Source organism: Candidatus Terasakiella magnetica (genome assembly GCF_900093605.1).
GTDB lineage: Bacteria > Pseudomonadota > Alphaproteobacteria > Rhodospirillales > Terasakiellaceae > Terasakiella > Terasakiella magnetica.
In genome coordinates this window covers 173014-230020 of the sequence record NZ_FLYE01000044.1, presented here as the reverse complement: position 1 = coordinate 230020, position 57007 = coordinate 173014, and the positions used below count along the sequence as shown (strand labels likewise).

The window sequence follows — 57007 nt, the reverse complement described above, 5'->3', positions numbered from 1 at the left end:
CATATGATCAGCTTCCTCCACCATCACAAAGGACACATTATCTTGCTTGATCATACCCATTTTCTTTGGCAGGTCCGGCACAACCGTATCATCACTTGCGCCAACAACAAGGGTTGGTTTTTTAATTGAGGCAAGTAAGGCTGGCGTATCAAACTTTGCATCCGGCGTATAATAATCCACAAAAGCCCCTGCTGTGACTGTCGCTTTTGGACAATAAATAAAATCAACACCCTTGTTCATGGCCTCTGCTTTCCCTGCTTTCACATGGGCTGTCATCGTGCCAAGAACTGGGGTAAGCTCAGTGTTATAACGCTGTTTATAAGAGGCTGTTTCTTTATCCGCACTCCATGTTTGCGGAGCGACCAAAATAAGTTTCTTCACAAGTTCGTTTGAACGTTCTGCCTCAAACCAAGCTGCCTGATTACCCCCGCGAGAATGCCCCATCAAAGTGACTGAAGTGGCCCCCTTGGCTTTTAACCAGTCTAGCCATGCGCCAATTTCAGTTAAGGCATCACGATGCTTATGGGTGTGAGGGATTGCGCAATCATACATGCCTGTGCGTTTATCAAGCCCCAGTGTCAGGTTAATCGCCAGCACATTGATCTCGCGCTCATTTAAAAGCTCGCGCTGGGCACTCACAATTGCCATATCCTTATGGGCCAAGGTCCCATGGACAAAAAGAACAACACCGTCATCCTTTAAGTTTTTGCCCTCTGCCAGCTCCAGATTACCCATGGCAGTGAGGCCGTTTTTCATCTTAAGACTGACCTCTTCGGCCTGTACTTGCTGACTAAACAAAAAGAGACAAAATGCCCCTAAAAGGTACCCAAGCGTTTTCATTATTTTCCTCACTGTATATATTTACTTTGCAGAGTTCTTTTAATTCTTTCTAATTTATAATAATCTAATATCTTATGCGAGTCTTTCCCTTAGGATAGGAAAATAAAATGGCGATGGATGTTTCTTTTCTGGCAGCTTTCAGTGCAGGTCTACTGACTTTTCTGTCTCCCTGTATTCTGCCTTTAGTGCCCGCATATCTCTGTTTTATCAGTGGGAATTCTCTAGAGCAGCTCACCTCAAAGGAAACCCAACAAGACTTTAATCGCAAAAATGTCCTCTGGGCTGGCTTTGCCTTTGTGCTTGGGCTTTCCAGTATTTTCATCGCCATGGGGGCTGCGGCAACTTCTTTAGGCCAAGTGATTGCCCAACATAAACAGACCCTTGCCATGGTTGGCGGCGGCATCATTGTGGTCTTTGGCCTGCATTATATGGGGCTGTTTAAAATTGCTTTTCTTAATTTTGAAAAACGTTTTCATCCTGATCAAAAACCAGCCGGTCTCATTGGGGCCTTTGTCCTTGGTCTTGCTTTTGGTTTTGGCTGGACACCCTGTGTAGGGCCTGTGCTTTCCACCATCCTCATGGTTGCAGGTGGTATGGGAGAGCTGAGTGACGGGATTATCCTGCTGGCAATCTATGCGGCAGGCCTTGGCATTCCCTTCATGCTCGCTGCGGCCTTAAGTGCGCATTTCATGTCTTTTCTTGCACGGTTTCGCAAGCACCTGCACAAGGTGGAAATCGCCATGGGGGGCTTACTTGTCCTTACCGGAACGCTCATGCTCACAGGCAGCCTGACCGACATTACAGGCTGGTTACTTGAGACTTTCCCCGTCTTGAATGGATTAAATTAGGCCTGAGCTTCTTCGCGATATTGATTATAGATATCTTCAACCTTATTGATATTTCCAAGGAAAATATCAACAAGCTTGGGATCAAACTCAGTCCCTGAATTTTCCTGAATATAATTTACAGCCTCAGCCCACGCCCATGCATCCTTGTAAGGGCGTTTTGAGGTAAGCGCATCAAACACATCCACAAGCCCGACAATGCGCCCTTCAATGGGAATTTGCTCACCTTTTAAACCTGTAGGATAGCCTGTGCCATCCCATTTTTCATGGTGGCTCACCGCAACAGAGCGCCCCATTTGCACCAATAAGGAGGAATGGTTTTCCAACAAGATCGCGCCCAGTTCCACATGCTTTTTCATCATGGCGCGCTCATCCGTATCCAGCAGACCCGGCTTTAATAAAATATCATCTGAAATACCGATCTTGCCGATATCATGCATGGGGGCTGCTTTTTCAATCATATCGCAGACCTCATCGGGAAGGCCATATTCTTCAGCCACAAAACGGGCATATTTGCTGACGCGTTTTACATGTAGGCCGGTTTGGTTATCACGATATTCCCCCGCCATGGCGAGCTTATCAATCAGGTCCTGTGCGGCGGCTTCAAGGTTTTTAGTTCTCAAGGTGACTTTGCGTTCCAGTTCCTCTTTCATCTCTTTTTGCATATTAAAACTGGCACGAACCTGCAAAAGGTTTTTCACCCGCAAGAGAACTTCATACTGATCAAAGGGCTTATTAACGAAATCATTAGCGCCTTCTTTAAGGGCCTTATTGCGCGTTTCAACGCCTTGGGTGCCGGTGAGCATGAGGATGGGAAAGAAGGGATCATCAATCTGGCTGCGCACCATTCTGATAATATCAAAACCATTAAAATGCGGCATCTCAAGGTCCAAAAGCAAAAGGTCATACTCTTTTTCCTGTAAAAGAGGCATGACCTTTCTTGAATCGGAAATTGCTGTCACATCTTCAAAACCAGATGCTTCCAACAAGCCCTTAAGCATGGCAACATTGGTGATTGAATCATCACATATAAGGATATTAGAAGTTTCCAAATTCACATACATCAGAACGCCCAGATTTTATTTAATTTTTCTAATAGTAAAATCCTTACACTACAATAGAGGTAGAATCTACTATCTGAATGTATGTATAGCGTGATATCCCTTAAGGTTTTTTGCCACTTTGGGCGAGCTCTACAATGTAACGCTGGAAGGGCTTATCGCCCTCGTACATTTTCTCATTCACGTAATTGAGCATAGCCTTGAAATGAAACGGGCGAAAGAAACCGGGCAGACGTGCTGCATCGCGTTTGATGCCTTCTTTGCCTGTAAGGTCTTCATGTAAAAACTGGATGGTCGGGGTAAAGGCAATGCCGTTTTTCGCAGCAAATTCTTTTTCCGTCATCTCCGTGCCATCAAAATCCATCACATCGCGGTCTCCCCAGATATTCATCTGCACGACCACAAAGTTATCCTGCATATATTTGCGGATATTTTCCTGAGACAGGGTTTTAGCATGAAGGTCTTTGCAATAAGGGCAGCCTTTTTGCTCCCAGATGATGGCAAAACGTTTGCCTTCTTCTTTTGCCCCTTCAAAGTCTTCTGCCATATCAAGGAAGCTCTCTAAGAACCAATCTTGATGGTAAAGACCAAAGTCATTGACCTGTACCTCTTCTGCCTGTGCGACACCTGTAAAAAATACGAATGCGCACAGCGCCAGCATTACCTTTTTCATTTTGATCAAAGCTCCTTAATTCTTTTTATATCTTTAAGGAATGATGTAGTGCCATCCCTTGATTTTCTTTTCCACAATCTCTGCAATACCAGAGGTCACCACACGCACGCCCGGTAATAAATCTTCTGGCTTTTTGCCAATGGTAGTCAGGGTATTATTACAGGCGATAAATTCCACCTCATAATCCTGTAAACTTTTCACCCGTTGTGCAGCAATCGCTGACTCTTTAAGCAGCGGGCGAATGCCTGGGCCATAAAAAACAATGGCGATTTTAACGTTATCGGTGCCATAAAATTTCTGCATATTAATGGCATTATAATAGACGTTATTGACATGGAAATCGTCTTTGGTTGTGACCTGCAAAACGATCTTTCGCGGGTTATCCCAATCCGGTTCTGGCTCCACTACTTGAGTATCATCAGGTAGCCCTTCATGGCGTTCTTGTGCATGGCCCAGATTACTCAGACCCAAACAGAGAAAACTAAAAAGGAACAGACGGACAAGCGTGTTCATGGTGCACTACCTTATTTAGGAGGTTGTTTTTTGACGGTCTAATTTCTTGATGGCTTCTTGAAGGAAGCCCCAGAAGAACTCTTCATTATATCCAAGAATGCGCCCGCTTTCCTGCATCTGTCTATTCACAATAATAAAGGTTGGTGTGAAGGTTGGATAGATCAGGTGTTTCAGGTCTTTGGGCATCCCTTTATCGAGATTGACCTGCCTAAGGGGCAAACGCTGGCCTTCTGTTGTTTTATGATACATGGGTAAAATATCATCACGCCACATTTCACAATACATACAGCCAGGTGAATGAACGAAAATCAGACTGTCCGCTTTTGCAGGCGTTATCACGGCCCATAAAGCGAATATCAGCGCAAATCGCACAATTATCTTTTTCATCATGCCCCCTACTATACAGAAAAAGGGCGAAAACCGCAAAAATTGGTCTTCGCCCTTTGATCTTTAGAGGTTAACGCAGTGCGTCTTCCCCGGTTGGTGTCACGCCCAAGGTCGCCTTGGACTTGATCTCAACAGACTTGTAGCAATCCTTCATACAATGTGGATTTTTTGTATCCGGACGCGGGTCCATAAAGAAACCACCTTCATTTGGCATTTTAATCGCGATCAATGCTTTTGCATCCATCGGCTGATCCTCATCATGAAGATCATTTTCCACCATCAAGAAGTTGGTAATCGCATAGACTTCATCATCAGTAAGAGACTGTGCATTACCAAACGGCATGGCGCGCTTGATATAGTCAAACACGGTTGAAGCATATGGCCAGTAAGACCCGATTGTCTTTTCAGGCTGACCGGGTGAAGCTTCTTGTGAAAGATGCTCAGGATCACCACCAACAAGTGGCGGATAACGCCCACCGCCACCATCGGCAAATTCACCATGACAAACAGCGCAAAGATCTTGGAAAAGCTCTTCACCTTCTTCATAGCCACCGCTACCTGCTGGCAGGCCTTTGCCGTCTGGGCGGATATCAATATCCCAACCCGCAACCTGTTCTTTTGTTGGTTTGACACCAAAACCATATTTAAGCTCATCACCTGCACAAGCAGCTGTTGTGATCAACACACCACCAAGGGCGATGCCCATCAATGCTTTACTTACCGGAAACTTGAACATTGAGAACCTCCCCGCTTTTTTGAACCAACCAAGTGTGGATGGAGTTATTGTGATAGATTGACCATGTACCTCGCACTTCACGAAGTTGATCAATTGTTGGCTGAACATTGCCTTTTTCGTCATAGCAACGGCTTTGCAGCATGGCTTCTTGACCGTTCCATTCCCAATCAAAGACAAAACGGGTCAAGGATTTATCTAAAACCTGTCCTTCAAGGCGAGCTGGCATCCAGTTTTTGCCCCCATCAACGGAGATATCAACACCTTTGATCTTACCCATGCCAGACCATGCCAAACCACGGATTTGGTGATAGCCTTTACCCAGCATTGGATATTCAGGACAAGGTGACGTGATGACAGACTTCGCATCCATAAACCATGTGAAGCGACGAGAAGAGCCATCTTCCATTGTATCGGTATATTTGGATGTTTCTTCACGATGGTGCCAAGGCTGGTCACCAAACTCAAGGCGGCGGATCCACTTAACGTTCATGTTTCCTTCAAAGCCCGGCACGATAAGGCGCAATGGATACCCCTGTTCAGGACGTAACATTTCTCCATTTTGTGCATAAGCAAGGATACAATCATCGCCCAATTTCTCAATGGGAATAGAGCGCGACATACCAGCCGCATCTGCGCCTTCTGCCAAGACCCATTTCGCACCGGATTTCACGCCGAGCTCTTCCATCAAGGTCTTAACCAGCACACCTGTCCATTCACAACAGCTCACCATACCATGGGTGAATTGCAGTTTGTCCATCTGTGCACCACGCCATTCAGCACCGGAGTTTGCCGGACATTCAACAAAGTGAATGCGCGACACTTGGGGCAGACGCATGATGTCTTGCATGGTGTACATGCGTTCATTTTCCAACATACCATGAACGATCAGACGGAAATCTTCCTTCGGGATATGAGGGAAGCCACCGTGGTGACGTTCAAAATGCAGACCGTTTGGCGTGATAATGCCGTGCAGGTCCTGAATGGGTGTGAAGGAGATCGAGCTTTCACCCGTTGGTGTCAGCCACGGCACCGTGCGACGGTGAACGTTTTTCTCATACTGTGACGGAATACCATAGGGTTCTGCCGTTACGCTATCACCTAGTTCCATAGACCATGGCGGCACGTTTGGCGGCAGGTGTTTCGGGTTGCCTGCAGCCAAAGCTGCCCCACCCGTTGCCCCAACAGTGGCCGCTGCACCAGCAGCAATGGCACTGCCACGCAGGAATGAACGGCGCGACGGCTGCAAAACAGCACTTTCACTTTCCGCCTGAGCCATAACAGCTCTGTTATTTGTCTTCTTTTGTTCCATATTTTTACGCTTTCCCCAGTTAAGCCCCAATGACTTTTACATTTTGATTTTCCGGAATATTCACTGTCTTGTGATTTGAAACATATCCAGCCACCACATCCCAGATAGGTGGACCTTCAGTGCCTTCATTCACAGAAGCCCAACCGGCAACGACATATTCTTTTGACGCCTCGATCGGTTTTCCAGTTTTTAAGTGGACCATGTTTGAAATACGACTGCCCATCGGCTTGTGAATGTCGATGGTGTAGCCCATTCCGCCGATACGGACCATGTCTCCCCCCTGTTGATAGAAGGGGTCCACATTGAACAGGTTATCGGCAACATCTTCTAAGATGTCCTTGATCATCTTACCCGTCATTTTCGAGCGGTACGCGTTCGGGTAAGTGATAGCTGTCTGGTTATAAATATCATCCATAGTGATCGCCCCACCCGGTGGCAGGCTTGAGCCCCAGCGGAAACCCGGCGACATGGAAATTTCTGCATCGCGTCCTTCAAGCAAGGACTGACAGATCAGATCATCAAACGTCCCGTTGAAGTTACCACGGCGATACAGCAGCCCTTCGCTATGACCGACAACTTTGTTGATATGGTCATTATGGGGCCCGCGGATGCTATCGACCAATTCCTGCATTTCAGGATCAGGCTTGATCACGTCAGAGAAAATCGGCATCAATTTAAAGCTGTGATCCACAATTTTCTTGTTTTCGACTTTCACATCAAGACGGGCAAGGAACTTACCATGGGAGCCAGAAGCCACCATCAGTGTATCGCCGATCTTAATCACATTGGGCACCGCATCATGGGTATGGCCTGTGAGCAAAACATCAATGCCAGAGACGGTTGCAGCCAACTTGCGATCTACATCAAAGCCATCATGTGAGGCCACAACAATCAGTTCTGCGCCTTCTTTCTTGGCGGCATCAATACGTTTTTGTAATTTCTGTGGGCGAATACCAAAAGACCATTCCGGCATCATATAGCGCGGATTAGCAACAGGTGTATAAGGGAAGGCCTGACCGATCAGGGCAACTTTTACGCCGCCTTTATCAAAGAAGGCTGTATGTTCAAAAACATCTTCTTCCCATTCCGTATCTTGAACGTTACCGCACAAGAATGGGAAATTACATTTTTCGACCAGTTCCTGAACACGCTCTTGCCCATAGGTGAATTCCCAATGCGCCGTCATGGCATCAACACCCATCTTGTTACAGATGTCGACCATGTCTTCGCCGTCAGTTTTAAGCGAGGTGTAAGAGCCCTGCCATGTATCGCCACAGTCAATCAACAATGTGTTATCCGGGCGTTCTTCACGAATGGCTTTAACCAATGTTGTCATCTGGGCAACACCGCCCACACGACCATACTGTTTGGATAGTTCAGCAAAATCTACTGAAGTGAAGGCATATGCATTGGCCGTTCCTGCCATCAAACCATAATGGTCGAGCAGTTTCTTACCCGTGATGTGCGGCACAAGCCCATGCACCTCACCAACGCCTAAATTCACAGAGGGTTCGCGAAAATAAAGCGGAACGATCTGGGCGTGAATATCTGTGAAGTTCAATAAGGTCACCTGACCTTTTGTATCAAACTTCAAAAGCTCTTCCTGTGTTACTTTCTGGGCACTTGCTGCATGGCCTAAAGAACCAGCCGCAGGCATCATTGCTGCTGTTGCAGCAGCCACCTGTAAGAAATCACGTCTCGAAAGCATCAATCATAGCCTTCCTAAATAAGTTAACAATTCTACTCTGAATTGATATTCAGAATGAAGCCCCTGTCTTGGATGGTGGTTTTAGAAAGAGCTAGACCCAACTAAAACCACCAAGAGAGACCTTAAAAGTCGGCTTTATTTACGAACAGAAGGGGTTTCGACCGGAAGGCCATTACCACGCCATGTTACATAAAGTTCCAAAGCCATATATTCCGGTGAACCCGGTTTTAGTTTTGTTGCACGAATGTTGTTGTTACATCCGCGAAAACGTCTGTGTAGTGAGCCCAGTTTTTGCCACTTCAAACGGTATGTGGGGAAACCATTGGCCTGACCTTGGCTCAACAATTCCGCGCGCATATAGTTTCCGTTTTGATCAACGTGACAATGTTTACAAGCCAAATCCATTTGGCCGACACGCTTGTTATAGTATTCCATACCTTTTTCGAAATACTCTTTGGCCGGACCTTCGATATCGACTTTAACAGGCATCCCGCGTGACTGCATTTTAACCAATGCGGTCATGCCAAGAAGCTCGTCTGACTCCCATTTCCATGGTGTGGCCTGCATTCCTTCAGAGCGACACATGTTAATGCGTTTTTCCAAGTTCAACAGATCATCAACTTCAGGGTCGTACTTTGGATATTGTGTACCCACGCCCTTCATCTCAGACACATCACCATGACAGGTTTGACAGGACTTACCTGCATCACCATCAACTTTGGACCATTCTTCTTCTGACTTTTCAACCCACAAAAAAGCGGGGTTTTCAAAGTCATCGGCTTGTAAGGTGCGGGTTTCTTCACTGGCATATGTCAGGCCACTGCGTGCCTCACCATGGGCATACATTTCCATGCCTTTTTCAACTGGATCAGTCTGAGGCATGATATGAACCACATCATTCATATGACCATCTGCAAACGCATTGGATGCGCCCAGACCTAACAAGATTCCAACCGCAAGGGCGATAGGTGTTTTGGCTTTACTCATCTTCATTCGATGAACCTCCCGAAAATTATTTTTTTAAGGCTTACGCCCTTTGATTTTATTTTCACCAAAGGGCACCCCCATCTCCCCCCGAAGACGAAATTAGCCCAGTTTCATTTTCGACTTTTTGGTATAGACATCGCCATTATCGTCATACCATTTAAACTCAAACTGACCTGCTTCTGTGACCAGCATGTCGAAATCGATATACGGGTTTGCAGAAATTGACGTGAACAGATCGGCGCTCATGATGGTTTTACCGTTAAACAGCGCTTCAAATTTATTGATGATACGCTTTGGAATTTTCTTGCCGTCTTTGCCTTTGCGCTGACCAGATTCCATACGGTGGGAAATTGTTGTTTTAATCGTAACAACGTCGCCTTTTTCTGCCTTTTTCGGCGCTTTCACGCGAGGCTTAGGTGCTTTTGCCATAACTTTTAATCCTTATAATCTTCTAACAGTTAAACCTGATCAGCCGCCGCAGCCGCCGATGGTTACTTTGATTTCTTTTTCGCCTGTAAAGGTGCGACCATCATTCATCATTGCCACAGCGCGAATTTTTTGCGTTGTTGCCAGACGAACACGGAATTTCACACGTGCAGAACCAGACGCGGGCGTCAGATTAAAAGTGATAACTTCCGGTGAAGGGTTACCTTCAGCTGCCACAAAGATTGTTTTCACATATTCTTTGTCAGTCATCGGTGCATCAACAGATACTTCAACCGGAACAGTGTTCCCGTTTTCTGCGATTTCAGGACCGTCAACGGTCACTTTAGATGCTTTTGCACCCGCAGCTTTTACATTTTTGAAATAAGCATCAACATCAGCGGGTGTCGCATGAGCAGAACGGGCAAGTGTCGCAGCACCCATGGCTGCAACCGTGCCAACACCAGCGACTTTAAGTACGTCGCGGCGGCTCAGCTTTGACTTTTCAGTTACTTTGGTCATTAAAGGCCTCTCTTAAAATTTGTGAAGGTTTTCCCCTCACATCCTTGATTTACTTAAGCGTCATCAAATAAGCGATGACATCCTCGAGCTCTTGCTCGTTTAACATTGGTTTACCAACAAAACTCTTTTTGACTTGGTTCAAGCCATGGGTTTTGTAGTACGCCATCATTGGAGTATCGGGGTTGCTCAGTTTGGGGTTAACCACACGCAGGCGAATTTCGCCTTCGCTCATCCGATCAGCCACACCGTCCAAATCCGGTGCAACCTGTCCATGAAATTGTTGTTCTGGAATTGGGGCTGTGTGACATGTCAGGCAGTTGCCTTTTTTGCGATGTACAAACAGCTTTTTCCCATTTGCCGGGTTACCCGGCTTGCCCGTAAAGGACTTAGGAATAGATGTGCCGTCCACAATTGTGTAGGGCATCAAGTTTGGTTCGCTAACACGTTCTAGGCTACCTTCGGCCAGGGCAGAAGAGGTACCAAACGCAACACTACCAATGACACCGCAAGCGATGGCATAAGCAACTGTGCGCTTTAAATTACGAGATCGCATATATCCTCCCAGTTTGGTTTGGTTCATTTTTGAACCTTCTTACTTCTATCCAAAATGCCCCCTGGCTTCCCCCAATCGCACTTTGAATACTCTTACATTCTAATATTATAATAATCTAAAATTCAAGTAAATTCTGACTTCTCTCCAGTGAATTCCAGACCCCATTGATCCATAAGACTTTTTAATTGTACGGGATGGCGCTCCAAAGGCACGAAACGGTATAATGCGCTCATCACACCATCAGCGATTCCCTTTGGACGCTCTGCTAAACCTTCAAAATGAGCCTGCTCATTTCGCGGATCAATTTCACATAATTTCTCACCCTTGATCACCGAAAGACCCGGCGTCAAAAGGCCGCGCAAATGACCGGAGATTGACGCAAGGATTGTTTTACCATCCAGCTTGCCAATCTCTTCACCTGCTTTAACAAACTGCCCAATCTCAAGCTCCGTTTCAAAACGTCCCTCTTGTTGAGCACGCACGAAACGCTCCCTCCCAATACCATTAAGGCGAGGTGGTTGGGCAACAGGCTCAGCGGCAAAACCATGTGTGATGATTTTACCAAGCTCATCACCCCAGCAGCTTTCTATGACCAGATCAACATCTTCACCGGCATGGAAACTTGGCCCCACACCCACAGTCAAATCCGCCAAGCCTTTTAAAGGCTCAACCTTGGAAAATTTCTGGATACGACCATCAACAATCAGGCTTGGTTTTATGGTGGAAACCAAGGCATCAAACGGCCCACAATAAAGCGCGATTTGCGCCTCTTTTCGCGCCACAGGCAAAATATTTTCAAGGCGTTTAACAAGCCGTGCTGTTACCCCATCTAAAACCGCCTCGCCTTTCCACAGCGCATCACAAAAAGCCATGCGACGACGAATGGTTCTGGGTTGACGGTTTTCATGACAGATCACAACAAAACCAGCACGCAATAACTTCCACGCAATGGCCGAGCCCACATCCCCCACACCGCGAATAATCGCGATCGGTGATGCCTGATCAGCCTGCGTCTTTGTCATTGGATATGTGCCCCTTGTGGTCATATTCTTCTAAGACCTTTTGTTAATAGGTAGAGTCTGAATAAAGCCCATCAAGTCTTTAATGGTTTCCTCATCCAATGAGCGCCACGCGGGCATTTCTTCAGCCGGATGACCATTGAGAACTTTATGAAGGGATTTCCATGGGTCTTCATTGGCAACCCGACCCAAGGCCTTCATGGTGCGAATGGCACGACCCTTTTCACCATGGCAATTACCACAGAGTGTTGGGTAGAATTTGGTATGTTTGGTAAATTCGCTTTTAATCTTTTTAGTCTTGCTATCGATGACCTGTTCCATATCGACCTGACCTTCACTGATGAAATTGGCAAGGTCCAAAAGGTCATGCATCGATAAAACAGCACCATAACCATGATTGTCGTCTTTAAGGGTGTCAATAATCCCATTAACATCGGCCCCTTTTTGGGCTGCAATCCCTTTAATCCCGGTAAAATGCTTACCGGATTTATATTGACCGTCTTTACCTTGATAATCCCAACCGTGGCATTCTTTACAGAGCCATGTTTGTTTCGGCTTAATCTCTAATTTCATATTGCGCGGATAGGCGGGATGAACGCCAACGGGCACCGTGCGCCCTGTTTCCATAAACCAGTTATCATACAAACGCCCACCGCGCACGATGGAGACCAATGAGGCTGTTTCTGGCAAAGTCTGCATGTAGGCCAACAACTCAACAAGCATGATATCATCAAAGGCGCGCAGTGACGGCATTACCGCACCTGGATGCCCGTTAAAAATGGAATGCAGCGTCAAATAAGGTTGTTGAATTGCAAAACGACCCAAAGAGACACCCGGCAGGCTTTGCCCTTCTGCACCATGGCACATGGCACAGACCGTTTCAAAAAACGGGCGTTGGGCATGACCATTTGCGCGTGCTTTGCCTGTTTTTTGGTCGATCATCTTATCGGTATCAACCAAACCAATAGAGATAAAACGCGCCAGATCTAGTAAATCTTCTTTTTGCAGATAATACTGAAAATTATGGGTCTCATCTTTGAGAACACTCACGATAGAAGCCGGGTTATCACCCGATTTCCCCATGATCCCTTTGATAGGAGAGACACCTTTATAGTCCCATCCATGACAGGTAACACAACGCCAGCTATCAACAATCTGTTTTTCGCTTTTTGTCTCACCTGAATATTTGGGATTGGCTTTTTTAGGCGCACGCTCATCAAGCTCAATCATCCAATCGTTATAAAGACGACCACCGCGTGAGACCGATGCATCAATATTTGCATCTTGAGCCAAAACAGGAGTAGCAGCTTCACTGAAGGTCAAGGCCGTCAGGAGCGTTAATGCAGTGCCAAAGCGTTTCATAAGTTTCATTGTTTCTACCCTGCCCTGTCTCAATCTTCATAATCGCGCGGCAGTTCATGCACCACGCCTTTATGACACTGAATACAGTGCTTTCCTTCTTCCATCGCTTTTGGATGTTTGCGTCGTGCGCGTCGTCCCATATCTTCAAACGACATGGCATCAAATGAGTGACACGTTTTACATTCTTTGGATTGCGTTGTTTCCATACGCTCCCAGACGCGCTCAGCCATTTGCAGACGATGTTCTTCGAATTTTTCTTTGGTGTCGATTGTGCCTAAAATCTCATGCAACACATCTTTTGCAGCAATGACTTTGGCAATCAATTTATCCGGATAATCTTGCGGTACATGACAATCAGGACATTCAACGCGCACACCATATTCGTTCTTATAATGCAGGCTTTTCTTATATTCCTGATAGACTGTCTGTTCCATGGAATGACAGGACACACAAAATTCCATTGTGTTTGTTTTTTCAATCATGGCACCTGCTGTAACCACAAATACCAATGTTCCCAGCACGCCAACTGCAAGGCCCAACTTGACGCCACTTTTCTTTAACCAACTGAACACAGTCGTTACTCTCCCAGAGTGCGCTAGCCCCTCAGTTTGCGCATTTTCCATTTTTTTATTATTGAAGAAGAGGCAGCTTTTCGTCCCCCCAGAAGAAAAGCTGCCTGATCTTTACATCCAGAGCTTAGCCCCAGATGTCTTTACAGATGTTATCGTACCAGCTGTGAGCGTAAGCCACTTCGCGCTTACGGTCTTCAGCGGACGCATCCATTGGTGACAGACCACCTGCGCCTTTAACGCCTGCGATAATGTCTTTTTCTTTGTCATACTTGTACACAGCTGCAACCGAGAATGCCCAGTCATCAGCAGCGATTGAATAACAAGTATTCACATAAGAAGGCACACCAACTGTTTTACCGTTCAAGGCAGCCGCAATTGCCGCAGCAGTCACTTTACCTTGAGAGTTGGCCGCATAACCGGATTTCGGCATCTTAGTTGCGATGGCCGCATCACCCAGTACGTGAATGCCAGGGACTTGTTTAGATTCAAACGTCACCTTATCCACAGGACACCAACCAGACGCGTCTGTAAGGCCAGCTGCAAAAGCGATTGGACCGGCTTTTTGAGCAGGGATGAAGTTGATCACATCGCCTTTATACTCTTCAAAGTCTGTCTTCACCGCCATACCAGCAACATCAACACCTTCGATTTGGCCCGCATCAGAACCCTTGATCCATTCGATCATAGAGTTGTCTGTGCCATAACCGTAGAACTTCTTCCACGCCTGTGTGAACAGACCCTGTTTAGAGAATTTATCCTTATGGTCGATGATCAAAATCTTCGACTTTGGCTTCTCTTTCTTGAAGTAATTGGCAATCAAGCTGACACGCTCATATGGGCCAGGAGGGCAGCGGAATGGATTTGGTGGAGCAACCATTGTAAAGGTGCCACCGTCTTTCATTTCTTCCAATTGCTTGCGAAGAAGCGCTGTTTGCGGACCAGCTTTCCACGCGTGTGGAATTTTGGTTTCGGCAACATTCGCATCAAGACCATCATATTTGTCAAATTTGAAATCAACACCCGGTGCAACAACGCAACGGTCATATTCAAACGTTTGACCACCTTTGGTCATGACTTTCTTCTTGGCACCATCAATGCCAGTGACCATGTCATGAACAACTTTAACACCTGCTTTTTCCAAGCCCATATAGCCCTGTTTGATACCGTCCATAGAACGTTTACCACCCAGAACTTCGTTGCTCATAAAGCAAGTGAAGTAGTTTTTGTCAGCTTCAATCAATGTTACTTCAATGGACATGTCCATCATGCGCAAATAGTTTGCAACTGTTGCACCAGCGGGACCACCACCAACGATAACAACTTTTTTACCTGCTGCGCGGGCAATGCTTGGTGCGCTCATCACTGCAGCACCTGTAACGGCCGCTGCACCTGTCAACTGGAGGAAACTCCGGCGATTAAATTTCGTCATATTAAAAGTCTCCCTAACCTTACATCTTTGAACCGGCATAATGGATCACAGCTTCATAACCTTCTTGGCCATGATCATCCATTAGCGCCTTCATTTTTTTCTTTTGCTTTTTGCTCCACTCGCGGTCACCCGTGAAGAAATCCGCAACCATGAAACGCAAGTAATCCATTGTCTGACCAGCCATCACACCGATACCATCCGCAAGATAACCGTCTTCTTCGTGACATTTTTCACAGTAGTTCTGGAAAAGGGCACGACCTTTTTTAGCGAGTTCTGCGTCAACATCCTGTTTGTAACGCACGATTTTTTGTGCTGCGAAGTAATCAGCCATAACTTTCATTTCTTCTTCGCTATAGCCCTTAGCGATTCGGTCCATCACAGTGGATTTGCGCTCGCCACTGACATAGTCCTTCATAGAAGACATAAAGTATTCTTGTGTAATACCCGCAATTGTCGGCGTTGCCGGACCATGGCTGGACCCGTTTGTACCGTGACAACCTGCACAAGGTGCAGCAAGTGTTTCTGCGCTTGCCATGCCGGCAGATGCATCAGTTGAATAAGACGCCATTGCCAGCAGTCCTGCTGCTAATAATGTCGGCTTGAAGAAAGTGTGGCTCATACGTGCCCCCCTTTATTTTTTTGAATTTTTACTAGTTCAGTTATTATCCATAACATAGTTTTTTTCTAATTAAGTATACTTTTTTATGATGTTTTTATAATATAATTACCACACTATTTATGCAGTACAATTGGATTAATACAAAATAATAGTGTTATTGCGGTGCGCAAAAAACCGTTATTTTTCTGATAGAAGCGTGCCTTCTTAGATATTTTTTAAGCCCCTATTTAAAAATCAAGTTGTAGTTTTAGTGAAAGCACTTAAACTAAAACATTAAATACCTAGGCGACCTTGACGGGGAAGACATTCATGCCCGAAACAAAAAGAACTTGGACACTTAGAACCAAGCTGCTCGCAACCTACCTCCTTATTGTAGGTGTGAGTATGGTTGTGCTTTTCACGGCATTTGAATATCGCAATTATCACAACGCCAATAAGCGCCTACACGAACAAATCAAACAAATTGCAGAATTCCAAAGTTCCACCCTTTCCGTCCCCGTTTGGAACTTTGATGAACAATCCATTCGCTTGGCGATGAGTACACTCGCCAACAACCCCTACTTTGTCAGCGGCACTTTACTTGATGATTATGGCCATGTGCTTGAACATGTTGGCGAAGAAGGTGTAGAGCCCCATGTCCCGGAATTAAAAGTCACACGCGACATTATTTTCAGTGGTTCTGAGCGCGATGAAGTTGTGGGTAAACTTATTCTTGTTTTTGATGATGCCCAAGTTCAGGCCCAAGCAACAGAGCGCCTGATCTTTGATAGTTTCATCCTGATTTTGCTTGCTGCTTCTTTAGTTGGCGGTACGTTTGTCGCCTCCCAACGCCTCATCGGTAAGCCCCTAGACCTACTTCTTAAAGGGATTCGCCATGCCAAGGTCTCTGATGATTATGACCCTGTAAAATGGCAATCCTCAGATGAAATTGGTCAGGTTATCACTGCTTTCAACGACATGATGACCCATCAGATCGAAACTGATGCTGCACTGCGTTCTGCCCGTAACGCCGCGGTGGAGGCAGAAGCACGCGTTAAAGATGCCATTGAAAATATTTCAGAAGCCTTCGTTCTGTTTGATAATCAACAGAATCTGGTTTTATGTAATACCCGATTTAAAGATTTCTACGAATATAGTGACGAAGATATCCAAGCAGGCATTGATTACAACCGCCTGATTGAGCTGGATATCGAACGCGGCGTTGTGCCTGCGGTTGATCATTTCGGTCGATCTTATCATGACCTGCGCAGTGCCTATAACTGGGATACAAGCGGCTCCATTGAGGTTGCCCTCACCGATGGTCGCCATCTTCTTATTCGTGAAAGACCAACCCAAGCAGGCGGGCGCGTAGGTATCCAGACCGACATTACCGAGATCAAACGTGCAGAGCGTGAATTGCGCCGTGCCCGTGATGAGCTGGAACACCGCGTTGAAGAACGCACACACGAGCTTCAAGCCGCCACAACGGATGCCAAGAAAGCCAACCGGGCAAAATCTGAGTTCCTGTCACGCATGAGCCATGAGCTGCGCACACCGCTTAATGGTATTCTTGGCTTTGCCCAGTTGTTGTTGATGGATCAGCGCCACCCGCTTTCTGATAAACAATCTGAATATATCGAGCATGTTCTAAAAGCTGGTAACCTGCTTTTGGAACTGATCAATGAAGTGCTTGATCTGGCAAAGATCGAATCGGGCCGTATCAGTCTTTCTATTGAGAATATCGACCCAAGTTCTGTTGTAAGTGAATGTGTGGATATGATTGATGCTTATTCAGCAGAACAAAATATCACCATTACTCGTACGGGCAGTGACTTTGCTGAACATTATGTCACGGGGGATTTCACCCGTTTAAAACAGGTTGTTTCCAACCTTCTTTCCAACGCCATTAAATATAACATTGCCAATGGTAAAGTTATTCTCGATAGCTCTCCCGGTCCCCAAGGGTTCTGGCGCTTTACCGTTACAGATACGGGCTATGGCATTGAAGAAAAAGACCAAGAACAGCTTTTCCAACCCTTTAACCGTCTCAATGCTGAAAATACGGACATTGAGGGTACGGGCATTGGCCTAACCATCACCAAGCACTTGGTTGAAATTATGGGTGGTGAAATCGGTGTGGATAGTAAACTGGGTGAAGGTTCCACATTCTGGGTGGATATTCCCGTTTCAGATGAAGAGATCGTGCGTGATATCCCTGAACTCCCCAGCGATATTGAACATAGCCCCAAACGCCTTGATGGCGTCAATACCATTCTCTATGTGGAAGACAACCCCGCAAACATGCGTTTAATGCGTGAACTTCTCACACAATTGCCCCGCACAAACTTTGTAGAGGCTGGCACGGCTGAAGAAGGTCTGGAACTGATCAAGCAGGACAAACCCGACCTTGTGTTGATGGATATCAACTTACCGGGCATGGATGGTTTTCAGGCTTTTGAAGTCATGCGTGATGACCCTTATATGGGCGACATCCCCGTTATTGCACTAACGGCTAACGCCATGCCACGCGAAGTGGAAAAGGGCCGTGAACTCGGCTTTAAATCTTATCTGACCAAACCCATTGATGTGGCTGCCACCTTGGCAGAAATCACCCGCGTTCTTGAAGAGAGCGAAGTCTAAAGCTCGCTTTCTTCCTTACTTCTCACCTTCATGTAAGAATTCATGCACGCCTTTAATGGTATCAGCAAGGCCCGTGCGGATCACTTCCACCCCTTCCGGAAAAGCGCCTAACATGCGCGTTGGGGTCTGGCGGTCCAACATGACAAAAACACCACGATCGGATTTGCGCCGAACCAAGCGGCCAAAGGCCTGTTTCATGCGCAAGCGCGCAATCATCTCATCATAAGAGCGCGCTGGAAAAGAGCGTTTGCGCGCTTTGTGTAAAATAGTGGGGCGCGGCCAGGGCACACGATCAAACACAATCAAATGCAACGCATCACCGGGCACATCCACCCCATCGCGCACCGCATCCGTACCCAACAGGCAACTGCTTTTCTCACCCTTAAAAATATCAATGAGCGTCCCTATATCCATGGCATCCATATGTTGGGCCAAAAGCTGAATGCCCGTGCGATCCAGTGGTTCAGCAATTTTTTGATAAACGGCTTTTAACCTGTTTACCGCTGTAAACAAACCAAGCCCACCGCCGCCACCAGCAATAAACAGCTCACGATAAGCACTGGCGATCTGATCCAGATTATCTTTGCGAATATCATCCACAATATAAACACGGGTCTGTTTAGGATAATCAAAGGGTGATTTCACATCATGCATGATCGCAGGTTTTGCCAGATGCGACACCCCTGTGCGCGCAGCAGCTACCTTCCAGTCGGCTTCAACATCCCCACTGCCATCGCGCAAGGTGGCAGAGGTAATGCCCACCCCATGGGATTTTTCCACAACCTCTTCCACAAAAGGAATGGTCGGGTCCACCCAATGGCGATGCATGCCCACATCCATATCGCGCCCTTCAATGCGATCCACACTATACCAATCCACAAATTGGGGCGGGGTTTCATTAAACAAACTATCAAGCATGGAACACCAGGCCAAAACCTGTTGCACCCCACGGCGCTCTAGGCTCGCACACGTCGCTTCAATACGTTGGCGGTTGGCTGTGTCCAGCTCATCAGCTTCCTCATCCATCAAGGCCATCATGCCCTTGATCAGGCTTTGCAGTGGTGCCCTGATTTTATCCAAGGCTGTTTTTAAACGCTCTGCACTTTCGAGCAAGCCTTCAACAGGCTGTTCGATCCCGCATTCAAGGCTGAAAGGCGAATCGCTATTATTATCGCGGGCATAGACCTGCTGGCGCATACGGCGCAAGAAATCTTCAAACGGACCCATGGGCTCCCCGCCGGAAATACGTTGATGCCAGCTTGGACCGGGCAACACACGGGCATGATGAAGCACCGCATCCAAGGCCTCTTCCATCTCGCGTCCTGCCACCAGATCATCAATCCGTGCCTTAAGGCCGCGCGCACGTGAACGGCTACTTTCTTCAGCGCCTAATAACCAACGTCTTAAATCTGCACCTTCTTGGCCTGATAAATGGGCGGAAAATGCCTTATCTGCCGCATCAAAAACATGATGACCCTCATCAAAAATATAACGCGTCGGCATGAGGTTTTCTTCCACCCCGCCAAGTGCGGCCTGTATCATCACAAGGGCGTGGTTAGCCACCACCAGCTCAGCACGGCGTGCACGGCGCACCGTCTTTTCGATAAAACATTTAGAATAATGTGAACAGCTGGAATAAACGCATTCCCCGCGCGTATCGGTCATATCCACCGTTAAGCGCGCGCCCAATAGTTCTTTTAACCATGAGGGAAAATCCCCACCGATCATATCGCCATCGCGCGAGGCCAAGGCCCAACGTGCCATCAAGCCCAATGCAGGCGCATCATCACTGCGCAGGCGCAGACGTGAGACCGCTTCTTCAAAATTAAGCAGGCAAAAATAGTTTTCGCGGCCCTTTCGAATAACCACTTTGCGCTTTTTTTCTTTTGGATCATCAAACAGGCGATCCAGCTCTCCATCTAATTGGCGCTGAAGGTTGCGCGTATAGGTACTGATCCAGACTGCGCCCTGATTTTTCTTCGCCCAAACACTGGCTGGTGCAATATAGCCCAAGGTCTTGCCAACACCCGTTCCAGCCTCAACCAAAGCCATGGCAGGCTCGCCTGCTGCATTAGGGGCTTGAAAAGCTTCACACATGGACGCGGCATAATCTTTTTGCTCTCCACGTTCTTCTGCCCCTGCACCCAACAGCATGTCTAGGCGCGCACGGGCTTCAACGGGCTCAACAGGCAGATGACCGGGCGGGGGTGGCGCAGCACTTTCCACCCATTCCTTTAACTTATGCCAAATCTGTAAAGAGCGCAGTAACGCACCGCTATGGGGTGCATCAGGATTTGCAACGCCTAAGCCCTTTAAAACGATAGAGCCCCATGTCCAACCACCTGCTTTCATGGCCCAGGCAAGAGTCTGAATATCCTTTGTGGAAATTTTAGCCAGCTCACCTAACAACAAGGCACAGGCCTCGCGCAGGGTTTCGACCTCATCTTCCAGCGTCTTTGGACTTTTAAGCCCTAAAGCATCGGCAAGGCCGCGTGGTGTGGGCAGGCAAAACTGGGCTGGGCGCACAAAGGCAAAAAGCTCTAAAATATCGAGACGGGGAAACGGGCCACAACGCAGGCGCCGCGCAGTTGCAAGGGCATGAAGGACTAAAACAGGGACTTCACTGGTGGAGAGACGCCGCGCGCCTTCTTTAAGGGAAAGTGTTTCAAGCTCACCTTCTTGGCTCAACCACGCACAAGAGCGCACATGCGTCACCAAAACAGGGACAGCAGGAATGCGAATCGGGGGAGCTTCAGCGCGCAAGAGGTCGTTCTCAACAGTCATGGCGACACAATAGCCTGCGTGACCTGCAAATTCCAGTATCAGCTTTAAGCAATAATACTTTTTTTAAACCCCAGACATGCCAATGGGTGCCAAGCCAATTCTTGAGCACCACTTAAAACCTAGAACTTAACTTAAAAAGCCTTATTCAGACCCTTCGTCACCACCAATACCATCGGCATTCTGTTCGCGGTTTACTGGATCACTTTCTTTCTCACGGATTTTATCAGCAAGGCGGGATTCAAAAGTTCTGAAAACCACAACTTCATCCTCATTACCGATATTGGCTGAAAGCATATCAATCACAACTTCACGAACGGCATCAAACATATAGTCTTCTTTACCAATGTTTTCACCAGGAAGTGGCTTGTGATGCTGACCCATAATTTCACGGGCCTTATCTTCATCCATGCCAAGAACTTTCATCAGCTCAACTTCGTCTTGAGCTGCCTTTAGTTTTTCGGCTGTTGAGATAGCGATTCCAATACTGACAATATCTTCAACCTCGGCTGCATGACCGCTGCCTTGTTGATATCCTTGATTGCCGCTACTGTCGGCTTGTAGTCCATCCGGGGCTTGGACCACATCGACGCGTCCATCGCTGGACGTAATTGTCATGTTGTTACCCATCGGAGTTCTCTCCTAATAAAAAATACATTCTGTTGTGCACTATTATGGAATCTTTTTAGATAAATTTCAAGTTTTCCATTACAGCATTTGGATAAGGGTACATTTTATGCACCCCGTAGGCTTGTAACTATTGACGAAACATATGCTTCGCCTTAGTTTTGCCAACCCCTTAATATAGGGGCTTCCAAATGTAAAGATTTAGTTTTTAAGGAAATTTGCAAAATGCCGTCAGATGCACCTGCACTACACGCGCGCGAAGCCGCACATCACTCTAAAGCATGGCCCTTTGTTGAGGCTCGCAATATCCTTAAACGTCTTAATGGTAAGGTGCCTGAAAAGGGCTATGTCCTTTTTGAAACAGGCTACGGCCCTTCTGGCTTGCCTCATATTGGCACCTTTGGTGAAGTTTCGCGCACCACAATGGTCATGCGCGCCTTTCAAATCCTCTCAGACGGTATGCCAACCAAACTGATCGCATTTTCAGATGATATGGACGGCTTGCGCAAAGTTCCGGACAATATCCCCAATAAAGAATTGCTTGAACCCCATCTGGGCAAGCCGCTCACGGTCGTGCCTGACCCGTTTGGCACACACCCAAGCTTTGGCGAGCATAACAACAACCGCCTGTGTAACTTCCTTGACCAGTTTGGTTTTGACTATGAATTTCGCAGTGCGACCCAATGTTATAAAGACGGCCAGTTTGACGAAACGCTTCTTTCTATTTTGCGCAATCATGAAGCTGTGTGTAACGTTATTCGCCCCACATTGGGGGAAGAGCGCCGCGCAACCTACAGCCCGTTGCTGCCTGTTGATGCAGAAAGTGGCAAAGTTCTTTTGGCAAAAGTGGTGGATACCAACCCGGATGCGGGCACCATGGTTTACCTCAATGAAGCAGGTAAAGAAGTAGAAACCAAAGTCACTGGCGGTGCGGTTAAATGCCAATGGAAAGCCGATTGGGCCATGCGTTGGACCGCATTGGGCGTAAATTATGAGATGGCTGGTAAGGATTTGATCGATTCGCAAAATCTTTCATCCAAAATCTGCCGTGCGATTGGCGGTAAGCCCCCTGTACAATTTACTTACGAGCTGTTCCTTGATGAAAAGGGTGAGAAAATCTCCAAATCAAAAGGCAATGGTCTTTCTATGGAAGAATGGTTGCGCTACGCCCCGCCTGAAACGCTTTCCTATTTCATGTATCAAAAACCAAAAACAGCAAAACGCCTGCATTTTGATGTGATCCCAAAAGCGGTTGATGAATATGTTAACCACGTTCAAAAATTCGATTCGCTTGAAGATGCTAAAAAACTGGATAGCCCGGCATGGCATGTCCATAATGGTCACCCACAGGCTGACAGCCACTCCTTAAGCTTTAACATGTTGCTCAACCTCGTTTCTGTTCTTCACACAGAAGACAAGAATGTGATCTGGGAATTCATCAAAAGCTATAATTCTGATGCCTCAGCTGAAAACAGCCCGGTTCTGGACCAGTTGGTGGGTTATGCGATTAACTATTACCAAGATTTCGTAAAACCCAACAAAAAGTTCCGCAAACCTACTGATGGTGAACTTGCTGCCCTGCAAGACCTGAAAGCCAAGCTTGAAGCTCTTGGGGCAGATACATCCGGTGAAGATGTTCAAACCGAAGTTTACACGGTTGGTAAAGAACATAACTATGAGAACCTGCGTGAATGGTTTGGTTGCCTTTATGAGATTCTGCTCGGTCAGGAAACAGGCCCACGCATGGGCTCTTTCTTTGCCCTTTACGGCCTTGATAAAAGCTGTGAGTTAATCGGTAAGGTGCTGGCTGGTGAAAGCCTTGATGGCTAAGGCTCAACAAGCTTAATTTAAAAAAGAGGAGGTGCATTTTGCCTCCTCTTTTTTTGTTTAAGAATTGCTCGCCATTGAGAAGTTAGATTTCCCCGAATGTTTAACCTTATACATGGCCTCATCGGCATTATGGATAAGTTCTTCCGGGTCCACCCCATCATCGGGATAAACCGCAATTCCCACACTGGCCCCTACTTGCGCTGTTTTCTCACCATGGTGAATTTCCCGTGCCGCCTGCTCAACAATGGCCTGTGCAACATCATAGGCATTTTCAGGCGCATTTAGATTGGGCAAAATAACCAAGAACTCATCTCCGCCAATGCGCGCTACCGTATCGGTTTCACGCACACATTGGTTTAGGCGTCCGGCAATCTCTTTTAGAACCTGATCACCTGCCTTATGGCCGAGCGTGTCATTAACCGCCTTAAAACCATCCAAATCGATAAACAGGACGCAGACAAACGTCTTATTACGTTTTGCCAAGGCAATATCATGCTGCAAACGGTCCATCCCCAAGCGCAAAGAAGGTAGGCCCGTTAAAGCGTCATGGTTGGCGAGAAATTCAATTTTCTTCTGCGCATCTTTTGCCTTGGTTATGTCATCGGCAATACCGCGATAGCCTTGAAACTTTTGATTACTATCAAACATGGGGCCGCCACTGGCCGTCCAATAATGGGTTTTGCCATTTTTATCCTCGACTTTAAATTCGATATTTCTAAACGGCTCACGTTTTCTGATGACATTTCCAAAGCTTTCTTTGTCGTCATCTTTTTCAATTTTCCAAGCTAAATCCTTAAGGGATTTTCCTACCGTTTCTTCCGGCAGGCTTAAGTTTCGCTCACTGCCTTCTTCAACAGCTGAGGTAAAAGATAAAATATGCTCATTATCGGTTTCCCAAAACCAATCAGACGCCGCATTGGCAAAATCACGAAACCTTTGCTCGCTATATTGAAGCTGGCTCACCAAATGCATCCGGCTTGAGGCAGCTTCCTGATATTTTGAAAACAACAGCAATGAAGTGATCAGCAAAGCCAATGCAGGAATAAGAACAACCAAGACCCATGAGTTTTCCTCCAGATAACCAGACAGAAGATCATCTCTTGAATAAAATGAAATCACCTTCCAACCTGAGACTGCCGATTCTAAACCATAAAGCTCTAACGAGGCCCCTCTATTTGTGACAAAAGAGCGACTAGGGCCTTTGGTAATATCCTCACCCTGTAAAAATTTTGCGATTTCTAAAAGCTGCCCTTGCAAACTCTCGCTTGATTGAAAAATCACATCACCTTTTCGATTTACAATCCCCACCCCATTCCATGACGCGATTGTCACTTCGCGCCAGACCTGTTGAATTTCCTGCGTGCGAATAGATGCCCCGAGCAAGCCATCAAAACGTCCCTCTTTAAGGATAGGAATAACCAGTCCGGTTACATGTTCCTTACTAATGGGGCCAATGTGCGGGTCCATCACATAATGGAGTTGGCCTTGTTTCAGCAATTGGAAAAAAGGCAAATGTGAAATAGAAGGCGGCTTTTCGCGGTTAAATTTTTGCCCTGAGGCAAAAAACAATCCGCTTTTATCTACAGCTGCGAAATTTTCAATAAAGGGATAGGTCTCATTCAATCGATTGAACAAGTTTGAACAGGCGTCAGTCTCTTTGGTTAAAACACACCTATGTTCACGCAAGGCGCTGAATATTTTCTTGTAGGTAATAAAATACTGATCTGTCGCTTTCTCAATCAAAGCCCCATTGAGCCGGACCGTCTCAGCAATTTTATGGCGATAATTTAGAAAATCATTCACGACGAATGAAATGATTATGACACTCAGCGTAATAAAGCCCAATGTCACAAAAATACGCTGAATGCTTTGGTTCATATCCGCCCCCCTTTAAGAGTATATAGATGGGAACCAAAATTAGCTCTTCAACGAAAAGTAAGAGCGCTTACCTTTTATGGTGTTATTCGTTCATAAACAACAAAGCTATAATCCGGCTTTTTCTCGCCATCGCCTTGATGGTCTTCTCGTGAGACTTCTTTCCACACGGCATCATCCAATTTAGGGAAAAAGGCATCAGCCTCGTAAGTGTCATGCACTTCGGTGATGTGGATACGCTCAGCATATTGCATAGACTGTTCATAAATGGTTGAACCGCCAACAATGAAAATCTCTTCGCTTGCATTATCACTGGCTAGATTAAGTGCGCCACGCAGGCTATTAACCGTTGAAACCCCTTGTGCAAACCAGCTTTTATCCCGTGTGATCACCACATTTAAGCGACCGGGTAAGGGGCGACCGATGGACTCATAAGTTTTGCGCCCCATGATAATCGGCTTGCCCATGGTGGTGGCTTTAAAATATTTGAAGTCTTCCGGGATATGCCAGAGCATTTTGTTGCCTTTACCAATGGCACCATTTTCAGCCACGGCAACAATCATGGAGATCAGCATCAGACCGCCACCGGGGCAGAAATATGACCTTGCGGGTTATAATCCTCCAACTCAAAATCATCATAAGTGAAGTCAAACAAATCACTCACATCAGGATTGATTTTCAATGTGGGCAACGTGCCCGGTGTGCGCGAAAGCTGAAGCTCGGTCTGTTCCATATGGTTGGAATAAAGATGGGCATCCCCAAAAGTATGGATAAATTCACCCACTTCAAGATCGCAGACTTGGGCAATCATCATGGTCAGTAAGGCGTAAGAAGCGATATTAAACGGCACGCCCAAGAAAATATCAGCGCTGCGCTGATAAAGCTGACAAGACAGTTTGCCATCAGCCACATAAAACTGGAAAAGACAATGACACGGCGGTAAAGCCATATCTTCAATATTTGCCACATTCCATGCAGAGACAATCAGGCGGCGCGAATCAGGCGTGTTTTTAATCTGCTCAATCAGCTTCTTGATCTGATCCACATGCCCCCCATCAGGTGTGGGCCATGAGCGCCATTGATAGCCATAAACAGGCCCAAGATCACCCTTTTCATCGGCCCATTCATCCCAAATAGAGACCTTATTGTCCTTGAGGTATTTAATGTTTGTGTCGCCTTGCAAGAACCATAAAAGTTCATGAATGATGGAGCGCAAATGCAGCTTCTTGGTGGTCAGGCATGGGAATCCTTTGCTCAGATCAAAGCGCATCTGGTAGCCAAACACACTATAGGTGCCGGTTCCTGTGCGGTCACTCTTAAACACACCGGTGTCGCGCACATGGCGCATAAGATCGAGATACTGCTGCATGGATGCCTTAAGCCCTTGAAATCAGAAGTTAAGATTGTGTTTTTTGATCAGTTTATCCAACAAGCCTTCCGCCTTCATGGCAGCAAGCTGTTGATTAAAGTCCTGCACAATCTTTTCATAATCCATTGTCTTTTTTGAAATGGTCATATGCAATGTACGTTGCGATAACGGTTTGTCAAGAAAGTCGATTTTTCCAAAATATTCAGGGTAGCGGGTATTGAGCAAATGTTTCACCACAAAGCGATCTTCAGGAAAGAGATCGATCAAGCCGTTTGAGACCCGCACAATGTTTGTGCGCAGATCAAGCGATGGCTTTTTCTTTAATTTCTGGGATGTATCAAACCCCTCCCCATAGGCATAATCGCGCACCGTCCCAATGGTATAAGGTTCTAGATCAGAAAGACTTTCAAACGTGATTTGATCTTCACTGCGCTTAAATAACACCAGATCATTGGTCAAATAATGATCGCTATAGACCATCTTTTTTTCGCGCTCTTTATTATACCAAGCTGCAATAATGCCGTGATAATTACCTGCTTCCACCCCTTTTAAGGCGCGCGTCCACGGCACGATATTGACCATCACATCATAACCTGCCCGGCGCAGTGCTGTGCTGACGATATCGGTTGCCAGCCCCTGATTAAGGATACGATCGCCCGTATAAGGCTCCCACTCATTGGCAACAAGGCGCAGGATTTCTGGGGGCTGAGCGACAAGAGGTTTTGAGCTAAAGAGAAACAGGGTAATTAAAAATACCTTTAAAACTGATATCATTTTTTTCCCCTTATCCTTTTTCTAAAATGCTTAGCGCCCATTTCGCCGTCTGGGCAATTACATGATGGTCATCATCAACCCATTTTTCAACTTTTTTAAAGAGATCATTCCGCTTTGAATTCACAATTGCGATAATCACATTGCGAATAAAGCGATGATGCTTGATACGTTTTACAGGGGAAGCACGAAAAAACTCTCTAAAGGCCGGATCATCCAGTTCAATCAAATCCCCCAAGCGTGGGGCGAGAAATTCAACCCGTGGCTTGAAGTCTTTTTCATTGGTTGTTTGGGTGAATTTAGTCCAGGGGCAAATGGCAAGACAATCATCACAGCCATAAATCCGATTGCCCATTTTCAAGGCAAGCTCCGGCTCAATCATGCCATCATGTTCAATGGTGAGATAGGAAATACATTTACGCCCATCGATCTGGCTTTCGCCCAAAAAAGCATCCGTTGGGCAGATATCCAAACAGCTTGAACAATTTCCACAATGATCTTTATGCGGCGCGTCAGGTTCAAGTTCCAGCGTGGTATATATTTCTCCCAAAAACAACCATGAGCCATAGGTGCGCGAGACCACGCACGTGTGCTTACCCTGCCAGCCCAATTGGGTTTGGGCCGCAAGTGGTTTTTCCATAACGGGTGCGGTATCGACAAAGACCTTGAGCTCACCATCCCATCGCTCCACCATTTCGCGTGCCAGTCTTTTTAGGCGTTTTTTCACCGTATCATGGTAATCCCGATTATAGGCATAACAGCTGATCACGCCTTTTTCAGGGTTATCAATCAGCGCGAGAGGATCATTTTTCGGCCCATAGTTCATGCCTAACACAATGATGGATTTCGCCTCGGGCCAAAGCACTTTCGGGTCTGCGCGGCGCTCTTGGGTGGTTTGCATCCACTCCATGGTGCCATAAAGCTCACGCGCATTAAATTCTTTCAAATCATCCTTATGCTGCTTGCTTGTTTGTGCCACACAAAAACCGATATCATCAAACCCCATTTCAAGGGCAAGGGTACGAATGGTCTGTTTCACATCTTCCATTTAAAGGCGCCCCTTTTCCAACAAATGCTCACAGGCTTTTTCCATATCAAAGGGCGACAAACAGACCCCATCGGTTTCGGCCCCTTCCATAGAAGCACTTAAATTGCCAGCATATAAAGGGCTTGGGCTTTTTTCTTTTAACAAATCCAAGGCCCTGCCCCCGCCATTAAGGATATCTTTCATCACAAGGGGGCTAAACATGCCAGCTTCTTCAACAATGGGGCAGGCCACAATATTATGAATGGCAGAGAGAAATTTCGGCCCAACGATTTGCGGCACCATTTGGCCTTCAATACGCTTGATGATGGAAAGGCAGGAATGGATATAGAAATCGAGAAAACTGTTATTTTCGCTAAAAACAAAAAAGGCATTATGGATTTTGTTAAAGGCTTTCAATCGGCCTTTGCCATCTTGTTGTATCCAGACCTCACGACCAAAAGCATATTCCTCATGAACCTGCACATCAAATTCTTGCGGGGCAAAAACCAGCATGTCGGCATCACACCAAATCACGCGTTCATAACCTTCTAAGAGCAGTTCCTTTGCCAGCATTAATCGACCCAAATCCGTTGCAACCACCAAACGATCTTTGGTTTTTTCACGATACCACTGGGGCACCCGTTCAAACATCTCATCACCGTAAAAGCGATAATCAAAGCCTTTTAAGGCCGCCCAATGGGCAACAGAATCCATGGATTTAGAAATCCATTGCGGGACATTTTCTGTGCGATAAGATTGATAAACGATGGTTTTCATCTTTTTCTTATACTGCGGTGTTTAACTTCGCGCAAACAGGGCTTATCTATATTTCAGCTCAAGGAGAAAACAATGGCTAAACAATATCAACCCGCCACCTTTGCTGCGGGATGTTTCTGGGGTGTCGAAGCGCGCTTTCGCGAACAAGATGGCGTTGTGGATGCTGAAGTAGGCTACACTGACGGTCATAAGCTTGACCCCACCTATCATGAGGTTTGCACCGACACCACAGGCCACGTTGAGGCCGTGCAGCTAAGTTTTGATCCTGATCGGGTGTCTTTTGATGACCTTGTGGAACTGTTCTTTAACCTGCACAACCCCACCACCTTAAACCGCCAAGGCCCCGATGTGGGAAGTCAATATCGCTCCGCCATTTTTTATCATAACGATGAGCAAAAACAGATCGCTGAAAAAATCATAGACCAACTCAACCAACAAAATCGATTCGCAGACCCCATCGTAACCCAAATCGCCCCTGCCACCACTTTTTATCGCGCAGAGGAATACCATCAGCGTTATTTCGATAAAAAGGGCCAAAAAGGGTCCTGTTACTTCAGCTAATTCAGCCCCAAACCCACCTTTAGATTTAGATAGAAAAGGTTATAGCAACTGTATAGTTGCATAACCCCTATCAACTTATACATTTAGACCGATTGAAGTTGAAGTGAATGTCATATAGTCATATTATTTCATAATATTTCAAAGGTTGAGTGCTTTAAAAGTATGAACGATGTTCGACACATACTGATTGTAGAAGATGACCCGGCTGTTGCTGATGTGGTGGCTGCTTGTCTTGAAGATGCTGAATTTGCGACAACAATTACATCTTCCGGTCAGGCTGCCCTTAACATCATTGCCGACACTCCTGTTGATCTGTGTGTTGTCGACCTTGGCCTGCCAGATATGGATGGGCTATCGCTCACACGTGAGATTAAAAGCCGCAGTGCAGCGGGCATTATCATTTTAAGCGGACGGGGCGAGACAACCGAGCGCATCATTGGCCTTGAAGTTGGTGCTGATGACTATCTTGGCAAACCGTTTGAGCCACGCGAATTGCTCGCACGTGTGCGCAGTATCATTCGACGCACCCAACCCTGTGTGCCCAATGACGTCAGTGCCCCCAATATTGAGACTGACCGTTCTGACATGTTCTTTGTGTTTGAAGGCTGGAAAGTCGATCTTTCTTCCCTTGAAATCACAGGACCAAATGGCTTGCACCCACAGCTTTCCAACAGTGAGTTCAATCTGCTTCAGGCCTTTATTGAACATCCAAACCGCATTCTATCACGCGACCAGCTTCTTGATCTGGTGCATGGCGATAACACGCCAGCTTTTGATCGCAGCATTGATGTGCAAATTACACGTCTGCGCAAAAAAATCGAAAGCGACCCCAAAACACCGAAATTTATTAAAACGGTACGCAATCGCGGTTATATGTTTACGGCAAAAGTCACCCGTAATTAAGCAATAGAGGCAAGATAAGCTTCCATAAAACGGGTCGGATCTTTCATCAAGGCCTCTTTCCAGCTCCCCAGTTTTACCCGGCTTTGAATAAGGCCACGCAACACACCCACATGGTTGGTACCCCCAACCACTTGTGCACCCACTAAAATATCACCGTCAAATTCCAACCGCACATAACGATAGCTGCCTTTATCTAGTGAAATAGCCTGCTCGCCCCCATCAACACCTTGCCATTGGCCAAAGGATGATGAAATCAGGCCCAATGTATAAGCACATTCATCACCAGTGAGCCCTGATAAGCGGCCTCAACCCCTGTCATATTAAGCGCTGCAATACGTCCATGTTCTGTAGCTGTGGGTTGGATAGCATGGACAGAGCGCCCGCCTGTTGAAAAGTCTAAGCCTTGAGCCACATCGCCTGCGCCATAAATGTCAGGCACAGAAGACTGCATATTGCGATCAATCAGAATACCCGCTTCCATCTCCAGCCCTGTATCTTTCAAAAAGTCCACATTGGGCTGAACCCCAGCGGCGACCACAACCAGATGAGCAGGGATTTGATGCCCATTATCCAGATCAACCAGCAAGGTATCTTCATCAACGCCTGTGTTGGGTTCCAGCTTGGTGATTTTGGTGTTGGTATGTACTGACACCCCTTTAAACTGGCACCAATCTTTCAACATTGTACCCGCGTTATCATCCAACATGCGTGGCACCATACGATCACCCATTTCAACAACGGTCAATTTCACATTGCGCAGGGCCAAAGCCTCTAAAATAATACAGCCGATAAACCCTGCCCCAAGCAACACCACATGGGCACCTTTATGGGCCAGCTCAATGATCTTGCGGGCATCTTCCAAGGTCCAGCAATGATGAACACCGGGCTGGTCTAAACCGTCAATAGGTGGTTTTACCGGACGTGAACCTGTGGCAACCAGAAGCTTGTCATAAGGTTCCACATCACCATTACACAAGGTGACACTCTTGGCCTTGGCATCAACGGATATGGCCTTATTTTGGCGCAAACTGATCTTATGATCGCGATAAAAATCATCAGAGCGTTTAATATGGGTGCCCTGTTCTTCAATATTACCGACCAGCAAATAAGGGATCGCCATGCGTGAATAAGGGGGCTCTGGTTCATCACCAACCAGAACGATTTCACAGTCAGGATCGTTTTTGCGCAGTGTTTCTGCGGCTACAACCCCGCACGGGCCTGCCCCCAAGATCACATGTTTCATTGCCATTTCCCTTTTAAAGCCACCTTAACGACTTAAAAGAGTATGCTTTTCACATGCTTCAAACAAGGAAATCAGTTGCCGCAACGCAACAAGGCAGCGGGACTTAAAACTCCTTGGAGACTTCTGCCAAGGCCCAATCGATCCATGGCGTGAGCAGTTTTAAATCAGATGCTTCCACCGTTGCCCCACACCAAATGCGCAAGCCCACAGGTGCTTCTTTATAAGCACCAATATCATAGGCGGCTTCTTGCTCATCGAGCAAAGCAACCACACGCTTTGCCGCCTTGGCTTGGTCTTCTTCGCTAAGGGCTACAAACCAATCCGCTGTAATTTTTAAACAGACAGACGTACTGGACCGTGTTTCAGCATTTTTGGCAAGAAACTCAACACCAGCGGTTTTTGCGACCCACTCCTGCATCACAGCCAGATTATCTTGCGAACGCTTGATCAAACCTGAAAGGCCGCCAAGGCTTTTAGCCCATTTTAATCCATCCAAGGCATCTTCCACACATAACATGGAGGGCGTGTTAATGGTCGCGCCCGTAAAGATACCTTCAATCAATTTTCCGCCCTTGGTCATGCGGAAAATTTTCGGCAAAGGCCAAGCAGGTGTATAGCTTTCCAGACGCTCCACCGCGCGTGGTGATAAGACCAACATGCCATGCGCACCTTCACCACCCATGACTTTTTGCCAGCTATAGGTCAGCACATCGACTTTTTCCCAAGGAATATCCATGGCAAAAACAGCCGAGGTCGCATCCACGATTGTCAGCCCTTCGCGCTGATCCTCAATCCAATCCCCATTTGGCACACGCACCCCTGATGTGGTGCCATTCCATGTAAAGACAACATCACGGCTGAAATCAACTTGGGCTAAATCCGGCAACTCTCCATAGGGCGCATCCAGCACACGCACGTCATTCAGCTTTAGCTGGTTTTGCACATCATTGACCCAGCCTTTACCAAAGCTTTCCCACGCCAGCATATCCACACCGCGCGCCCCAAGCAGCGACCAGAGCGACATTTCAACCGCGCCCGTATCAGAGGCCGGCACAATTGCCACCCGATAGTCCGCTGGAATGCCCAAAACGGCCTTGGTACGTTCAATCACCTCGCCAAGTTTTTCCTTACCGATCTTAGCGCGGTGGGAGCGACCAAGCGGCGCATCCTTTAGGGCAGATAAATCATAGCCGGGACGTTTTGAACATGGCCCGGAAGAAAAATTTGGATTATCCGGTTTTTGTGATGGTTTTGGCAGAGTTGTCATGAAAAAACGCCCTATTCAGCATAAACAGTCCTAATAACCCGTGCCTTATACCCAATTGAGCAAAAGCTGACAATAAATGAAAAATTGTAACCAAGGCCCGCCCGCTTTATTCTATCTGAAATAAAAAAAGACTGCCCTTGATCCCCAAAGGCAGCCTTTTCTTTATTTGTATCAAACGATGCTTTACGCAAACACACGATCAAAGATCACATCAACACGTTTTGTGTGATAGCTGATGGAATCTTCATCCAGAAGCGTTTTAAGCTGATCAACCGTCAAATGCTCTGTCAGACCTTCGTCTTTAGACAGGAAGAAGAACAAGCGGTTATCGTGGTTCTGTGCTTCTTTTTCCGTCTCATCCATCACAACTTCACCATCTGGGTTATCCGGGTCAATGCCGTAGGATTTCCACACACGCATAGCGTTGCGTTGCACGATACGGTAGCTGTCTTCACGCGAGACGTTATTTTGTGTCAAGAACAACAAAACGCGCTGTGCATCATGCACCCCACCGAAGTTATTCATGTGATCCAACATATTTTGTGGATAGACAACCAGTTTCTCAATGGTGCCTGCCAAACGGCCCAAAGCAAAATCAAGGGTCACTGTGGCATCAGGACCGATCATACGCTCAACAGAAGAGTGTGAGATATCACGCTCGTGCCACAAGGCAACATTTTCCAAAGCAGGTGTTACAGACATACGCACCGCACGGGCCAGACCTGTGAGGTTTTCAGTCAGGATCGGGTTGCGTTTGTGTGGCATCGCACTTGAGCCTTTTTGGCCCGGTGCGAAATATTCCTGTGCTTCACGCACCTCTGTGCGCTGCATATGGCGAATTTCAATGGCAATATTTTCCATTGAAGAGGCAATCATACCCAAAACGCAGAAATAGTTTGCATGGCGATCACGTGGGATCACTTGGGTAGAGATCGGCTCTGGGCTCAGGCCCATCTGTTCAGCCACATATTCTTCAACACGGGGGTCAACATTGGCAAATGTCCCAACCGCACCGGAAATGGCACAAGTGGCAATTTCTTCACGGGCATTGACCAGACGCTCACGGTTACGTTTCATCTCTGCATAAAAACGCGCAAACTTCAGACCCATGGTCACAGGCTCAGCATGAATACCGTGAGAGCGACCGATACAAACCATATATTTGGTTTCTTCAGCACGTGTTTTCAGCGCTGCGAGTAAACGGTCCATGTCTTTAAGCAGAAGGTCTGCGGCCTGCATCATCTGCACACCAAGACAGGTATCTAAAACGTCAGAAGAGGTCATGCCCTGGTGAACAAAGCGCGCTTCAGCACCAACATTTTCAGAAAGCTCTGTCAAAAACGCGATCACGTCGTGTTTGACTTCCATTTCGATCTCGTCAATGCGTGCGATACGTTCTGGCGTATATTCCTTGTTGCCTTTATCCCACACCACTTTGGCTGTGCCTTCAGGAACAACATTGAGCTCTTCCATTTTGGTCAAAGCGTGGGCTTCAATTTCAAACCAGATACGGAACTTGTTAGCTGGTTCCCAAATATCGGTCATTTCTTTGCGGGAATAACGCGGGATCATGGCACTCTCTTCTTTCTACAAATATGAAGGGGTAAACTTGCGCCTGCTTATGGCAGAAAAGAGTCACTTTTTAAAGAAAATTATGACTCTTTCCTTGGTAGAATGAACCAAATATAGCTCACAACCTGTAAAGCCAAGAACATACCAAAGGCCGCTTTATAGGCCTCTTGCGCATAAGCACCACTCTCTGCCACAGGCCAGAGGTTGATCACCCAGCCGCTCACAGATTGTAAAATAAAGATGGTGATAAAAACCAAAAGATTTATCGCCGTATTGACCCGTCCAGCCAAATGGGTGGGGAAATGTTGGGATAGGACAGCATATTGTAAAATGCCCGCTGTGCCAAAAAAGCTAAAGCCAATCCAGAAAAGTGGGTAGTCCACCGCCCATTCCATAATCACCGCCACCTGACAGCACATGAAGATAAACATACAGAGCCCGGCCACATGGGATGTTTTGATCCCCCGCCTGCCCAAGCGCTCACTCAACGCCCCAAGCCCCAAAAAGCCAACCACCATGGCAACGGCGAGCCAGAAAAGCGTATTGGCCACATCGCCTCTTTCCAAACCGGCAATATCGCGCTGCCACGGGCCAACCCACAGGCTTTGAATAGAAATAAAGGTGGCTTGGGACATCATGGTGATGGGGGCAATGCGCCAGAAAAAGGAACTGGTGAAAACTTCATACACACCAGCCAATTGCTCTTGCAGGGTGGTTTTATGTTCTGGTCGCTTAGTCGGCGGCACCAGCACAAAAACAACCAAGGCACAAACAAGTGTGAGAACTGCCAAACCCCAAAAACCACCACGCCAGCCAAATTCCTGCACCACAAGTTCAGTCGGTGCTGTGCCTGCAACCGCGCCCAACCCACCAGCCGCCATGATAAACCCATTAACGAGCGGCAGTTTCGATGCCTCATAAAAAACCGTAAAAGCCTTAAAAGACGCCATCAAACAAGCTGAAACCCCAAAGCCAATAAGCGCACGCCCGGCAATAAGTGTTGCACTATCTTGCGCCACAGCAAAAAGCACAGCCCCCATGGCGGCAAAGATCAATAAGGCGGCTTCAACAATGCGTGGACCATATTTATCCAGCAACACCCCTAAGGGGATTTGAAAAGCGGCAAAGGTGAGGAAATAAGACGCGGTCAACAAGCCCAACACATCCGGCCCCAAGCCCAAATCGGCGACCAAATCCGGTGCAATCACCGCATTGACCACCCGATAGAGGTAAGATAGGAAATAGCCAAAGGCAAAGGGGATAAACACCCGCATAACCATGGCAAGGGGGCTGTAAGTCACATTCTTCTCCACTTAACTTGCGAATAGTGACTATGAAGCCTCACCTAATAACTTTCAATCGCAACTAATACTTAGATGGTTTATGAGCAAACGCCCTAACCCGGTAGCCCATCAATGCGTGGCTTGATCAAAATTGGTGCATAAACAATGGCAAAGAGCAGAAAGCCCAGCACCCATAAGCCACCTGAGGCAATCACCCAGCTTTCGCCCATGGCAAAGGTGCGCATGGCAGTTGCCATAAAAACCAACATATAAGACAGTACCGTCAAAAGCGATGCCACCAATGGTCGGCCGGAATGGCCCAGTGCTGCGCGCGAGGCCACAGCCAAAATCAACAGACCAATCCCCCCTGTTGTGAGCGCATGAAGGGCTGAATTTGCATCTGACCAAAGGGAAAAATCCGTTAAAGCTTTTAGAGCAAAGCCAATGGGAAGCCAGATATAAGCCGCATGGAGCACCCAAACAATTGGGTTATCAAGGGTGTGCAAACTATGCCAGCCCAGCATGCGATAAAATAAAACCACTGCAGCAAGCCCAGCAACACTCCCGCTTAACAAGGAAGGTGCATCCAGCAGAGTTAACACAGCTGTTGCGAGGACCAGAATCACGGCTGTTAAATGGGTCCATTGCGGTGTGTGACAGGTGATTTCACTTTGGTATTTCAGCTTCAAGGCATTTTGTGTGAAGGCAGGGATCACACGCCCACTGATCAAAGTGGCAATGGCGACAATCACATAGACACCGGCGCGCACCGCCGTTGGCTCATCCCAAAAATGCCAGACCACATTACAAGCAAAGAAAGAAAACAAAATAACCCCAACAATATAGTTGCGCTTATTACCTGAGCCCACAAGCCGTCGGGTGATTTCAAGGGCGATCAAGGGCAGGTAGAGTAAGTCAAACCAGGCGAGAAAGAACAGTTCCTCATTGAGCTCTGCCAATGAAAACCCAATGCGCCCAAGCAGCCAGATTGCGGCAAGGAAAATGACTTTATTGCCTTGGAAGTTTTCCGTATTTGTCCATTTTGGCACCGCCGCCATGAGAAAACCGCTGATGGCCGCAGCACTAAACCCAAACACCATTTCATGACCATGCCAAAAGGAGGAGATTTCAAGTTGCCCCACATAGGCGGCAATCCACAGGCCAAGAAAGAGAACTGCCGAGAGGGCCGTAAACAGAAAGAACACCCGATGACCTGATGAAAAAAGCGCCGGGCCGTTATATGTTTTTACAGGCTCGCCAACATCTAAAAAGACACGTGTCATGGGATTTTCTCTTATTCTCTCTAATTCACCATATTTCGCTTGGTTATGGCTAGATTATCTCTCTGTTTCGTTGACTTTCGTCAACCCAGTTTACATACTGCGCCCACATACATCATTTTTTGAAGATAAATTAATCGGTCGCGCCATGAAAGCTACACTCATCCCTGTTACCCCTTTCGCCCAGAACTGTTCTCTTATCTGGTGTGAAGACACTATGAAAGGCTGCCTTGTAGACCCGGGCGGGGACGTGGCAACGATTCTTGAAGCGGTTAAAAACGAAGGGGTGACTTTAGAGAAAATTCTCTGCACCCACGGTCACCTTGATCATGTGGGCGGTGTTGCTGAACTGGCAAGCAACCATGACCTCCCCATTGAAGGCCCGCATAAAGATGATGATTTTTGGATTGACCAGTTGGCTGACCAATGCGTGCAATTTGGCTTTCCCGATACGGAAGACTTCACGCCGACTCGCTGGCTCAATGATGGTGATACGGTCAGCTTTGGCAATGTAACCCTGGAAGTATTGCACTGTCCGGGCCACACGCCGGGCCATGTGGTGTTTTTTGATCAAACATCACGGGTTGCCATTGTGGGTGATGTTCTTTTCCAAGGCTCCATCGGGCGCACGGATTTCCCCAAAGGCAATCATGACGATTTGATCAATGCCATTAAGACCAAACTCTTCCCCTTGGGTGATGATGTGGTCTTTATCCCCGGTCACGGCGGACTTTCCACCTTTGGTGATGAAAGACGCAGCAACCCGTTTTTACAATAGGCTTTGCAAGGATTGCGGGCCTTGTGCCTTTATCGCGCAAATGCGTTGCACGACCTTTTCGCCCTCAATGCCTTGTTCATAGGCCACGACTTGTAACTGGCCTTCAACCAGCTTAAGCAGCTCCCCCGGTTTTAACAGAAAATCGGGGCTGCGCGGGCGGCCAAACTGGTCATTGCCCAGACCAAATGTCTCATAAATCAACACGCCATCTTGTTTTAAGCTGGTGAGCATAGCGCCTAAATGGGCGCGATAGAGATAATTGGTCACCACAATGGCATCAAAGGAATCGGGGGCAAAGGGCCAGTCTTTGCCATCTTCCAAATCCATTTGCGTGATTTGTGCACCTGATTTACCTGATAGATCGCCCACGGCCTCAATATTCTTATCAACAAAGCGAACCTGATGGCCTGCCTTTAAAAACAAGCGCCCATGACGCCCGCCCCCACAGGCGAGGTCCAGCACAGATGCGCTTTCTTTCACAAGCGGTGCAAACCGTTCAACCCAACGCGATGCGAGCATTTTACCTACCTTAAAAAAACAAAACCCCGCAGATCATAAAGATGCGGGGTTAAAATACACGAAAAAAAGAAACGCTTGTTACTTCATGCCATAGACCGGAAAGCCCATCCAGCCCGTTGCGGCTTTCTTGGCAGGTTTCTCTTCAACAACTTCACTCTCGACTTCGGGCTCCGCAGATGCAGAAGGTGCCGCGTGGCTATCCACTTGGGCATCACATTCATCCATCATGTCCCATACCATTTGGGGGTCCATCGTGATCTCCTAGACGCTTTGTTTTTTTGGTCTTCGTTATCGTTGCTATTTTTGTAACCAAAATTATATGGCATTGCAACATATTTGTAAAAAATAGAGTCTTAAAACGAAATATTATTACAATCATCACTTTATATCAGAAGCTTAACACAAAGCTCACAAAATTGATATTAACCATTAGAAGTATGGCCTTACCCCCTCACTAACCCTTTATGCTTAGAGGATGGATGATGAGGCGACATTATAGGATTTTGCGCCAACCGTTTGCAGGGCAGTACAGTCCAACTATAAAGTCTACAGGGAATATTTTAATACTGATGGGATATAGGCAATAAAAAACCGAGCCATACAAAGGACTTGAAGAGTGGTAGCGGTGGCCGGAGTCGAACCGGCACGTCCGTAAGGACAAGGGATTTTGAATCCCTCACGTCTACCAATTCCATCACACCGCCTCGGTGTCCTTCATAGGCTCGGTTACCTCCTTGTAATTCCTGAACTCAAGGTTCGCAAGATGTTTTTTGCGAGCCTTGAAACTATACATCACGCTTAAGCGCACTATACGGAATTCAAGGAGTATAAATCGTTCAAAACAAAAGAGTTAAACGATCTTAAATTCTGTTTGGAGGGGATAAGCCCTCTCCCAATCCTTTGACGCTCACAAAGAGCTGTCTGAGTTGGTGAGCAGTCGTTTAGCACACACAAAATTAGGATGTAAAGTGCCTTTGACACATTTTTTTCATCTTTATCGCTCATAAACATTGTCTCAGAACGGCCCCTGCGTTAAATAGCCCTTCTAAACAGCGCGCAAAGAACAGGATCAATATGCACGTGTTACAACGACTTTATGACTGGACAATGGGACTTGCGGCACATCGCCATGCCCTTATGATTCTGGCTCTTATCTCTTTTGCCGAAAGCTCTTTCTTTCCCATTCCCCCAGACATTCTTTTGATCCCCATGGTCTTGGCAGCAAGAGATCAGGCGTGGAAAATCGCTTTTGTCTGCACGCTCTCTTCTGTTTTAGGGGGAATCGCAGGCTATGGCATTGGCTATGGCTTCTTTGAGGCCCTTGGTCAACCTGTCTTGGAATTCTACCATGCGGTTGAGAAATTCGATGCGGTGAAAGAACTTTATAACGAACATGGTGTGCTTATCGTCTTTTCTGCGGGCTTCTCCCCCATTCCTTATAAGCTCTTTACCATTGCCAGTGGCGTCACCCAGATGGATGTAACCTCCTTTGCCCTGACCTCACTCGTTGGGCGGGGTTTGCGCTTTTTCCTTGTCGCAGCCCTCTTGTGGAAATTTGGTGAGCCAATTCGTGAATTTATCGAAAAGCACTTAGGCAAACTTACGCTTATTTTCGTCCTGCTGCTAGCAGGTGGTTTTGCTCTCATTAAGTTATGGCACTGATATGACTTACCTGATTGAACGGATCTCCCAAAACCCGAAACTGCCCGGCCTGTTTATCTTTATTGTCTGCCTGATCGCCCTTGGCACTGCCTTCTTTGTGGAATACGGCCTTGGTATTGATCCCTGCATTTTATGCCTTTATCAGCGTATCCCTTATGTGGCGGCGGGCCTGTTTGCCTTATTTGCCATCGTTTCCAAACCCGGTGGTTTTACCCAGCAGGCAGCGCTTCTTGGATGTGCTATTGCCTTTATGAGCGGGGCCTCCATCGCTTTTTATCATTTTGGCGTGGAAGAACAATGGTGGGCGGCTAGCTGTAGCGGGGCGCAAGACCTTAATATGAGCCTTGATGACCTCAAAGCCTCCATCATGGCAGAACCCTTGAAACCATGTGATAGCAAGGATTGGGTCATGCTAGGCCTGTCTGTCACGGTTTATAATACGCTGGGCAGCCTATTTTTGGCACTAAGCAGCTTTACGAGCCTGCTGATCATCCGTAAACTAAAAGAACATTCCCGCTAAGACGTAAGTTGAGAAGCAACATGACAAGCCCTAAAGGACATATGCCCGGTGACCTCAACCATGAGGAAATGATTGACCGTATGGTTCGCGTGGACCAAGCCGGTGAATATGGGGCTGTTCGCATTTATAAAGGACAGATAGCTGTTTTAGGGCGCGGGGATAAAAAAGAACTCCTCCAACATATGTTGGAACAAGAAGAAGTCCATCTGGATACCTTTAATAAAATGGCCGCCAAACGGCGTGTGCGCCCCACCATCTTGACCCCCATCTGGCACGCGGCTGGCTTTGCCTTAGGTGCCGGCACCGCCCTTTTAGGGGAAAAAGCCGCAATGGCCTGTACGGTGGCGGTTGAAGAAACCATTGATGGACATTACGCCGATCAAATTAAAGAATTAGGCGATTCGGAGCCTGGTTTAAAAGAAACTTTTGAAAAATTCCGTGAAGAAGAGCTTGAACACCGCGATATCGGTTATGAACATGGCGCACAAGACGCGCCGGGCTATTCAATCCTGAGTAAAGCGATCAAAACTGGCTCCAAATTCGCCATTTGGGTGTCTGAACGGTTCTAAAGGTCTATTTTTTCTCGTACTTTTTTGACCTATGTAAATCCACATTGCAGCTATTTGCGTTATTTATGATATATTGATGATAAATAACATTAAAATGTCGTACTGCCGTGCTAGATCGTTTTATACAGTTTGAAAGTCAAAATTTGCTCACTGAGTCCGTGATAAACGGAAGCTATGATGCAAAGCTTGTCCTAACCTCCCTCACTTTGGCGGTGCTGGCAGCTTATGCCACTTTTGGCATTTCAAAACGTATTCAAGTTACCGATAATCCCAATAGTCGACTGGTCTGGTATTTAGCAGGCTCCATTGTCATGGGCGGCGGTGTCTGGTCCATGCATTTTGTCGGCATGCTGGCCTTTCATATGGATGTCAGGGTGGCTTATGACACCACCTTAACAATCCTGTCCATCATCCCTGCCATTATCGCAAGCTTTGTCACCCTTTGGTCGATCAGCCGTGAAAAATTCAATGTCTCGCGCTTGCTCTGTTGTGGGGTGATCATGGGGGCAGGCATTGGTTTGATGCATTATATGGGCATGGCGGCTATGTTGATGGATGCCGCCATATATTATGACCCATGGCTTTTTGCAGCCTCCATCGTGACGGCTGTGGTATTGGCTATTGTGTCCCTGTCCTCCCATATCTTTCTTGAAAAATCGACGGTTTGTAACCTTGCGAAACACCGCACCATTGTAAGCGCCCTTTTCATGGGATTTGCGGTTTCCGGCATGCATTATGTTGCCATGTCTGCTGCGCATTTTTATCCTGATGTGTGTGATGTCCCCATTGAAGAGGCCATGGATGCAACCTTGCTGGGTGTGATTGTCTCACTGGGCTCTCTCATGCTGACCTCACTGGCCATAGCCTCCACACTGGCGGGCTATTATTTCCAGTCCATGACCAAACTTAATGCAGAAACCGAGCGCCTTAAAGAAATGAGGCTACAACAGATCAAGCTTTCCCAAGCTATGGAACAAAGCCCCTATTCCATTATGATCACAGCCCTGAACGGCACGATTGAATATGTAAACCCGAGCTTTCAAAGCCTGACAGGATACACTCTAGACGAAATCATCGGGCGCAGCCCCAAATTCCTGCAAACGGGAAAAACAAAACCTGAAGAATATAAAGCCCTTTGGGAAACCCTACTTGCAGGAAACGATTGGCATGGCGAATTTCATAATAAGAAAAAAGACGGCTCCCTTTTTTGGGAAAGCGCCTTTATCAGCCCGGTCAAAGACGATGAGGGCGAGACAATTAATTTTATCGCCATTAAAGAAGATATTACAGATAAGAAAAAAACCGAAGAAGAACTAAAGGCAGCCGTTGCCCTTGCCAAAAGAACCGCTGAAGAAGAAAGTCTGTTGGAAAAACTCCTTCAGTTGACCGTCACCGAGCTTTCCACAAAAGACTATCTCCATCAGTCTTTAGATATCCTGCTCGAAGACATGCCGCTGTTTCGCATTCAACAAAAAGGCGTGGTCTTTTTAGCTGATGAAGAAACAGAGACCTTAAATATGGTCTATGCCAAAGGGGTCAATGAAGATTTAAAAAGCATCTGTAATACGGTGAGCTATGGCACCTGCCTGTGCGGTAAAGTGGCCAACCAGAAAAAAGAAATGATCAGCACCCATGTGGATGACGACCATGATAACCATCCCAAAGGGATGAAAGATCATGGGCATTTCACCATGCCTTTGATGGAACAGGATAAATTGTTGGGGGTGTTGACCATGTATCTCCACCCCGGGGTTGGCGTTGATGAGCATGACACCAACTTCCTGCTTCGCATCGGCGATGTTCTCAGCATCGGTATTGAGCGCCGCCAAGCTCAAAAAGAACTGGTCAGTGCCAAAAATGCGGCTGAAAATGCAGCCGATGCCAAGGCCCAGTTCCTCGCCACCATGAGCCATGAAATCCGCACGCCGCTAAATGGCATTATCGGCATGACAGGTTTGTTAATGGATACGGATTTAAATCCAGAACAACATGCCATCACCCATACAATCCACGAGTCTGGTGATATCTTACTGAACGTTATCAACGATATCTTAGATTTCTCAAAGCTTGATGCGGGCCATATGGAAATTGAGAAAATCCCGTTTAACTTAACCGACCTGTGTAACAGCATTTGTCGCATGATGGATTTTAAGGCCAAAGAAGCCAAAACCACGATTGAGCGTGATTATGAGGAATCTCCTAATATTTACCTCAGTGATAGCGGGCGTATTTCTCAGGTGCTGGTCAATTTAATGGGCAATGCGGTGAAATTTGCACCACAAGGTCAAATTGCCTTGAAAGTATTCCCAACGGGCCAAGGAAATACCATGCGCTTTGAGGTGCATGATAACGGCATTGGTATTGCAGCTGAAAAACAGCTCCATCTTTTTGATAGCTTTACTCAAGTTGATGCCTCAACGTCGCGCAAATATGGCGGTACAGGCCTTGGGCTCGCCATTTGTAAAAAGCTCACCAACGCCCTTGAAGGCACCATTGGGGTCAACAGCCAAGAGGGTGAAGGCAGTGTCTTTTGGTTTGAGGTCCCGCTTGAGCTTCATTCTTCAAAAGCCATTGCCCATAAAAAAGAAACCGAACCCCAAAAGATCATGCGTTCCTTCCATATTTTAGTGGCAGAAGACAACATCATTAATCAGAAGGTGGCGAAAGGCTATCTTGAAAAACTCGGTCATAAAGTTGACCTTGCCAATGATGGTAAAGAGGCCGTTTCACAGTATCAACAAACGACATATGACCTGATCTTGATGGATATGCAAATGCCGGAAATGGATGGTATTGAAGCCACCCAATCCATTCGCAAACTAAACCTTTACGAAAACGAAACCCCCATCGTGGCACTCACCGCCAATGCGACAAAACATGATGAGGAAAATTGCCTTAAAGCTGGCATGAACGGTTTTATTTCCAAACCCATGACCGTTGCAAAGCTGGAAGAAACTCTCATTGGGTTGATGAAATAAAAAAACCCCCTTGCACCTGGGAGGAAGCACAAAGGGATTTTTCGGGGACGTCTTTTGTTTCAAAGATAAAACAACAGGTCTTGGGAGGTTTACCTGTGTTTTATTTAAGAATGAGCCAGTTTAGAGCTGCCTGAGACATTCAAATGTAACTGTTTAGAGACCCAGCTGCGCAATGTAGAAAAGAAGGTCCATGTCGCTTCAGAACGCAGAACATGTGCACGTGCCATGGCCTTGTCGATATCTTGCTGCGTCAAAGGCTGAGCTTCTAAAATCATATAATCTTGCATAGGTCTTCTCCTAAAGTGTTTTTCTTGGATTGTTTATTTCCTTGAAGAAGAAGATATTTCTTTTCCATAAAAATGATAATATAGTATATTTTCACATCACTTGTGAATTTTAGGCACAGATAAGGTCCCCGCCCATGAGCAAAGAAAGCCAAATGTATATTTTTGCTCAGGCCGTAAAGGACGGTAGTTTCTCTGCTGCGGCCCGCCACCTTCACCTCACCCCCTCAGCCATTAGCAAACAAATCAGCGCACTTGAAGACCGCCTTGGCGTGCGTCTTTTAAACCGCACCACACGCAAACTTAACCTGACAGAAGCTGGTGCGCGTTATCTGGATCATTGCCAGCGTATCCTGTCTGAAATTGAAAATGCGGAAAGTGAAGTCGGCGGCATGCGCGATGCGCCAAAAGGGACCTTGCGGGTTAATGCCCCAGTTGTGATGGGGGCCAGACGTATCGCCCCCTTACTGGTTGAATTTCGCGAACGCTATCCTGAGATTAATGTGGAGATGAACCTGACTGATACCCGCGTGGATTTAATGGATACAAATGATGATGTGGCCTTGCGCATTGGCGAGGAGCTTTATGATTCCACCATGATAGCACGCAAAATCTGTAAATTGCGCCGCATTGTCTATACCTCCCCGCTTTATATTGAAAAATATGGCGAGCCCCAAGCACCCCAAGAGCTGCTTGATCACAACTGCATTACATATAACGAGCCTGCCTATCTCAATGACTGGCCCTTTATAAATTGCCCGGGGCAAAAAATTTATAAGGTGAAAGGCAGCTTCGTCAGCAACAATGGTGAGGCCCACCATTATGCCGCCTTACAAGGCCTTGGCATTGCCCGCCTTGCCACATTATTAGCGGGTGAAAAACTTAAAAATGGGGAGTTAGTTGAAATTTTGCGCGATTTTGAGCCGCCTTCGCGTGTGTTTTTCTGGGCGCTCTACCCACAAAATCGCTATGTTACGCCCAAACTTCGTGTCTTTATAGATTACCTGCTTGAAAAGCTCAGTCCAATACCACCATGGGACCAATATCAATGATGGATATCACCCAATCCCCCTCGCCAAATTTTGATGACCGCCCTATTGATCTACCTATCGATATGCTGATTCTGCATTACACAGGCATGAAAACAGGCGCCAAAGCGCTTGAGCGTATGTGTGATCCTGCTGCTGAAGTCAGTGCGCATTATATGGTGGAAGAAGACGGCTCGATCTTTCAACTGGTTAGCGAGGATAAACGCGCTTGGCACGCTGGTGTGGCTTTTTGGCGTGGACATACAAACATCAATGCGCGCTCAATTGGCATTGAGATTGTGAATCCCGGTCATGAATGGGGATACCGCCCTTTTCCTGAGGCGCAAATCATGGCTGTTATTACGCTTTGCAAAAGTATCCTTTCGCGCCACATGATTGAGCCACGCAATATCATCGGCCATAGTGATGTGGCCCCCACACGCAAGATGGACCCGGGCGAACTCTTTCCCTGGGAGTTGCTTGCCCATGAAGGCATCGGCATTGGTGAATTTGAAGGTGAAGCCAGCCAAGAAACACTTGCTGAATTTGGCTATGACATCACAGATTGGCAAGCAGCCTTAACAGCCTTTAATCGCCATTTTCGCCCTGAAAACCTTCTTAAAGCTTGACCCTCAGTATAATCGGCCTTAAGTCAAACCTGTCAGGTGGTTGGATGATCGCTCTTTTGCTGGTAACGGCTTGAGGGAGGAAAGTCCGGGCTTCATGGATATACGGTGCCGGATAACGTCCGGCGAGGGTGACCTTAGGGAAAGTGCCACAGAAAGCAAACCTCCACACAAGCTTCGGCGTAACGTGTGGTAAGGGTGAAAGGGTGCGGTAAGAGCGCACCGCCCGCCTAGCAATAGGAGGGGCACGGTAAACCCCACCGGGAGCAAGACCGAATAGGGATGGACGGCGGATTAAACGGGCCGCAGATGTATATTCACATCACGCATCCGGGTGTGTCGCGCGAGGCATTTGGCAACAAATGTCCCAGACGAATGATCATCTATCCTGCTTTTGCAGGGGGACAGAACCCGGCTTACAGACCACCTGACTTAATTTCTTTTATAAATTTATTGGAAATCTTGATGCATTTATCTCAAAATGTGTTTTAAATAGCTCTTAACAAACATGAAAACATCGAGATAGACCGAAAATATGTTTCCAACGAATATCGGCAATCAGCTTTTTCTTAATATCCAAGGTCAAGGCCCAGCCCTGATCCTGCTGCACAGCTGGTGCGGTTCTCACTTGGAATGGGCAAAACTCATGCCCGAACTTTCAAAACACTTTACGGTTTATGCATGGGATGCACGTGGGCACGGTCGCTCACAACTCACCTCAAAGCCGCCCTACACGCTGGAGCATTTGGCAGATGACCTCAATGATCTCATCAGCGAAAACAATCTGGTAAAACCCATGATCGTCGGCCATTCCATGGGCGCCTTTATCATGTGGAAGTATCTGGAAAAATACGGTCAGGATAATGTTTCCAAAATCGGCATCATTGACCAGACGCCAAAACTGGTCACCGATGACACATGGGAATATGGTATTTACGGGCGCTTTAACGAGCGCGACAACCGTATTTTCATGTTTTCCATGCAGGAAGATTTTTCAGAATGCGTGCTTAAACTCGCCGCTTTTGGTCATAACCATGCCACACGTAAAAAATATGCCGAAGATACCAAAGGCATTAAGGCGACACGTAACCTCTTAAAAGCCTACGACCCAAAGCCGCTAATCGAGATTTGGAAAGAGCTTACTGAATCTGATTTTCGCACGCTGCTCACTGAGCTTAAAATCCCCACCCTGCTAATCTATGGGGAAAAGAGCAATTATTACGGCAAATCAACAGCTGAATTTGTCCATAATTCCATTGGCGATAGTACGCTCCATTTATATGAAGATGCGGACCATTCCCCGCACCTCAAACAGCCGGAACGTTTCATTCAGGATTTACTGGAATTCTCCAAGAAATAAAACGCACACCATTCCCGAACTTACTCAGGAATGGTGTTTTGCTTTTCTTATTGCGCTGTCCAGCCGCCATCCAATGTCAGGGTTGTGCCTGTCATCTGACTTGCCGCATCTGAACAAAGATAAACCGCCGTATCGCCAAGCTGCTTGGGTGTGACAAACTCTTTTGAGGGTTGTTTTTCAGACAAAAGATCTTTTGCCTCTTCTTCAACCGTGCGTCCTGATTTATCAGCGCGCATTACAATTTGGTCTTCCACAAGCGGCGTGCGCACCCAGCCCGGGCAAATCGTATTGGCCGTAATACCTGTTTCAGCCGTTTCCAAAGCGCAGACCTTGGTTAGACCGATCAAGCCATGTTTGCTCGCCACATAGGCCGATTTATTCACCGAAGCCACCTGCCCATGAGCAGATGAGACATTGATCACACGGCCCCAATTCTTCGCCTTCATATCAGGCAAAGCCAAACGCATCACATGAAAAGCGGCGCTTAGGTTAAGGGAAAGCAGTAGGTCCCATTTTTCAGGGTCAAAATCTTCAATGGGTGAAACATGCTGCATACCGGCATTATTCACCACAATATCAACACTACCAAATTCCTGCTTGGTATTACTCATCATGGTTTCAATATGGTCAAGCTTCGAGAGGTCAGCGGCTTGGAACAGCACTTTGCCCGAACCCAACTTATCTAGGTCCGCACAGATTTTATCTGTCTGTTCTGTCTGCTTGCGCCCATTAATGACCACATTACAATTTTGCTCACACAATGATGTGGCAATGCCCAAACCGATCCCGCTTGTTGAACCCGTTACAATTGCTGTCTTACCTGAAAGCATAGATACTTTCTCCCACTCTTGATTTTGTTTGATAGTCGAACATTTAATCCAAGAGGTCAAGGCAAGAAATAACTTCCTATCTTGAGAAAATAGAATCCATGCAAAGGCTTCATTTCTTCAGCTTAAAATGAGTTGCTCGCTCCTACTTCTCCCGCTCATAAAAAGGACAGCTTTAAACCCAAGCTCTCGAGCTTCTTTTTTCTAATACTTTTGCCACTTTTTGAGCAAACCATAAGAAACCTTTGATCTCGTTCACTTTTTCTAAAGGTTATACATATAAGCAGGAATGCCTGCGCCCATATATAGTGCTAATATAATTTCTTTACCCTAGATATTGTTTTAAGCCTTCCTATAGCCCCTTATTTTCTGCGGCTTTTCCCATCATTTTGCGTTGACCTCCCATTAAATCCCATGGTATCCCATATTATCCCATCGAATAATAGGGTCAGCCCATCCGTTAACAATGGTCTTTCCCGCACAACCTCGGTTTCTAACCGATAAGCGCAGTATTTTTCAATGGGAATGGTTTGGAACTCTTATTAGATATAGGCATAAGCCACCATGGCACTGTTTGTCGGAAGGCATCTAAATAAAATAGATAAAAAGGGGCGCACTTCCGTTCCTAAGCCTTTCCGCGCGTCTTTTGAGACCCAATCTTTTCGCGGGATGTATGCCTACCCATCCTTTAAATTCCCCGCGATTGCCGCTTGCGGCGAAGAGTTCATGACCCTTTTATCTGACAGCCTGACTGCTGAAACCGACTTTTTCTCTGATGATCAAGACGATTTAGCAGCTGTTATTTTAGAAAACGCCAACCAGCTTTCTTTTGATACGGAAGGCCGTGTGATTATCCCTCAAGAGCTTCTTGAACATGCCGGTATTACAGACCAAGCCCTGTTTGTCGGGCGGGGGCGCGAGATTTTCATTTGGGAACCAAATGCTTATGAAGCCCATGCTAAAGAAGCCTTCAGCCGTGCAAAAGCAGCCAAACGCACTTTAAAGATAAAAGTAAAGGGAGATGAAACATGAGTGGTCACATCCCTGTCCTTTTAAAAGAAATTGTTGAAGCCGTGGCCCCTCAAGATGATGACATCATCATTGATGGCACTTTTGGTGGTGGCGGCTACACCAAAGCCATACTGGACGGTGCACGTTGCCGGGTCTTTGGCATTGATCGCGACCCCGATGCAATTGAGCGGGGAAAAGCCTTATCCAAAACGCTGGATAACCGGCTGGAAATGTTTGAGGGCTGCTATGGCGACATGGCGGCCCTTGTGAATCAAAAGGTGAACGCCGTCGTTCTGGATATAGGAGTCTCTTCCTTTCAGATCGATGAGGCTGATCGCGGTTTTTCATTTCGCGAAGATGGCCCCCTTGATATGCGCATGGCCCAAAGCGGGGAAAGCGCAGCCGACGTGGTGAATACTTACGAAGAAAAAGAACTCGCTGACATCATTTATAAATATGGTGAAGAGCGTCATTCGCGCCGCGTGGCAAAAGCCATTGTTGAAGCGCGCCGTGAAGAAAAAATCACCACCACAGGCCAATTGGCAAAAATTGTGCGCTCTGTTGTGTGGCAAGCCAAAGACAAGATTGATCCCGCTACACGCACTTTTCAAGGTTTGCGCATTTATGTAAATGATGAATTAGGTGAGTTGATGCGTGGCTTGGCAGCTGCTGAAGAGCTGCTTTTGCCCGGTGGTCGTCTGGTTGTGGTGACCTTCCATTCCTTGGAAGATCGCATTGTGAAAAAATTCTTCAAAGAGCGCAGTGGCGGTAATGCACGCACCAACCGTTACATGCCTGATGGCGGTGATACGGGCCCGCAAGCAACCTTTAAAATCATCAACCGCAAACCGGTTGCACCAAGTGAGGAAGAATGCCGTGAAAACCCACGCGCACGCTCTTCAAAACTGCGCGCGGGCTTGCGCACAGAAGCGCCAACTTGGACAGGAGAGGCCGCATGACACGTTTGACCATCGCCCTTACTGTCGTTTTAGCCATTGTTCTTTCCATTGGTGTCTTTCGCATCACTTATCAGGTCGATGCCTTGGAAAAAGAGCTACGCGCCCTTAACAAAGAGATTTTGCAAGAACAAGAAACCATCCATATCTTAAAAGCGGAATGGAGCTACCTAAACGATCCAAGCCGCTTGGAAGACCTTGCTAAGCGCTACCTCGGGCTTGAGGAAATGCGCGGTGAGCAACTCATCAATATGGATATGTTTGATAAGCAGGTTCTAACGCCTGATCCTAAAGTTCAACCGACAAAGGTGGAGCGATAGCACATGGAACTTAGGGGGGCTAGGGTCAAGCAACTGCGCAATAAACGCGCTATTGATACAGGGCATAACCGCACGCTTGTTGCTGGTGCGATTTTTGCTGTGCTGTTTGTTGTTTTGGCAGGTCGCGTGGTTGACCTTTCTCTGCTTAGTGGTCATCAAGAACCCAAGCTGGTTCACAGCCCTGAAAGTGAAAATGTCGATGCGGTGCGCGCAAATATCGTTGATCGCAACGGTGTTTTAATCGCCACTTCTTTACCCACAGACTCCCTGATTGTGGATTCAAAAGCCTTTTTAAATGCGGGAGAAGACCCAACAGAAGCCGCTATCAAACTTGCCCGTATCTTACCAGAACTCAGCATCGGCAAGACCGTTAAAAAGCTAAACTCAGGTAAGCGTTTTGATTATCTGGTACGCACCTTAACGCCTAACCAGAAACACCAAGTCAACCAGCTTGGCATTCCCGGTCTAGATTACCAGCGCGAAGAACGTCGCACCTATCCACACGGCCCGACAATGGCCCATGTTCTTGGTTTTACTGATGTGGATGGTCGCGGCATTTCAGGAATTGAAAAAAGCTTTAACCATCAACTGACAAGCCCGGGCGGCACGTTAGACCTTGCTATTGATGTGCGTGTCCAATCGGTGATGCGCAATGCCTTGCAAGATGCCATTGATGAATTTAAAGCCATCGGCGGGGCCGGTGTGGTTATGGACATTCAAACAGGGGAGCTTCTCTCGCTCGTCTCTTTGCCAGACTTTGACCCCAACAACACCAGTTCATTAAAAGATAACACCAGCTTTAACCGCGCCACAAAAGGCGTTTATGAAATGGGCTCCATCTTCAAGCTGTTTAACACAGCCATGGCCCTTGATAGCGGTGTGGTTAATCTAAAAGATAGCTTTGATGCGACCAAGCCGTTAAAAATCGGTCGCTTCCAAATTCGGGACTTCCATGCCAAAAACCGTCATTTAAGCGTCCCTGAAATTCTGGTTTTCTCTTCCAATATCGGCTCAGCCCAAATTGCCGTACAAGCTGGCACGCGCCTACAACGTGATTATCTTGGGCGTTTCGGCCTGCTCAATGCGTCTTCACTGGAAATCCCTGAAGTGGGCGCACCGCTTTATCCCGCCACATGGCGCAAGGCCAACACCATGACCATTGCTTATGGTCACGGCATTGCCATTACCCCGCTGCAACTCACCAGTGCAGTGGGCGCGGTTGCCAATGGTGGCTTGTTACATCAACCGACATTGTTAAAGCTGGAAAATGAGGAAGACCGCATTGAGGGCCAGCGCGTAATTTCTAAAGCGACCTCAGATCAGATGCGCAAACTCATGCGTCTTGTGGTCTTGCAAGGCTCCGGTAAAAAAGCCAATTCTAAATTCTATCGTGTAGGCGGAAAAACGGGCACAGCGGATAAGCAACAAAACGGCACCTATAACCGCCGTTCGCGCATTTCATCCTTTGCCGCTGTTTTCCCGATGGAAAATCCAAAATATGCCGTACTTGCCATGGTGGATGAACCCGTTGGCAATAAAAAGACATTTGGTTATGCCACTGCGGGCTGGGTTGCAGCCCCTGTTATTAAAAAAGTTGTAGACCGCATTGGCCCCATGCTTGGCCTGCAACCCTCAAACGTTGATGAGGAAGCCTATAAACCCGGCGACCCTCTCTTTATTCGTGTGAAAGGATAAAGACATGGTCATGCTTGATAACCTCATCCCTGAACTTGAAGAGAATATGGAAATCACCGGTATCACGGTTGATTCCAGAAAAGTAAAACCCGGCTTTCTTTTTGCTGCCCTTCCCGGTTCCAACGTTGATGGACGCAGCTTTATTCCACAGGCCGTTGAAAATGGCGCCCGTGTGGTTCTGGTAAACCGGGACGACGGTGAGATGGAAGCCATTGAGGGCGTTATTTTTGTTTATGATAAAAACCCGCGCCTGCGCTTTGCAGATATCGCGGCGAGTTTTTATGAAAAACAACCCAGAATGACCGCGGCAATTACAGGTACAAATGGCAAAAGTTCTTGTGTGACTTTTGTGCGCCAGATGTGGTCTATGCTGGGTGAGCAAGCCGCCAGTATCGGCACCCTTGGCATCACGGCACCCGGGCTTGATATTTCAGGTGGCTTAACCACACCTGATCCGGCAGGCCTGCATGAACGCCTTGATGAAATTGCAAAACTCGGCGTCACCCATCTGGCTATGGAAGCCTCAAGCCATGGGCTTGATCAGTTCCGCATGGATGGGGTGAATGTACGCATTGCCGCCTTTACTAACCTCAGCCGTGACCATCTGGATTACCATGGCGATATGGCAAGCTATTTGGCAGCGAAAAAACGTCTTTTCAGCGAGCTATTGCGCCCGGGTGGCAAGGCTGTTTTAAATGCAGATGCGCCAGAGTTTGATGAGCTGGTTGACGAACTGGACGGCTATAGCCAAAAAGTCATTTCCTATGGCAAAAAAGGCGAAACCATCTGTTTAAAAGAGGCCACCCCTTGCCCTGAGGGTCAAAAACTCAGCCTTGAAATTGACGGTGAGACCTACACCCTCACCTTGCCACTGGCAGGATATTTTCAAGCTGAAAACGCGCTTTGTTCACTCGGCGTTGTGATGGCTTCAGGCGCAAATGCCGCTGATTGTGTGCCTTTGCTTGAAAAGCTTGAAGGCGTGCCCGGTCGCATGGAATTGATCGGCAAGGGCGTCTATGTAGATTATGCCCACACACCGGATGCCCTTCAAACGGTCCTAAAAGCACTGCGCCCCCATACGGATGGTAAACTGTGTGTTGTCTTTGGCTGTGGTGGCGATCGTGATCGTGGGAAGCGCCCTGAAATGGGTCGCATTGCCACTGAAAATGCCGATATCATTTATGTCACAGACGACAACCCGCGTGGCGAAGATGCCGCCAGCATTCGTGCTGAGATCATGCCTGCTTGCCCAACGGCCCATGAAATTGGTGATCGCAAAGACGCCATTAGCCAAGCCATTGCCAATTTAAATGAAGGCGATGTTCTTTTAATCGCGGGTAAAGGCCATGAAACGGGCCAGATCGTTGGTGATAAAGTGCTTCCTTTTGATGACCGTGCGCTTGCAAAGGAGGTCATAAATGGCTGATATCCTTTGGACAGCACAAGAAGCCGCCCTTGCAACAGATGGTACGCCTTTTGGCGATTGGGAATGTACAGGCATTTCAATTGATAGTCGCAACATTGAAAAAGGCGATCTATTTATTGCCCTTAAAGGTCCAAGCTTTGATGGTCATAAGTTCGTGCGCAATGCCCTTAAAGCAGGTGCAGCAGCCGCAATCGTTTCGCAAGTCCCAAATGATTGCCGTGAAGACGAGAATCTCCTACTGGTAAAAGACACCACAAAGGCCTTAGAAGATTTAGGCTATGTGGCACGTTCCAGAAGCGATGCAAAAATTGTTGCTGTCACAGGCAGTGTCGGCAAAACAGGCGTGAAAGAAGCCCTTGCCAGCGTGCTTTCCAAACAAGGTAAAACCCATGCGACCCTTGGCAATTTAAACAACCATTTCGGCCTGCCGCTTACCTTGGCCCGAATGGCGCGCGATTGTGATTTCGCCGTTTTGGAACTGGGCATGAACCACGCAGGTGAACTCAGCGTTCTTTCTGAAATGGCTGAACCCGATGTTGCCGTCATTACAACGATTGCACCCGCTCATCTGGAAAATTTCAAATCCATTGCTGATATTGCCGATGCGAAATGCGAAATTTTCACAGGCCTTAAAAAAGGCGGTTGTGCAGTCATTAATGCAGACAACGAATTTCATTCCCGCATGATGCAGTCCTCTATTAAACATGGCGCAGGCAACATTTATTCCTTTGGTCAGGACCATGGTGATTTCACCGTGATTAAAGCAGAGAAAAACCAAAATGGAAGCGGCACGCATATTAAAGCGGACCTTCATGGCAAGCTGATTGATTACACCATTGCCCATGATGGCACCCATTGGGTATCTAACAGCCTCGCTGTACTGGCAAGTGTTTGCGCCCTTGATGGGGATATTGAAAAGGCCGCCCATGATCTGGCCCACCTCACCCAACTGAAAGGGCGCGGCGCAGTTCATAATGTTGATTTATCCGGTGGTTCCATCCGCATTATTGATGAAAGTTATAATGCAAATGATGCCTCCATGCGCGCAGCCCTTGATGTGCTTTCCCATCAAGAAGGTCGCCGCATCGCTGTGCTTGGCGACATGTTAGAACTCGGCCCTGATGAAATTGCGATCCACCATGGGCTGATTGATGCCTGTGAAAACATTGATCTGGTTTTCACCTGTGGCCCCTTGATGAAACATTTACATGATGCGCTTGCCCAAAATAAACGCGGCGCTCATGCCACAAGTGCCGATCACCTTGCCCCGCTGGTTCTTCAAGCTGTCCAGCCCGGTGATGTGATCAGTATTAAAAGTTCGCGCGGCTCTCGCACCGATCTGGTGCTTGATGCTTTGCTAGATTTGCAACCCAATAGGACTTGAGAAGAAAGAGACTTAAACACATGCTATATCACCTCCTCTTTCCTTTGGCCGATCAAATTCCGGTCTTTAACCTGTTTCGCTATCTGACATTCAGAACAGGCGGTGCGGTTATGACAGCAATGATTATTGCTTTTATCATCGGTCCAAAAATGATCCATTGGTTGCGTCAATGGCAGGGCCAAGGCCAGCCGATTCGTGATGATGGGCCAGAAAGCCACCTTAAAAAACAAGGCACACCCACCATGGGCGGGATCATGATCCTGTCTTCCATGTCGATTTCTGTTTTATTATGGGCTGACCTGTCCAACCCTTATATCTGGTCGGTGATGCTGGTGACATTGGGCTATGGGCTTATTGGTTTTGCCGATGATTACCTTAAAGTTTCAAAGAAAAACACCAAGGGCCTGCCCGGTAAAATGAAGCTTTTAGGCCAGCTTGTCTTTGCCGGCATTGCTTCTGTCATCATTGCAAGTGTTCAACCTGAAACACTCAACACCCATCTGGCTTTGCCATTTTTTAAAGATGTGTTGCTTAATTTTGGTTGGTTCTTCCCTGTTTTTGCCATCGTCGTGATGATCGGTTCTTCCAATGCGGTCAACCTAACAGACGGGCTTGACGGTTTGGCAACGGTTCCGGTGATTATTGCCACGGGCGTTTTTGCCATTATCTCTTATCTGGTGGGTCACTTCGTTTTCTCAAGCTATCTGCAAATCCATCACGTGCCGGGTGCAGGTGAGCTTGCCATCATTTGCGCGGCTGTCATTGGCGGTTGTATCGGCTTTCTCTGGTTTAATGCCCCGCCTGCCATGGTGTTTATGGGCGATACGGGCTCACTTGCCCTTGGGGGCACCCTTGGGTCCATCGCCGTTGTGGTTAAACACGAATTGGTCCTCGCCATCGTGGGCGGCCTGTTTGTTTTAGAAACCGTTTCAGTCATTGTTCAGGTGGCCTCCTTCAAACTCACGGGCAAGCGCGTCTTTAAGATGGCGCCGCTACATCACCATTATGAAAAAAAGGGCTGGCAAGAACCCACCATTGTTATTCGTTTTTGGATTATCGCTTTGATTTTGGGCCTCATTGGCCTTGCCACATTGAAGCTGCGTTAAGGAAGTAACTCACGTGATCATTCCCACCACATATAAAGGCAAAACTGTTGCTGTTTTAGGGCTTGGTAAATCCGGCCTTTCAGCCATGCGCGCGCTTAAAGAAGCCGGCGCAACTGTTTTAGCATGGGATGATACATCTGAGCGTGATGATCTGATTGATCTGACCAAAGCAGACTGGAACACAATCGACCTCTTGGTCATGAGCCCGGGCATCCCCCACACCTTCCCCACCCCACATCCGGTGGCAGAACTGGCACGCGCCCATAATGTGGCAATTGTCTGTGATGTGGAATTGCTCATTCAGGCCCAACCCCAAGCCAAATATATTGCCATTACCGGCACAAACGGTAAATCAACCACCACCGCACTGATCGCCCATATTTTAGATGTGGCAGGCCTTGATGTGGAAGTGGGCGGCAATCTTGGCATTCCCGCGCTTGATCTGGAAGCCTTGGATGAAGATGGTGTTTATGTGCTGGAGCTTTCCTCTTATCAGTTAGAACGCACGCCTTCGCTTTGTGCCGATGTGGCTGTTTGGCTCAACATCAGTGCAGACCATCTGGATCGCCACGGTGGGCTTGAAGGCTATATTGCAGCCAAGAAAAACATCTTTGC

General features: G+C 47.2%; 56 protein-coding genes, 1 tRNA gene and 1 other RNA gene (2 of these 58 running past the window's edge). 22 read left to right on the top strand and 36 right to left on the bottom strand.

The genetic code is table 11. The features are described from left to right. Positions 1–840, bottom strand: the 5' portion of a protein-coding gene (locus MTBPR1_RS13265; RefSeq protein ID WP_069189487.1) for an alpha/beta hydrolase. 63 nt of this gene lie to the left of the window's left edge; the window shows 840 of its 903 coding nt (coding positions 1–840); the start codon lies at positions 838–840; its stop codon lies off the left edge, out of view. A 107-nt stretch (positions 841–947) separates the two neighbouring features. Between MTBPR1_RS13265 and MTBPR1_RS13260 the strand changes: the two genes are divergently transcribed. Further along, the gene (locus MTBPR1_RS13260) at positions 948–1688 is read left to right on the top strand and encodes a cytochrome c biogenesis CcdA family protein (protein ID WP_069189486.1); all 741 of its coding nucleotides are present in this window, start codon (positions 948–950) and stop codon (positions 1686–1688) included. Here MTBPR1_RS13260 and MTBPR1_RS13255 read toward each other — a convergent pair. The 16 genes from MTBPR1_RS13255 to MTBPR1_RS13180 form a co-directional block, all read right to left on the bottom strand. Continuing rightward, entirely contained in the window at positions 1685–2749 is a 1065-nt protein-coding gene (locus MTBPR1_RS13255; protein ID WP_069189485.1) for an HD domain-containing phosphohydrolase, read from the bottom strand. The genes MTBPR1_RS13260 and MTBPR1_RS13255 overlap by 4 nt on opposite strands. 100 nt (positions 2750–2849) lie before the next feature. Continuing rightward, positions 2850–3419 carry a thioredoxin family protein gene (locus MTBPR1_RS13250; RefSeq protein ID WP_083223086.1) on the bottom strand — a complete coding sequence of 190 codons (570 nt, stop codon included), beginning with the start codon at positions 3417–3419 and terminating at the stop codon, positions 2850–2852. Positions 3420–3452: 33 nt separating this feature from the next. Next, entirely contained in the window at positions 3453–3932 is a 480-nt protein-coding gene (locus MTBPR1_RS13245) for a DsrE family protein (RefSeq protein WP_083223085.1), read from the bottom strand. Between the two features lie 15 nt (positions 3933–3947). Then, positions 3948–4322, bottom strand: a complete 375-nt coding sequence (locus tag MTBPR1_RS13240; RefSeq protein ID WP_126465237.1) for a thioredoxin domain-containing protein — start codon at positions 4320–4322, stop codon at positions 3948–3950. A 67-nt stretch (positions 4323–4389) separates the two neighbouring features. Next, positions 4390–5055: a c-type cytochrome gene (locus MTBPR1_RS13235; protein WP_069189483.1), complete on the bottom strand. Its 666-nt coding sequence runs from the start codon at positions 5053–5055 to the stop codon at positions 4390–4392. Continuing rightward, the gene (gene soxC / locus MTBPR1_RS13230; protein ID WP_240492907.1) at positions 5033–6364 is read right to left on the bottom strand and encodes a sulfite dehydrogenase; all 1332 of its coding nucleotides are present in this window, start codon (positions 6362–6364) and stop codon (positions 5033–5035) included. Before soxC ends, MTBPR1_RS13235 begins: the two co-directional genes overlap by 23 nt. 19 nt (positions 6365–6383) lie before the next feature. Beyond that, complete coding sequence (gene soxB / locus MTBPR1_RS13225; RefSeq protein ID WP_069189482.1) at positions 6384–8072, bottom strand: thiosulfohydrolase SoxB; 1689 nt, start codon at positions 8070–8072, stop codon at positions 6384–6386. Positions 8073–8207: 135 nt separating this feature from the next. Further along, positions 8208–9065 carry a sulfur oxidation c-type cytochrome SoxA gene (gene soxA / locus MTBPR1_RS13220; RefSeq protein ID WP_069189481.1) on the bottom strand — a complete coding sequence of 286 codons (858 nt, stop codon included), beginning with the start codon at positions 9063–9065 and terminating at the stop codon, positions 8208–8210. A 93-nt stretch (positions 9066–9158) separates the two neighbouring features. Beyond that, positions 9159–9488 (bottom strand): thiosulfate oxidation carrier complex protein SoxZ, encoded by a 330-nt coding sequence (gene soxZ / locus MTBPR1_RS13215; protein ID WP_069189480.1) that lies wholly within the window; start codon positions 9486–9488, stop codon positions 9159–9161. Between the two features lie 39 nt (positions 9489–9527). Further along, on the bottom strand, positions 9528–10004 hold the full coding sequence (soxY, locus tag MTBPR1_RS13210) for a thiosulfate oxidation carrier protein SoxY (RefSeq protein ID WP_069189479.1): 477 nt from the start codon (positions 10002–10004) through the stop codon (positions 9528–9530). A 49-nt stretch (positions 10005–10053) separates the two neighbouring features. After that, positions 10054–10557: a sulfur oxidation c-type cytochrome SoxX gene (gene soxX / locus MTBPR1_RS13205; protein ID WP_069189524.1), complete on the bottom strand. Its 504-nt coding sequence runs from the start codon at positions 10555–10557 to the stop codon at positions 10054–10056. Between the two features lie 122 nt (positions 10558–10679). Beyond that, positions 10680–11579 carry a hypothetical protein gene (locus MTBPR1_RS13200; RefSeq protein ID WP_069189478.1) on the bottom strand — a complete coding sequence of 300 codons (900 nt, stop codon included), beginning with the start codon at positions 11577–11579 and terminating at the stop codon, positions 10680–10682. 30 nt (positions 11580–11609) lie between these two features. Continuing rightward, positions 11610–12947, bottom strand: coding sequence for a c-type cytochrome (locus tag MTBPR1_RS13195; RefSeq protein WP_069189477.1), 1338 nt, complete (start codon positions 12945–12947; stop codon positions 11610–11612). A gap of 20 nt (positions 12948–12967) precedes the next feature. Continuing rightward, positions 12968–13510, bottom strand: coding sequence for a NapC/NirT family cytochrome c (locus MTBPR1_RS13190; RefSeq protein WP_069189476.1), 543 nt, complete (start codon positions 13508–13510; stop codon positions 12968–12970). A gap of 124 nt (positions 13511–13634) precedes the next feature. Beyond that, a complete protein-coding gene (locus tag MTBPR1_RS13185; RefSeq protein ID WP_069189475.1) occupies positions 13635–14939 on the bottom strand; it encodes an NAD(P)/FAD-dependent oxidoreductase in 1305 nt (434 codons plus the stop codon). Between the two features lie 19 nt (positions 14940–14958). Further along, a complete protein-coding gene (locus tag MTBPR1_RS13180; RefSeq protein ID WP_069189474.1) occupies positions 14959–15558 on the bottom strand; it encodes a c-type cytochrome in 600 nt (199 codons plus the stop codon). A gap of 309 nt (positions 15559–15867) precedes the next feature. Here MTBPR1_RS13180 and MTBPR1_RS13175 point away from each other — a divergent pair, with 309 nt between their 5' ends. Beyond that, positions 15868–18177, top strand: a complete 2310-nt coding sequence (locus MTBPR1_RS13175; protein WP_069189473.1) for an ATP-binding protein — start codon at positions 15868–15870, stop codon at positions 18175–18177. Between the two features lie 15 nt (positions 18178–18192). On the opposite strand, the gene MTBPR1_RS13170 is transcribed toward MTBPR1_RS13175, so the two are convergent. Both MTBPR1_RS13170 and MTBPR1_RS13165 read right to left on the bottom strand, forming a co-directional pair. Next, positions 18193–20961 carry an ATP-dependent DNA helicase gene (locus tag MTBPR1_RS13170; protein ID WP_069189472.1) on the bottom strand — a complete coding sequence of 923 codons (2769 nt, stop codon included), beginning with the start codon at positions 20959–20961 and terminating at the stop codon, positions 18193–18195. A gap of 141 nt (positions 20962–21102) precedes the next feature. Next, positions 21103–21576 carry a hypothetical protein gene (locus MTBPR1_RS13165; protein ID WP_165602674.1) on the bottom strand — a complete coding sequence of 158 codons (474 nt, stop codon included), beginning with the start codon at positions 21574–21576 and terminating at the stop codon, positions 21103–21105. Between the two features lie 234 nt (positions 21577–21810). Here MTBPR1_RS13165 and MTBPR1_RS13160 point away from each other — a divergent pair, with 234 nt between their 5' ends. Then, complete coding sequence (locus MTBPR1_RS13160) at positions 21811–23415, top strand: lysine--tRNA ligase (RefSeq protein WP_069189470.1); 1605 nt, start codon at positions 21811–21813, stop codon at positions 23413–23415. A 57-nt stretch (positions 23416–23472) separates the two neighbouring features. Here MTBPR1_RS13160 and MTBPR1_RS13155 read toward each other — a convergent pair whose 3' ends face one another. From MTBPR1_RS13155 to MTBPR1_RS13130, 6 genes are all read right to left on the bottom strand, one after another. Beyond that, complete coding sequence (locus MTBPR1_RS13155; protein WP_069189469.1) at positions 23473–25293, bottom strand: diguanylate cyclase domain-containing protein; 1821 nt, start codon at positions 25291–25293, stop codon at positions 23473–23475. A gap of 74 nt (positions 25294–25367) precedes the next feature. Further along, positions 25368–25865, bottom strand: a complete 498-nt coding sequence (locus tag MTBPR1_RS13150; protein WP_069189468.1) for a dihydrofolate reductase — start codon at positions 25863–25865, stop codon at positions 25368–25370. Then, a complete protein-coding gene (locus tag MTBPR1_RS13145) occupies positions 25865–26659 on the bottom strand; it encodes a thymidylate synthase (protein ID WP_069189467.1) in 795 nt (264 codons plus the stop codon). The genes MTBPR1_RS13150 and MTBPR1_RS13145 overlap by 1 nt, the downstream gene beginning before the upstream one ends. A gap of 21 nt (positions 26660–26680) precedes the next feature. Next, positions 26681–27433 carry a substrate-binding periplasmic protein gene (locus MTBPR1_RS13140; protein WP_069189466.1) on the bottom strand — a complete coding sequence of 251 codons (753 nt, stop codon included), beginning with the start codon at positions 27431–27433 and terminating at the stop codon, positions 26681–26683. Positions 27434–27443: 10 nt separating this feature from the next. Continuing rightward, a complete protein-coding gene (gene queG / locus MTBPR1_RS13135; RefSeq protein WP_069189465.1) occupies positions 27444–28478 on the bottom strand; it encodes a tRNA epoxyqueuosine(34) reductase QueG in 1035 nt (344 codons plus the stop codon). Beyond that, on the bottom strand, positions 28479–29234 hold the full coding sequence (locus tag MTBPR1_RS13130) for a hypothetical protein (protein ID WP_069189464.1): 756 nt from the start codon (positions 29232–29234) through the stop codon (positions 28479–28481). Between the two features lie 72 nt (positions 29235–29306). Here MTBPR1_RS13130 and msrA point away from each other — a divergent pair, with 72 nt between their 5' ends. Both msrA and MTBPR1_RS13120 read left to right on the top strand, forming a co-directional pair. After that, positions 29307–29795: a peptide-methionine (S)-S-oxide reductase MsrA gene (gene msrA, locus MTBPR1_RS13125; protein ID WP_069189463.1), complete on the top strand. Its 489-nt coding sequence runs from the start codon at positions 29307–29309 to the stop codon at positions 29793–29795. A gap of 162 nt (positions 29796–29957) precedes the next feature. Continuing rightward, positions 29958–30698 (top strand): response regulator transcription factor, encoded by a 741-nt coding sequence (locus MTBPR1_RS13120; protein ID WP_069189462.1) that lies wholly within the window; start codon positions 29958–29960, stop codon positions 30696–30698. On the opposite strand, the gene MTBPR1_RS18330 is transcribed toward MTBPR1_RS13120, so the two are convergent. The 6 genes from MTBPR1_RS18330 to MTBPR1_RS13095 form a co-directional block, all read right to left on the bottom strand. Next, positions 30695–30961: a hypothetical protein gene (locus MTBPR1_RS18330; protein WP_240492906.1), complete on the bottom strand. Its 267-nt coding sequence runs from the start codon at positions 30959–30961 to the stop codon at positions 30695–30697. The genes MTBPR1_RS13120 and MTBPR1_RS18330 overlap by 4 nt on opposite strands. Next, positions 30952–31941, bottom strand: a complete 990-nt coding sequence (locus MTBPR1_RS13115) for an NAD(P)/FAD-dependent oxidoreductase (RefSeq protein WP_240492905.1) — start codon at positions 31939–31941, stop codon at positions 30952–30954. Before MTBPR1_RS13115 ends, MTBPR1_RS18330 begins: the two co-directional genes overlap by 10 nt. Before the next feature lie 103 nt (positions 31942–32044). Then, entirely contained in the window at positions 32045–33208 is a 1164-nt protein-coding gene (locus MTBPR1_RS13110) for a phosphoserine transaminase (RefSeq protein WP_069189461.1), read from the bottom strand. 183 nt (positions 33209–33391) lie between these two features. After that, entirely contained in the window at positions 33392–34780 is a 1389-nt protein-coding gene (purB, locus tag MTBPR1_RS13105) for an adenylosuccinate lyase (RefSeq protein ID WP_069189460.1), read from the bottom strand. Positions 34781–34860: 80 nt separating this feature from the next. Then, the gene (locus tag MTBPR1_RS13100) at positions 34861–36081 is read right to left on the bottom strand and encodes an MFS transporter (protein ID WP_240492903.1); all 1221 of its coding nucleotides are present in this window, start codon (positions 36079–36081) and stop codon (positions 34861–34863) included. A 95-nt stretch (positions 36082–36176) separates the two neighbouring features. Then, positions 36177–37346 (bottom strand): NnrS family protein, encoded by a 1170-nt coding sequence (locus MTBPR1_RS13095; RefSeq protein WP_069189458.1) that lies wholly within the window; start codon positions 37344–37346, stop codon positions 36177–36179. Here MTBPR1_RS13095 and MTBPR1_RS13090 point away from each other — a divergent pair. Further along, positions 37345–38121 (top strand): MBL fold metallo-hydrolase, encoded by a 777-nt coding sequence (locus MTBPR1_RS13090; protein WP_420808127.1) that lies wholly within the window; start codon positions 37345–37347, stop codon positions 38119–38121. The genes MTBPR1_RS13095 and MTBPR1_RS13090 overlap by 2 nt on opposite strands. Here the strand turns inward: MTBPR1_RS13090 and MTBPR1_RS13085 are convergent. The 3 genes from MTBPR1_RS13085 to MTBPR1_RS13080 form a co-directional block, all read right to left on the bottom strand. Then, positions 38113–38640, bottom strand: coding sequence for a class I SAM-dependent methyltransferase (locus tag MTBPR1_RS13085; RefSeq protein WP_069189457.1), 528 nt, complete (start codon positions 38638–38640; stop codon positions 38113–38115). The two genes, MTBPR1_RS13090 and MTBPR1_RS13085, sit on opposite strands and share 9 nt — an antisense overlap. Positions 38641–38718: 78 nt before the next feature. Then, the gene (locus tag MTBPR1_RS18165; protein WP_165602673.1) at positions 38719–38892 is read right to left on the bottom strand and encodes a hypothetical protein; all 174 of its coding nucleotides are present in this window, start codon (positions 38890–38892) and stop codon (positions 38719–38721) included. Between the two features lie 365 nt (positions 38893–39257). Then, positions 39258–39344 (bottom strand) — tRNA-Leu (locus MTBPR1_RS13080). A 370-nt stretch (positions 39345–39714) separates the two neighbouring features. Between MTBPR1_RS13080 and MTBPR1_RS13075 the strand changes: the two genes are divergently transcribed. The 4 genes from MTBPR1_RS13075 to MTBPR1_RS13060 all read left to right on the top strand — a co-directional run bounded on the left by MTBPR1_RS13075 (position 39715) and on the right by MTBPR1_RS13060 (position 44369). Then, positions 39715–40302 (top strand): YqaA family protein, encoded by a 588-nt coding sequence (locus MTBPR1_RS13075; protein WP_338031290.1) that lies wholly within the window; start codon positions 39715–39717, stop codon positions 40300–40302. A 1-nt stretch (position 40303) separates the two neighbouring features. Continuing rightward, complete coding sequence (locus MTBPR1_RS13070) at positions 40304–40822, top strand: disulfide bond formation protein B (RefSeq protein ID WP_083223082.1); 519 nt, start codon at positions 40304–40306, stop codon at positions 40820–40822. 20 nt (positions 40823–40842) lie between these two features. After that, positions 40843–41391, top strand: a complete 549-nt coding sequence (locus tag MTBPR1_RS13065; protein ID WP_069189456.1) for a demethoxyubiquinone hydroxylase family protein — start codon at positions 40843–40845, stop codon at positions 41389–41391. Positions 41392–41549: 158 nt separating this feature from the next. Continuing rightward, the gene (locus tag MTBPR1_RS13060; RefSeq protein WP_126465235.1) at positions 41550–44369 is read left to right on the top strand and encodes an MHYT domain-containing protein; all 2820 of its coding nucleotides are present in this window, start codon (positions 41550–41552) and stop codon (positions 44367–44369) included. A gap of 104 nt (positions 44370–44473) precedes the next feature. On the opposite strand, the gene MTBPR1_RS13055 is transcribed toward MTBPR1_RS13060, so the two are convergent. Further along, the gene (locus MTBPR1_RS13055; protein ID WP_069189454.1) at positions 44474–44656 is read right to left on the bottom strand and encodes an RSP_7527 family protein; all 183 of its coding nucleotides are present in this window, start codon (positions 44654–44656) and stop codon (positions 44474–44476) included. A gap of 134 nt (positions 44657–44790) precedes the next feature. Here MTBPR1_RS13055 and MTBPR1_RS13050 point away from each other — a divergent pair, with 134 nt between their 5' ends. The 4 genes from MTBPR1_RS13050 (at position 44791) to MTBPR1_RS13035 (ending at position 47667) form a co-directional block, all read left to right on the top strand. Then, entirely contained in the window at positions 44791–45705 is a 915-nt protein-coding gene (locus MTBPR1_RS13050) for a LysR family transcriptional regulator (RefSeq protein WP_069189453.1), read from the top strand. Beyond that, positions 45702–46310, top strand: coding sequence for an N-acetylmuramoyl-L-alanine amidase (locus MTBPR1_RS13045; RefSeq protein ID WP_069189452.1), 609 nt, complete (start codon positions 45702–45704; stop codon positions 46308–46310). The genes MTBPR1_RS13050 and MTBPR1_RS13045 overlap by 4 nt, the downstream gene beginning before the upstream one ends. Before the next feature lie 32 nt (positions 46311–46342). Then, an RNA gene (gene rnpB, locus MTBPR1_RS13040) (RNase P RNA component class A) lies at positions 46343–46742 on the top strand. Between the two features lie 100 nt (positions 46743–46842). Further along, positions 46843–47667: an alpha/beta fold hydrolase gene (locus tag MTBPR1_RS13035; RefSeq protein WP_069189451.1), complete on the top strand. Its 825-nt coding sequence runs from the start codon at positions 46843–46845 to the stop codon at positions 47665–47667. A 47-nt stretch (positions 47668–47714) separates the two neighbouring features. Here MTBPR1_RS13035 and MTBPR1_RS13030 read toward each other — a convergent pair whose 3' ends face one another. Then, complete coding sequence (locus MTBPR1_RS13030; RefSeq protein ID WP_069189450.1) at positions 47715–48497, bottom strand: 3-hydroxybutyrate dehydrogenase; 783 nt, start codon at positions 48495–48497, stop codon at positions 47715–47717. Between the two features lie 561 nt (positions 48498–49058). Here MTBPR1_RS13030 and MTBPR1_RS13025 point away from each other — a divergent pair. The 8 genes in view from MTBPR1_RS13025 to murD are tightly spaced (at most 20 nt apart) and all read left to right on the top strand, a layout consistent with a single transcriptional unit that may run on beyond the window. Then, positions 49059–49526: a division/cell wall cluster transcriptional repressor MraZ gene (locus tag MTBPR1_RS13025; RefSeq protein ID WP_069189449.1), complete on the top strand. Its 468-nt coding sequence runs from the start codon at positions 49059–49061 to the stop codon at positions 49524–49526. Next, positions 49523–50464, top strand: a complete 942-nt coding sequence (rsmH, locus tag MTBPR1_RS13020) for a 16S rRNA (cytosine(1402)-N(4))-methyltransferase RsmH (RefSeq protein ID WP_069189448.1) — start codon at positions 49523–49525, stop codon at positions 50462–50464. The genes MTBPR1_RS13025 and rsmH overlap by 4 nt, the downstream gene beginning before the upstream one ends. Continuing rightward, entirely contained in the window at positions 50461–50781 is a 321-nt protein-coding gene (gene ftsL / locus MTBPR1_RS13015) for a cell division protein FtsL (RefSeq protein WP_069189447.1), read from the top strand. Before rsmH ends, ftsL begins: the two co-directional genes overlap by 4 nt. Before the next feature lie 3 nt (positions 50782–50784). Next, positions 50785–52476, top strand: a complete 1692-nt coding sequence (locus MTBPR1_RS13010; protein ID WP_069189446.1) for a peptidoglycan D,D-transpeptidase FtsI family protein — start codon at positions 50785–50787, stop codon at positions 52474–52476. A gap of 4 nt (positions 52477–52480) precedes the next feature. Continuing rightward, positions 52481–53902, top strand: coding sequence for a UDP-N-acetylmuramoyl-L-alanyl-D-glutamate--2,6-diaminopimelate ligase (locus tag MTBPR1_RS13005; protein ID WP_069189445.1), 1422 nt, complete (start codon positions 52481–52483; stop codon positions 53900–53902). Next, positions 53895–55286: a UDP-N-acetylmuramoyl-tripeptide--D-alanyl-D-alanine ligase gene (locus MTBPR1_RS13000; RefSeq protein WP_069189444.1), complete on the top strand. Its 1392-nt coding sequence runs from the start codon at positions 53895–53897 to the stop codon at positions 55284–55286. The genes MTBPR1_RS13005 and MTBPR1_RS13000 overlap by 8 nt, the downstream gene beginning before the upstream one ends. A gap of 20 nt (positions 55287–55306) precedes the next feature. After that, positions 55307–56392, top strand: coding sequence for a phospho-N-acetylmuramoyl-pentapeptide-transferase (mraY, locus tag MTBPR1_RS12995; protein WP_069189443.1), 1086 nt, complete (start codon positions 55307–55309; stop codon positions 56390–56392). 13 nt (positions 56393–56405) lie between these two features. Next, a protein-coding gene (gene murD, locus MTBPR1_RS12990) for a UDP-N-acetylmuramoyl-L-alanine--D-glutamate ligase (RefSeq protein WP_069189442.1) crosses the window boundary here: on the top strand, positions 56406–57007 show its start. The gene runs 754 nt beyond the window's last position; only the first 602 of its 1356 coding nucleotides appear in the window; the start codon lies at positions 56406–56408; its stop codon lies off the right edge, out of view.

What these genes read in the sequence shown, in the direction of transcription:
- MTBPR1_RS13260 (WP_069189486.1), top strand. Translation starts at nt 948, where the DNA reads ATGGCGATGGATGTTTCTTTTCTGGCAGCTTTCAGTGCAGGTCTACTG.
- MTBPR1_RS13255 (WP_069189485.1), bottom strand. Translation starts at nt 2,749, where the DNA reads ATGTATGTGAATTTGGAAACTTCTAATATCCTTATATGTGATGATTCA.
- MTBPR1_RS13250 (WP_083223086.1), bottom strand. Translation starts at nt 3,419, where the DNA reads ATGAAAAAGGTAATGCTGGCGCTGTGCGCATTCGTATTTTTTACAGGT.
- MTBPR1_RS13245 (WP_083223085.1), bottom strand. Translation starts at nt 3,932, where the DNA reads ATGAACACGCTTGTCCGTCTGTTCCTTTTTAGTTTTCTCTGTTTGGGT.
- MTBPR1_RS13240 (WP_126465237.1), bottom strand. Translation starts at nt 4,322, where the DNA reads ATGATGAAAAAGATAATTGTGCGATTTGCGCTGATATTCGCTTTATGG.
- MTBPR1_RS13235 (WP_069189483.1), bottom strand. Translation starts at nt 5,055, where the DNA reads ATGTTCAAGTTTCCGGTAAGTAAAGCATTGATGGGCATCGCCCTTGGT.
- soxC (WP_240492907.1), bottom strand. Translation starts at nt 6,364, where the DNA reads ATGGAACAAAAGAAGACAAATAACAGAGCTGTTATGGCTCAGGCGGAA.
- soxB (WP_069189482.1), bottom strand. Translation starts at nt 8,072, where the DNA reads ATGCTTTCGAGACGTGATTTCTTACAGGTGGCTGCTGCAACAGCAGCA.
- soxA (WP_069189481.1), bottom strand. Translation starts at nt 9,065, where the DNA reads ATGAAGATGAGTAAAGCCAAAACACCTATCGCCCTTGCGGTTGGAATC.
- soxZ (WP_069189480.1), bottom strand. Translation starts at nt 9,488, where the DNA reads ATGGCAAAAGCACCTAAGCCTCGCGTGAAAGCGCCGAAAAAGGCAGAA.
- soxY (WP_069189479.1), bottom strand. Translation starts at nt 10,004, where the DNA reads ATGACCAAAGTAACTGAAAAGTCAAAGCTGAGCCGCCGCGACGTACTT.
- soxX (WP_069189524.1), bottom strand. Translation starts at nt 10,557, where the DNA reads ATGCGATCTCGTAATTTAAAGCGCACAGTTGCTTATGCCATCGCTTGC.
- MTBPR1_RS13200 (WP_069189478.1), bottom strand. Translation starts at nt 11,579, where the DNA reads ATGACAAAGACGCAGGCTGATCAGGCATCACCGATCGCGATTATTCGC.
- MTBPR1_RS13195 (WP_069189477.1), bottom strand. Translation starts at nt 12,947, where the DNA reads ATGAAACTTATGAAACGCTTTGGCACTGCATTAACGCTCCTGACGGCC.
- MTBPR1_RS13185 (WP_069189475.1), bottom strand. Translation starts at nt 14,939, where the DNA reads ATGACGAAATTTAATCGCCGGAGTTTCCTCCAGTTGACAGGTGCAGCG.
- MTBPR1_RS13180 (WP_069189474.1), bottom strand. Translation starts at nt 15,558, where the DNA reads ATGAGCCACACTTTCTTCAAGCCGACATTATTAGCAGCAGGACTGCTG.
- MTBPR1_RS13175 (WP_069189473.1), top strand. Translation starts at nt 15,868, where the DNA reads ATGCCCGAAACAAAAAGAACTTGGACACTTAGAACCAAGCTGCTCGCA.
- MTBPR1_RS13170 (WP_069189472.1), bottom strand. Translation starts at nt 20,961, where the DNA reads ATGACTGTTGAGAACGACCTCTTGCGCGCTGAAGCTCCCCCGATTCGC.
- MTBPR1_RS13165 (WP_165602674.1), bottom strand. Translation starts at nt 21,576, where the DNA reads ATGACAATTACGTCCAGCGATGGACGCGTCGATGTGGTCCAAGCCCCG.
- MTBPR1_RS13160 (WP_069189470.1), top strand. Translation starts at nt 21,811, where the DNA reads ATGCCGTCAGATGCACCTGCACTACACGCGCGCGAAGCCGCACATCAC.
- MTBPR1_RS13155 (WP_069189469.1), bottom strand. Translation starts at nt 25,293, where the DNA reads ATGAACCAAAGCATTCAGCGTATTTTTGTGACATTGGGCTTTATTACG.
- MTBPR1_RS13150 (WP_069189468.1), bottom strand. Translation starts at nt 25,865, where the DNA reads ATGCTGATCTCCATGATTGTTGCCGTGGCTGAAAATGGTGCCATTGGT.
- MTBPR1_RS13145 (WP_069189467.1), bottom strand. Translation starts at nt 26,659, where the DNA reads ATGCAGCAGTATCTCGATCTTATGCGCCATGTGCGCGACACCGGTGTG.
- MTBPR1_RS13140 (WP_069189466.1), bottom strand. Translation starts at nt 27,433, where the DNA reads ATGATATCAGTTTTAAAGGTATTTTTAATTACCCTGTTTCTCTTTAGC.
- queG (WP_069189465.1), bottom strand. Translation starts at nt 28,478, where the DNA reads ATGGAAGATGTGAAACAGACCATTCGTACCCTTGCCCTTGAAATGGGG.
- MTBPR1_RS13130 (WP_069189464.1), bottom strand. Translation starts at nt 29,234, where the DNA reads ATGAAAACCATCGTTTATCAATCTTATCGCACAGAAAATGTCCCGCAA.
- msrA (WP_069189463.1), top strand. Translation starts at nt 29,307, where the DNA reads ATGGCTAAACAATATCAACCCGCCACCTTTGCTGCGGGATGTTTCTGG.
- MTBPR1_RS13120 (WP_069189462.1), top strand. Translation starts at nt 29,958, where the DNA reads ATGAACGATGTTCGACACATACTGATTGTAGAAGATGACCCGGCTGTT.
- MTBPR1_RS13115 (WP_240492905.1), bottom strand. Translation starts at nt 31,941, where the DNA reads ATGAAACATGTGATCTTGGGGGCAGGCCCGTGCGGGGTTGTAGCCGCA.
- MTBPR1_RS13110 (WP_069189461.1), bottom strand. Translation starts at nt 33,208, where the DNA reads ATGACAACTCTGCCAAAACCATCACAAAAACCGGATAATCCAAATTTT.
- purB (WP_069189460.1), bottom strand. Translation starts at nt 34,780, where the DNA reads ATGATCCCGCGTTATTCCCGCAAAGAAATGACCGATATTTGGGAACCA.
- MTBPR1_RS13090 (WP_420808127.1), top strand. Translation starts at nt 37,345, where the DNA reads ATGGGATTTTCTCTTATTCTCTCTAATTCACCATATTTCGCTTGGTTA.
- MTBPR1_RS13095 (WP_069189458.1), bottom strand. Translation starts at nt 37,346, where the DNA reads ATGACACGTGTCTTTTTAGATGTTGGCGAGCCTGTAAAAACATATAAC.
- MTBPR1_RS13085 (WP_069189457.1), bottom strand. Translation starts at nt 38,640, where the DNA reads ATGCTCGCATCGCGTTGGGTTGAACGGTTTGCACCGCTTGTGAAAGAA.
- MTBPR1_RS18165 (WP_165602673.1), bottom strand. Translation starts at nt 38,892, where the DNA reads ATGGACCCCCAAATGGTATGGGACATGATGGATGAATGTGATGCCCAA.
- MTBPR1_RS13075 (WP_338031290.1), top strand. Translation starts at nt 39,715, where the DNA reads ATGCACGTGTTACAACGACTTTATGACTGGACAATGGGACTTGCGGCA.
- MTBPR1_RS13070 (WP_083223082.1), top strand. Translation starts at nt 40,304, where the DNA reads ATGACTTACCTGATTGAACGGATCTCCCAAAACCCGAAACTGCCCGGC.
- MTBPR1_RS13065 (WP_069189456.1), top strand. Translation starts at nt 40,843, where the DNA reads ATGACAAGCCCTAAAGGACATATGCCCGGTGACCTCAACCATGAGGAA.
- MTBPR1_RS13055 (WP_069189454.1), bottom strand. Translation starts at nt 44,656, where the DNA reads ATGCAAGATTATATGATTTTAGAAGCTCAGCCTTTGACGCAGCAAGAT.
- MTBPR1_RS13050 (WP_069189453.1), top strand. Translation starts at nt 44,791, where the DNA reads ATGAGCAAAGAAAGCCAAATGTATATTTTTGCTCAGGCCGTAAAGGAC.
- MTBPR1_RS13045 (WP_069189452.1), top strand. Translation starts at nt 45,702, where the DNA reads ATGATGGATATCACCCAATCCCCCTCGCCAAATTTTGATGACCGCCCT.
- MTBPR1_RS13035 (WP_069189451.1), top strand. Translation starts at nt 46,843, where the DNA reads ATGTTTCCAACGAATATCGGCAATCAGCTTTTTCTTAATATCCAAGGT.
- MTBPR1_RS13030 (WP_069189450.1), bottom strand. Translation starts at nt 48,497, where the DNA reads ATGCTTTCAGGTAAGACAGCAATTGTAACGGGTTCAACAAGCGGGATC.
- MTBPR1_RS13025 (WP_069189449.1), top strand. Translation starts at nt 49,059, where the DNA reads ATGGCACTGTTTGTCGGAAGGCATCTAAATAAAATAGATAAAAAGGGG.
- rsmH (WP_069189448.1), top strand. Translation starts at nt 49,523, where the DNA reads ATGAGTGGTCACATCCCTGTCCTTTTAAAAGAAATTGTTGAAGCCGTG.
- ftsL (WP_069189447.1), top strand. Translation starts at nt 50,461, where the DNA reads ATGACACGTTTGACCATCGCCCTTACTGTCGTTTTAGCCATTGTTCTT.
- MTBPR1_RS13010 (WP_069189446.1), top strand. Translation starts at nt 50,785, where the DNA reads ATGGAACTTAGGGGGGCTAGGGTCAAGCAACTGCGCAATAAACGCGCT.
- MTBPR1_RS13005 (WP_069189445.1), top strand. Translation starts at nt 52,481, where the DNA reads ATGGTCATGCTTGATAACCTCATCCCTGAACTTGAAGAGAATATGGAA.
- MTBPR1_RS13000 (WP_069189444.1), top strand. Translation starts at nt 53,895, where the DNA reads ATGGCTGATATCCTTTGGACAGCACAAGAAGCCGCCCTTGCAACAGAT.
- mraY (WP_069189443.1), top strand. Translation starts at nt 55,307, where the DNA reads ATGCTATATCACCTCCTCTTTCCTTTGGCCGATCAAATTCCGGTCTTT.